Here is a 56,122-nt window from a genome sequence, read left to right on the forward strand (position 1 = left end):
CCGGCGGCGGGCACTACGTCGGTATGGCCAGACAGCAACACACCCGGCTGGTCACGCGGACCGGTGCTGGCAAACAGGTTGGCTTTCTTGCCCGTCTCGTCCTTGACGATCAATGACTCGATGCCTTTGCTCGCCAGCAGGTCGCGAACGTATTCGATCAGGGCCATGTTCGGCTCCGACGACACCGTATCGAAGGCAATCAGTCGCTTGAGGATTTCCAGTGCGCGGGGCGTCATGAGGCTTTACTCGCTTGCTCGTTCACCATGGCAAAACGGCGAATGTCGAAGGGGCTGATAGAGGTGGAGGTACTGCCAGTGCTGATCAATTCAGCCATCACGTCACCCACGCCCGGACCGAGCTGGAAGCCGTGACCGCAGAAGCCGAAAGCATAGAACAACCCGTCCACCGCGCCGCTGCGGCCCATGACCGGCAACGAATCCGGCGTATAGCCTTCGATGCCGCTCCACACCCGAATGATGTTCAGGTTGCCCACGCCCGGCAGCAACCGGCGCATCTGCTGCACCTGATTGATGATGCTGCGCGGCTCGACATAGGCCTTTCGGTTGATCATGTCCGGTTTGCTGCGAAAGCCACCGCCGATGATGATGTTGCCCCGCGGGATCTGCCGGAAATAGATCACTTCGTGGGCAATCTTCGTGTACACGCCAATCACTGTCGGCAGGGCGTAAGGCACAGGTTCGGTCACAGCCATTTGCGGGCCGTGGGTGTCCAGCGGGACTGGCTCACCGAACTGTTCGGACAGCTTCTGGCCCCAGGCGCCAGCAGTAATCAGCAGGTTGTCGGCGGTAAAGACCCGGCCATCGGTGGTGGTGACTTCAAACTCGCTCCCGACCTTTTGCACATGGGCGACCTCAGTCCGCTCCTCGATGCGCGCGCCAGCCCGAATCGCTGCACGGGCAAAGGCCGGCGCAGCCAGACGCGGGTTGGCGTGACCGTCGTGGGGGGCGTAGGAACCGCCTTTCACGTCAGGCCCCAGGAACGGGAAGCGCTCATGCAACTCCTTGCCGCTGTAGATCTGCAGATCCAGCTCGCGGGCTTCGGACGCGGCGGCATAGGCTTCCAGCTCCGGGATCTCGTCTTCGCGGTAGCAGACACGCATGTGCCCCGAGGGAATGAACTCCAGGTCGTCATCGATCAGTTCCGGCAAGCGCTTCCACAATGCCCAGGAGCGGTTGGACAACTCCAGCTGGCCGAGGAAACGACCCTGACGGCGGACATTGCCAAAGTTAACGCCACTGGCGTACTGACCGATCATGTCGCGCTCCAGCAAGGTCACCGACTGGCCGCGCTGGCGCAGGAAAAAGGCCGAAGCCGAGCCCATGATTCCACCGCCAATAATCAGCACATCGACTTTCGGCTGCTTCATGACACCACCTCATCTGTGAGCATGGACAAGGGTTTGACCGGAGCCTGCCCACGCTGACGCCCCACCTGTTCGACCGGCACACCCGCAGCGGCAGCGATCACTTCAGCGCCCGCCTGGGAACAATAACGCCCTTGGCAGCGCCCCATGCCGACCCGGCTGAACGCCTTGGCGCGGTTGACCTCGCAGGCGCCTTTCTGGCGAACGACACCCCGCAACTCACCAGCACTGATCATCTCGCAGCGGCAGACAATCGCATCATCGGGCAATGCCTGAGCCTGGGTCGCTGGCCACGGAAAGGCCTCGGCCAGACCGACACGAAAGCGATCCATGACTTCAAGGTCCTTGCGCACCTCGGCCTGAAGCGCTTGGTCCACGGGAAGGTCCAGGTCCTGCAACAGAGCCAGCGCCGCAAGGCGTCCAGCCTGCTCGGCAGCGTCGGCACCGCGAATCTTCGCGCCATCGCCTGCGGCGTAGACGCCTTTGACCGAGGTCCGGCCTTCTTCATCGACGGCCAGCAGCCATTGCCCGGAAGCCTCATCGAAGCGCAACTGGCAACCCGCCAGATCGGCCAGTTGGGTTTCAGGCCGCAAGTGGTAACCCAGCGCCAACGCATCGCACTCGACGCTCAAGGACGTGCCATTCGCCAACCGCACTTGCACACCGCTGACGCCCTCTTGAGCGTCGCCCAGTATCTGTTCCGGCTGAACACCCATGTGTACCGGCACCTTGGCGCGGTAAAGCTGAGCCAGCAGTTTCATACCGTTGAACAGCAAACCCGGACGCGCCATCAGTTTGGGCAGTGCGCCGATGCGCTTGCTGAAGGGAGAAGTGTCGAGCACCGCCGCCACCTCGGCACCGGCCTTCACGTACTGGCTGGCGACCAGATACAGCAACGGGCCGCTGCCCATGAACACAACCCGGCTGCCAATGGATACCGACTGCGCCTTGAGGGCAATCTGCGCGCCGCCCAGGCTGTAAGTCCCTGCCAGTTGCCAGCCCTTGATCGGCATCAGGCGGTCGGTGGCGCCGGTACACAAGATCAGTGCATCGAAATCCTGAACGGTATGCAGGCCCTGGCTGACACAGCACAACTGGCCGGGCGTCAGGTTCCAGACCAGCGTGTCGGGGCAATAGTCGATCTGTGAACGCAAGCGGTCGAAGCTTTCATGCAGCGCACGGGCCTTGGGCGCTTCGGTGCCATAAAGCGCCGAATAGTCGCGCTTGAAACCTTCGGGCTGACGCCGATAGATCTGCCCGCCATCACGACGGTTTTCATCGATCAGAACCGGCTTGAGGCCCGCCGCCAGCAGCGTCTCGGCGCAGCGGGTTCCGGCAGGCCCGGCACCGATGATGACGACCCTGGCAGCCTTGGGATCTGCAACGCCTAACCGTGAAGTGGCCATGTCGCCTCCGGTTGTGTAGTGACGATATCAAGCCCCTCGCGGACTTCATTGGAGCAGGCGCGCAGGCGCTCGCCGCTGCGGGTCCATACCCAGCAATCCTGGCAGGCGCCCATCAGGCAGAAACCGGCACGACGCCCCGAGTCGAATTCGGACTGGCGTAATGCCGCGCCCTTGGTCAGCAAGGCGACCATCAGGGTGTCGCCCTGCAAGGCTTCGACGGGCAAGCCATCGACTTTCAGGCTGACAGTGGGCCGATCACGCTCGCCCAACCTTACGAAACGCCCTTTCATGCATAGGCTCCCACGGTCACGTTATTCAGGTTCTCTTGTGCGCCCTGCAATTCAGCGCTGTCACGATGACAAAGGATTTCGCTGCCACCACCAATCTGGCGGCGAGCGGGTGCAGTCTTGTTGCACAGCCCCTCGACACGGACCGGGCAACGATTGAGGAAAGTGCAAAGCTCCGGATTATTGGCCGGGGCACTGATCGACGGCAGCTTGCCACAGGTGGAAGAACACTCTTCCAGCCAGCCTTGGCGCAGTTCCGGTACCGAACTCACCAGCAAGTCCGTGTAAGGATGGAAAGGTGCCTTGCTGAAGGACTCGCAACTGCCCTCCTCGACCTTGTGGCCGCTGTACATCACCACGATGTCATCGCACAGGGCGCGGACGGTGGATATGTCATGGCTGATGAACAGATAGGAAACCCCAAGCTCGCGTCGCAGATCACCCAGTAGTTCAAGAATGGCTGCGCCGACCACAGTATCCAGCGCCGAGGTCACTTCATCGCAGAGGATCAGGTCCGGCTTGGCCGCCAGAGCGCGGGCCAGGTTGATTCGTTGCTTCTGCCCGCCGGACAGTTCGTTGGGACGGCGCTCGGCCAGCTCACGGGGCAAGCGCACCAGATCCATCAATTCGTCGATGCGTTGACGCAAAGCCTGCCCCTTGAGGCCGAAGTACATCTTCAGCGGTCGGGCCAGAATCGTGCTCACGCTATGCATCGGATTAAGTGCGGTATCGGCGTTCTGGAACACCATCTGAATGCGTCGAAACTGGTCTTCCGTGCGCCCGGCCAGGGTGCCGGACAATTCAGCGCCATCGAACACCAGGCTGCCGCGAGCCGGGTCCAGCAAACCGGCAACCACACGCGCCAGGGTCGACTTGCCCGAACCGGACTCACCGATCACGCCGATGGCCTGGCCACGACGCACGGTCAGGTCGATGTCTTCGAGCACGCGGATCATCGGCATGCCTTGCAGGTTCTTCTTGCCGTAGCCGGCGGTCATGCCCTTGATGGTCAGCAGCACGCTGTCCTTGGCCACCTCACTGGCCGGGCTCAAGGTAGCGTCTGGCCGGGCGGCGGCCAACAGGCTGCGGGTATAGGCTTCTCCCGGGCCTTTGAGCAACGCCGTGGTGCTGCTTTTTTCGATGATCTGCCCGCCGTTGAGCACCACGATCTGATCCGCCATCTGCGCCACGACCGCCAGGTCATGGGAGACATAAACCGCCGTCGCGCCACGCTCGCGCACCACCCGCTTGAAAGCCCGCAGCACGTCGATCTGAGTGGTCACGTCCAGCGCCGTAGTGGGCTCGTCGAGAATCACCAGCAAAGGGTCGCTGATCAGCGCCATGGCCGCCATGACCCGCTGCAACTGGCCGCCCGACACCTGATGCGGATAGCGTTCACCGATCTGCTCCGGGTCAGGCAGTGCCAGATCCCGGAACAGCTCGATAGCCTTGGCTTCCAGCGCCGCCTGGGTGCCGAGGCCATGAATCAACGCGCCTTCGATCACTTGGTCGATCAGTTTCCTGGCCGGGTTGAAAGCGGCGGCAGCACTTTGCGCAATGTAGGAAACACGGTTGCCACGCAAACCCTGCAACTGCTTTTCCGGAAGACTGAGCATGTCGTGCTCGCCGACCTGCACCACGCCGCTGGCCAGACGACAACCACGTCGCGCATAACCCAGCAGCGCCAGAGCGATGGTGGTCTTGCCGGAACCGGACTCACCGATCAGCGCCAGCACTTCGCCTTTTTCCAACGCGAAACTCACGCCTTTGACGATCTCGATTTCGCCCTGCTCGCCACTGGCAACGACCCGCAGGTCTTGGACACTTATCAATTCACTCATCTCATCGACCTCCTGCGCGGCGACTGCGACTCGATGAAAGCCGGTCGATAAACAGGTTGACTCCGATAGTCAGCGTGCCGATGGCCAATGCCGGAATCACGATGGCGGGAGCGCCCTGATTGAGCCCGCCAATGTTCTCGCGCACCAGCGAGCCCAGGTCGGCGTCCGGTGGCTGAACGCCCAGCCCCAGAAAGCTCATGCCGCTGAGCAACAGCACGATGAAACCGAAGCGAAGGCCCAGATCGGTCATCACCGGGTTGAGCATGTTGGGCAGGATTTCCTGGCAGGCAATGTAGATGCGCCCTTCGCCACGGGTACGGGCTACCTGCACGTATTCCAGCGCCTCAATGTTCACCGCCAGACTGCGTGCAATCCGAAAAGCACCCGGCATGAAACTCAGCACCGCCGTGCAGATCAGCAGCGTGATGGACGAACCAAAGGCCGACACCATGATCAGCGCGAGCATCTTGCTGGGGATCGAGATCAAAGCATCCATCAGACGGCTGATCACTTCATCCAGCCATTTGGGCGCTACCACCGAAAGCAGGGCACAGAGCGTTCCGATACCACTGGCCAGGATCGCGGCGACCAGCGCCAGACCGATGGTGAAACGCGCGCCCACCAGCACCCGACTGAGCATGTCACGGCCCAGATAATCGGTGCCGAACAGATGCGTGGCGCTGATGGCGTCGAACACGTTGTCGGAAACCACTTCGCCTACTGAGTACGGCGCCAGCCATGGGCCAAACGCCGCGACCAGCAACCAGATGAAACACATCGCCGCGCCGATCAGGCCAAGCCACGAAGGCCCATGGGAAATTTTGCCAAGCGCCAGGTCCGGCGCGGCTGGCGTCGATTTCACAATGATATTGTTCATTGGGTTCTCAGCCTCGGATTGGAAAGGATTGCACACAGGTCGGCCAGCAACACCAACCCCAGATAAGCCGAGCAGAACAGCATGGTGCAGGCCTGCACCAACGCCATGTCCCGGTTGGTCACGGCATCGACCATCAGGCTGGCAATGCCGGGATAGTTGAAGATGGTCTCGACGATCACCACGCCGCCCAGCAGGTAAGACAGGCTCAACGCAACGGCGTTGGCAATCGGCCCGATGGCATTGGGCAAGGCATGTTGCAGCACGATGCGCGTCGGGCTAACGCCCTTGAGCCGGGCCATTTCCACATACGGGCTGTCGAGCTGGTCGATAACGGCAGCGCGGGTCATGCGTGCCATCTGGGCGACAATGACGCAGCACAGGGTCATCACAGGCAATGCATAGGTGCGGATGAATTGCAGCGGCGAGCTGACATCGCTGGCATAGGACAACGCAGACAGCCAGCCCAGGTTCACGGCAAAGATCAACACAGCAAGAGTCGCCACCAGAAACTCGGGCACGGCCACCAGAGCCAGGGTGATGAAACTCAGCGCGCTGTCCAGGCGACCGCCACGGCCCATTGCCGAGCCGATGCCCAGCGTCAGAGCAACCGGCACCGATACCAGCGCCGTGGTGGCCGCCAGCATCAGGGTGTTGGGGAAGCGTCCGGCAATCAGCTCGGTCACAGGCATGGCGTTGGACACCGATTCGCCCATATTCCCGCCCAGCAGGTTCATCAACCATTGCAGGTAACGCACCACACCCGGCTGATCCAGACCCAGCTTGATGCGCAGGGCCGCAACCTGTTCAGGGGTCGCGAACTGCCCGAGAGCGGCTTGCGCCGCATCGCCGGGCAACACTGCCGTGATGGCGAACACCACCACGGAAACAATCAACAAGGTCACGATCGCAGCGCCCAGGCGCTGGACGATCAGCCAGAATGTGTTGCTATTCATCTGCCTGCTCCCGCATCAGTCCACAACCGTTGTTACACGTCCAGCCACACCTGCTCGCTGAACATGTAACCCATGAAGCCACCCAGCGGATTGCTGGAATAACCCTGGATGCGCTTGTCCACACCGTCGATATTGCTGATGAACACGGGGATACCGATACCGCAGTGCTGGCTGACCAGCGCTTGCATGTCGCCATACATCTTCGCTCGCTTCTCGTCGTCGGTTTCACCACGGGCCAGCATCAGCAACTGGTCGAACTGATCGTTCTTCCAGGCGGACTCGTTCCACGGCGCGGACGACTGGAAGAACTGCGAGAAGATCACATCGGCATTGGGACGCGGGTTGATGTTGCCGAAGCTCAGCGGGTGCTTCATCCAGTGGTTGGACCAGTAGCCATCGCTGGGCAGGCGGTTGACGTTGAGGGTCAGCCCGGCCTGCTTGGCCGACTGTTGCAGCAGCACGGCAATGTCCACCGAACCCGTCGCGGCGGGCGATGCGGCAACCGGCATGGTGATTTTTTCCATTCCGGCTTTCTTGAGCAGGAATTTGGCTTTCTCGGGGTCGTACACGCGCTGCGGCAGGTCGGCATTGAAGTAGCGCGAACCGGGCGCAATCGGGTGGTCGTTACCCACGCGGGCATAACCACGGAACACCGCCGATTTGACCTGTTCGCGATCGAGCAGGTACTTCATGGCCTCGGTGAATTCGGGGCTCTTGCCCGGCATCTGGTCCTGGCGAATGATCAGATCGGTGTAGTTGCCCGACGGCGCATCCACGACACGGTGACCGGCACTGGCGGCAATGCGGGTGGTGGAGCGCGGGTTGACCTCGTTGATCATATGCACATCGCCGGACAGCAGCGCGTTGACCCGCGATGGCTCGTCGCCGATGGCAATGAACTCGATCTCGTCCAGGTATGGCAGGCCCGGTTTCCAGTAGTTCGGGTTGCGGGCGCTGACGGAACGCACGCCTGGCGTGAATTCCTTGACCGTGAACGGGCCGGTACCGATGCCCTTGCTGAAGTCGGTGGTGCCTTCAGGCACGATCAGCAGGTGCGAAACCGCCAGGATCGACGGCAACTCGGCGTTTGGCGAACTCAGGGTAATCTGTACTTCCAGCGGGCCGGTCGCCTTGATCTCGGCGAACTGCGCCATCAGCGGCATGACTTTCGAGCCGGTGGCAGGGTCCTTGTGGCGCGACAGGGAGAACACCACATCGGCGGCGCTCAGCGACTTGCCGTTGTGGAACGTGACGTCCTTGCGCAAGGTGATGGTCCACACCGTTGCGTTGCTGTTTTCGATCTTCTCGGCCAGCTCCGGATGCGGCACCAGATGGCTGTCGAAGCGGGTCAGACCGTTGTAGAACATGAAGTGGCGAACATAGTCAGTGGACAGCGCCCCCTTGGCCGGGTCGAGGGTATCGGCCGTGGAGCTGGACATGCCTGCCACACGAATGCGTCCGCCCGGCTTGCCTTTCACGGGTGCCGCGTCGTCATCGGCAAACACTTTCCCCGCCGCACCGAACAGGCTGGTGGAGCCTGCCGCCACGACACCCGCGACGCCCAGCATGCGCAATGCATCACGGCGCGACAGACCGCGATTGAGTCCCTCGAAAACCCGCAGGCTGTCTTGGCCTGAAATCAATGGGGAATCGGTTTTCTTGTCAGCCATATCAGTTCTACCTGTCGAAAAGGGGAATGTCCGAGTTGCTCACGGTTGGCCGGAGCGTCCTTTAAGCACACACGACGACGGTGAAACAAAAACTCAGTAGCGACTGTCCTGATAGCGGTAATACGCGCCCACCAGTGGCAGAAACCACGGCTTGCCAAAGTGTCCGGGAATCGCCGGCCAGCTCAGGTCACGCCAGGGGTTTGCCTGCGCCTTGCCTTCCATGACCTCTGCCATGACCTGGCCCATATGCACCGACATCTGCACGCCATGGCCGCTATAGCCCATCGAATAGAAAACCCCGCCATGCTCGCCGGCACGCGGCAGACGGTCGGACGTCATGTCCACCAGCCCGCCCCAGCAATAATCGACCTTCACGTGTGCCAGTTGCGGGAACATCTGCACCATGGCCGCCTGAAGCACCTTGCCGCTCTTGGCATCGGAACTGCTGTTGGACATGGCAAAGCGCGCACGACCTCCGAACAGCAAACGGTTATCCGGCGTGAGGCGGAAATAGTTGCCGATCAAACGGCTGGTGACATAGGCACGCTGGTTCGGAAACAGACGGTCGATCAATTCCTGAGGCAGCACTTCGGTGGCAATCACGAAACTGCCGACCGGAACGATGCGACGCCGATACCAACCCAATCCACCGTGTTGGCAAGCGCCGGTTGCCAGCAGCACTTGCCCGGCCTGAATCGAACCTCTGGAGGTATTGACCACAAAGCCGTTCTTGCTGGCTTTCCAGTCCTTGACCACTGCGTTCTGATAAACCCGCGCACCGTGCCGCACCGCGGCATCGGCCAGGCCCAGACCAAAACGCCCGACATGGATCTGTACACCATTGCGTTGCAGCAGGCCGCCATGAAACTCGGCCGAGTCGATCTCGGAGCGCACATCCTGTGCAGAGAGCAACTCGACATCGGCATCCACTTCACGACGGATCAGGTCGCAGGTTCGCGCCAGCCCTTCGTAATGACCGGGTTTGGCAGCCAGCTTGAGCTTGCCGTTACGCTTGATGTCACAGGCGATGTTCTCTTGCTCGATCACGTCGACAACGCTTTGCACCGCGCTTTCATACGCCTTGTAATACTCACGGGCCTGATCGGCGCCCAGGCTCTGGCTCAACGCCGCATAGTCCTGGGCAACGCCGGTATTGCACTGCCCGCCATTGCGCCCGGAGGCTTCGCCGATGACTCGACCCGCCTCCAGAACCACCACACTGGCACCTTTCAAGGCCAAGGCACGAGCTGCCGCGAGTCCGGTGAAACCGCCCCCGACAATCACCACATCTGCCTGCCCTTCTACCGCGCCATCCTGGGCACCGGTAAAGGCTGGGGCAGTATCGAGCCAGTAGGACTCACTGTGCATCTCGTTCTCCTTGTCGCTTGCTGGGTTTGAAGCACCCTGGAAATACCGTGTTTACAGGCCGACCAACCCGGCCAGACCGCCGATGTCCGGGATCTGGTGATACTCATAGAAACTGTTGGCTGGCTGTTCGTGGCCACGGGCTACGAATGCCTTGTTCTTGATCTTCATGTCGTGGGCTGAAAACAGGTCGTAACGGAAGCTGGAGGACACATGCAAGATGTCTTCCGGGCCACAGCCGAGGTTGTCGAGCATGTACTCGAACGCCGCCAGACGCGGCTTGTAGACCTGAGCCTGTTCGGCAGTGAAAACCTTGTGGAAAGGAGCGCCGAGCTTGTCGACGTTGGACATGATCTGGCTGTCGCTGGCGTTGGAGAAAATCACCAGCGGGATCTTGTCGGCAATCTTCGCAAGACCGGCCGGCACATCAGCGTGCGGACCCCAGGTTGGAACGGCGTCGTAGTAAATCTGGCCTTCGCCACGGTACTCGACGTTCCAGCGTTTGCAGGTACGTGCCAGGGCGACCTTCAGGATTTCGTCATACGGCATCCACTCACCCATGACCTGATCCAGACGATAGGCCGAAAAGTCCTTCACGAACTGGTCCATCTGCTCGACAGGAACACGGTCGGCAAACAGCTCACGGGTCATGGTGCCCATATGGAAATTGGTCAACGTGCCGTAGCAGTCGAACGTAATGAATTTTGGTCGAAGAAAGCTCATTTTGTGCGGTCCTGAAGTTCGTTGAGGTCATGGCAAGACGCGCAATCAACCGGGTCGAAAAGATCGTTGATGCACGCTGAAGCACATCTTCATTACAACACCGAGAAATCAGCATATGGCGTTAAAAGTGCTGGCTGCTTGATAGAAAGCACCGTTTTGAGGTGCGCGCTCAGCAGACTTTGCGGGGCGCTCCAGCCTTGGGCAAACCCCGGTTTCAGGCGCTTTTATGACCCTTTTCGGGGCGCTATCGCTCAAACACGGGGGTTTGCGCCGCAGAAACTGCGTTTTGGCGGCCTAGGGTTCTTCGCGAATGAATTCGCTCCCACAAGGGCAAGCAAAAAACAAAAACGGGCGCTTCCCCTACAGGAAGCGCCCGCCCGATAAAACCTTGAAACGATCAGCCAGCGATATCGATCAACACACTCTTGAATCGCAGGTTGGCTTCAAACGCTTCCTTGCCCAAGTCCTTGCCGATCCCGGAGCGCTTGTAGCCTCCGGTCGGCAGAATGTAATCATTGCTGCGCCCATAACGATTCACCCAGACAGTCCCGGCCTCCAGACGACGAATCAGGCGCAGGGCACGGTTCAGGTCCGCCGTATGCAGCCCGGCCGCCAGGCCATAAGTGTCGTGTTCAGCCAGGCTCAAGGCCTGCTCTTCGTCATCGAAAGCCTGAATGGTCAGCACCGGGCCGAAAACCTCTTCACAGACCGCAGGGTTCCGATTGTCCAGCCCGGTCAGCAAAGTGGGCTGGTAATAGGCGCCGCCCATGCCCTCGAACAAGGCGCCACCGGTCAACACCTCGGCACCGGCGTCACGCGAGCGCTGCACGATGTTGTCGATACGCGAGGCCTGCAAGCGGGAAATGATCGGCGACAGGGTGCTTTCCGGTGACCAGGTCGGACCGGGGCGCAGCGCCTTGAAGTACGCCTGAAGATGCTCGACGAAAGGCGCCATGATCGAGCGTTCGATAATCAGTCGGGAGCCCGACACACAGACCTGCCCGGCGTTACCGGTAATGGCCAGCGCCACGGTGCGGGCAGTCTTGGCGATATCCGGAATATCCGCGAACACCAGTTGCGGGCTTTTGCCGCCCAGTTCCAGTGTCACCGGCTTGGGGCCGACCAGCGCGCAGGTCGACATGATGCTCGACCCGGTCGCGGTCGAGCCGGTAAAGGTCACTTTCGAGACTTGCGGATGCCGACACAACGCATCGCCGGTGGTGCGGCCATCGCCCTGCACCACGTTGAAGATCCCGGCGGGAATCCCGGCCTGCACGGCAAGCTCGGCATAACGCAGGGCAGAAAAAGGTGTCAGCTCGGAAGGTTTGAGCACCACGGCATTACCTGCCGCCAATGCCGGCGCAACTTTCCATGACGCCATGCTCAGCGGGAAATTCCACGGCGCGATGGCGGCGATTACGCCGTAGGGTTCAGCAATCTGCATGCCCAGCCGGTCCGTCTGGGTCGCCGCGACTTCCCCACCGTGCTTGTCCGCCAGTTCAGCGAAGAAACGAATACCTTCGGCCACATAAGGAATGTCCCAGGCCAGCATATCTTTATGCGGGCGCGTAGAGCCCACCGCTTCCAATGGCCCCAGAACCGCGCCGTCGGCTTCGATCAGGTCGGCCCAGCGACGCATGACACGGGCACGTTCGCGTGGCGGACGACTGGCCCAGTCGCTGCGCTTGAACGCCTGCCAGGCATTGCTGACCGCTTCATCCACCAGCGCGGCATCGGCAATCGGCAACTCGGCATAAACCTGGCCATCGGAGGGACGAGACACCTCCATACCCGATTGCGCATCGCGGTATTGCCCGGCAATGAAATGAGCGCTGCGCACAGCAATGACACGAGGATCGAAGCTATCCATGAAGGACTCCAGCCAATGAAAAGCGAGGTGTCCATGCTAGAAAAAAACCGCAAGCATTTGCTGCCGACCTTTCACCCCGTTTAAGAAGTAACTGCGGTCTGGAGCGCTTGCGATTATTGAATCTGCCGAATGCTTGTACCCCTCTTGCCACTCCTCTTCACAGGTGGGATACAGCAACCCTGCCGCAGACTTTTATCGCTTGTGCATCCCTTTTCACGGAGATACCTCATGCTCGCTCAACAACGCATCGACTATGAATATCGCCCCATGACCGCAGACGATGTCGGCCATGCACATAACCTGTCCATTGACCTGAAATGGCCGCATCGCCTGGAAGACTGGGCCATGCTGCAACGTGTCGCCCAAGGCTTTGTCGCGATTCATAACGGCAGGCTGATCGGCAGCGCCTTTGCCTGCCACCAAGGCGACTATTCCACCATCGGGCTGGTGATTGTCAGCGACGACTATCAAGGCAAAGGCGTCGGCCGCAAGCTGATGGAAATGGCGGTGGGCAGCGTCGCACCACGTACCGTCGTTCTCAATGCCACGCTGGCTGGCGCACCCTTGTACGCCAAGATGGGCTTCGTCGCTTTTGGCGAGGTCGAGCAACGTCAGGGGCAGGCGCAAGTGCCGTCCTCAACGGCACTGAAAGCAGGCGAACACTGTCGCCCGTTGAGCGACGCCGACAAGCCTCATGTGCTGGAGCTGGCCAATGCCGGCAGCGGGCTGGATCGTACGGTCACGCTGGGCGACGTGCTAAACAATGTCGAACATGCCGTGGGCATCGAGCGCGAAGGCCAGCTCAAGGCCTTCGCCATCATGCGACCTTTTGGCCGTGGCCTGTGCATCGGCCCGCTGATTGCCGAAGACGTCGAGCAAGCCAGACACCTGATCGAACAACTGTTGGCCAAGGTGCCTTACGCCTTTGTGCGTATCGATATTCCGGTGGACAGCGGTCTGCCGCAATGGCTCGAAGAAGCAGGCCTCAAGCGCGTGGACAGCGTGACCTGCATGAGCATGGGCGCCGTGCCGCAGCCGTCCCGAGGCGTTCGTCAATTTGCCCTTATCACCCAAGCCATCGGCTAGATTCCCGGAGATTCAGCGCACATGTCACACCCAACCGCCTTGTTGCTGGCCCATGCCGATAACAGCCCTGTAGACACCGAATTCACCAGCGGCCCATTGAGTTCAAGTGACCCGCTTGCCAGGCAGCGTCGCATTGCCTTCATTGATGATCAGGGCATTGCTGCCGGTCTGGTGAACCTCAGCGAATCGTTGAGCGTGGAGGATTACCCCTACACCGAAATGCTGGTGGTCCATCGTGGCGCAATCACCCTGCGCTCGGGTGACGACAGCATCACCGCAGGCCCGGGCGAAAGCGCCGTGATCGGGCGCGGCACCAGTCTGCAAATCGAAGCACAACCGAACAGCCAGTGGGCATTCTGCGCCGCGACCCAGGCTACAGGCCCGGATAAACCGGGCGTCACGCTGATCGAGCAGTACGCTTCGCTCACCCCGTCGTCGCCACCGGAAGCCGGCATCCTGATCGGCACGGCACCACAATGTCGCAGCAACAACATCTTCGAGGACACCGCCAGCACTTTGCGCATCGGCGTCTGGGACTCAACCCCTTACGAACGCTTCGCCCGCCCGCACAAGATCCACGAACTGATGCACCTGATCGAAGGCAGCGTGGAGCTGCAACTGGAAGGTGGCCCGACCCTGAACGTAAAGCCGGGCGATACCGTATTTGTCGCCCAGGGCGCACCGTGCAAATGGACAAGTACGGTGTATGTACGCAAGTTTTATGCAGTGACCTGAAATTGAAAAACAGGCGTCCTTCACGTTATCGAAGGGCGCTGCAACAGGCATGCAACAAAAAATTCTTATTATTTTATTTCTTCAGAAAAAGCACTTTACTGGCTACCACTTTTGTATCGACCATGATACAAACCTGACATGGATAGAGTGATGCTGAATATTGATATCAGCATCTGCACAGGAAAAAAGTGCATGTTTCGTTGCCCGCCAAGCTTCTCCCCGTACTTTTCTCGCCTCTGAATCCATACATGTAACAGCATAAAACTCTGGCATGACGGCGGGCCATCGCCTTGTTTATTCATATGAAGAACACAACAAGAAGTTGACACTTTCACTCAAGGAGCTTCACCGTCATGAAACTTTCAAAACTGCTACTGCCCTCCCTTGCATTCGCCACAATGGCTGTCGCTGCAACGGCACAGGCGGGTCCACCGGTTACTGTGACATTCAAGAATCTGGGAACTGCACCTGCCGAACACAAAGTCGTTACCAGCAATGAAAGATCGACACTGTTGTACGTAAAAGAGCCGATCGATGCCATTGTCGCTCCCGGCGGTTCTGATACTTATGTTGTTCAAACCATCTTGCCCGATTCAGGCTATGCCAGCGTTCGCTACGCCATCGGAACAAAGGTCTGTGTATTCTCAACGACCTTCACCAACACCATCGCAACGGGTGGCGTGAAAGTCCCGAGATGGACCCGCACAGCGACTCCTAGCGGCGGTGCCGTCTGCACAGCCACCTCAAGTGTCACCAACCTGTCCACCTACGCCTGGTCTGCTGAATTCACCATGAAATAAGGCTGTACACGTGTGCATCAGTGCCTGATGCACACGTTCCTGCGATAAAAACTAAAGCTTGCTCCTCCCATGCCGACACAATGGCGATAGATCCATGGACAGGGCCCCGCTGCGAGGAAGCACATATGATCGATACCAACTCCATCTCGGCTTTTCTTGCCAGCAACACGATCAAGACCGTCGCAAAAACGGCTTCCGTGGCCCCTGTCACTGTCGACCCGAAAGAGCTGTCTTCAACAACGGAAAACGCGGATACAGCGACCCTTTCAACACTGGCCAAACAGTTGAATGACAGTGCCGCTCGCGCAGAATCTCGCGACTCGACACTGGGCAGCAAAGAGTTGGGAAAGCTGGCCACCAGCATCATTTATAAACTTGCAGGCCCCGAATACTACGAGAATCGAAAGATTCACGATGCCGAAGTTCCGGACACGGATGATCCCGAACTGCTGGAAAGAGCCAGACAAGCGACACAATTCAAAAATGGCACGGGCGCAAATCCTTTTGCCAGTTTGTCCCAGGATCAGTTGAGATTAGTCATCTACGATGAAAGTGGTGATTACACCATCAACGAACGAAGTGCCGCTTTTTCCGAAAACAACGACCGTGAGCAAGTATGGAAAAGGGCCATTGCAAAAAAATACGTAGATGAATACAACGAAACCGGCAAGAGCACCAACACACTGGTCGAAATGCTCGCGCATTACAACGATCTTCCGCCGATAGAAAAAGCACAATACCCCAATGGCTACGTGGCCAATCTGACATCGGGCGATAGTTCAGCTCTGGAAATCTTCAACAGCGTGAAGAACAGCGCAGCCAACCCGACAGACAGTAAAGAAGCATAACTAAGCCATCCCCTGCACGAGCAACCGCCTTCATGCGGTTAACATTTGTATCGTCACTGGCAAACAGCATCCATCCCGTTTACGCTCTGACCTCAGCGCACAGGACGCGCAGCTCAGTGAATGGATGCCATGCAAGACAAACGCAGCTCATACGAGCACTTCAGTGCCGATGAGGAAGACGCGGCGCATTATGTGCGACGCCACCCATCGACCAGTTCGACCTTCTACCGCAACCTGTTGGCCTTGCTGGTTTTCATAGGCCTGAGCGGCTATGGCGTGCTGCATTACAGCGGGGCCTTGCAGGTATTTGCCGGCAAGTCTGTATCGGCCCAATCCCATATACGCCAGCTCACACAACCCGCTGCCCTGCCCGCCCCGACCGCTCAAACCACCCAACGCCCCCAGCCGCTGGCCGATTGCATAGGCCCGGATAATGTCATCGACGAAGCCGTTGCCACCTGCCGCTTCGGCCAGTTCCCCCAAGTGACCCAAAACCATGAGGCCCAAGGCATGGTGTCCGACAGGTACATGGCGCAATACAAGGCCGACCAGCAAAAGCCACAAGCCGGACGCGCCAGCATGGAAAGCGTTGAATGGGCGACCGTTACCCAATGGGATAAAAAACGCACGTACCGAGCGGTGTGGAGTATCACCGACAACCGTATCGAAGGCAGCAGCGTATGCACCAACTGGTCCAAGGGCTCGATTGAATACCGCGAATGCCGAAAAGGCGCGAAGGTGTATTTCAGGGAGCAATGCAAAAGCTGGGGCCGGCAATGGGACAGAACCCAGGCCGACTCAAGCAAAGCCGCGCAGCAACGCTATTGCAGCGCGGGTGAAGGGTTCAATCCGTTGGGATGAACCCTGTTATTGCGGCGTGTCAGGCTTTCAGCTTGCGTGAAAGGAAATCGCGAATGTACCCGGCAACCTCCGGTGCGTGAGTTTCCAGAGTGAAGTGGCCTGCGTCCAGAAGATGCACTTCGGCAGTCGGGATATCCTTACGATACGCCTCGGCTCCTGGCGGTATAAAGGCCGGGTCATGCTTGCCCCAGACAGCCAGCAATGGCGGCTGGTGTTTGCGCAGATACTGCTGGAACGCGGGATAAGCTGCCACGTTGCTGCGATAGTCGAGTATCAGATCAAGCTGGATCTCTTCTGCGCCTGGCCGTGCCATATAAAGGATGTCCAGGTTATACCCGTCTGGTGACAGCTTTTTCAGATCGGAGCCCGTGCCATATTGCCAGTCACGAATCGTTTCCGGCGATAACGAAGCCCGGCAGGCCTCGCGATTGGCCGCCGTAGGCTCGCGCCAATAGGTTTGCCAAGGCCCCCATTGATCGCTGAAACCTTCCATGTAGGCATTGCCGTTCTGGCTGATGATGGCCGTGACTTTTTCCGGGTTGGCGGCAGCAAGGCGCAGGCCTGTGGGCGCGCCGTAGTCGAAAATGTAGAGGCTGTATTTCTTCAGTTCCAAGGCCTCGGTAAAGCCTTCGATCACCTTGTAGAGGTTTTCAAAGGTGTAATCGAACTGACCGCGCGGCGGCGCTTGAGTGTTACCGAAACCTGGCAGGTCTGGCGCGATCAGCCGGTACTCATTCGCCAGCAACGGCATCAGGTTACGGAACATATGGCTGGAGGTCGGGAAGCCGTGCAACAGCAACAACACCGGCGCATCCTTGGGGCCGGCTTCGCGATAGAACACTTCGACCTCGCCAACCTTTTGCGTGTTGAACGTAATGCGGAAAGCATCATCAACTGGCAAAGCGCTTTCTCTGGCTGCAGAGCTTTTACCGGAGAGCCCGGCAGCACCTACCGCCGAAACGGCAAGCGCCGACGCAGCGCCCACTGCAGATGCCATGAGGATTTTGCGCCGGCTGACATCCAGCGTGTCGCTGCCTGCCTGGGAGTTGGAGTGGTTCATGGTTAAACCTCAAACAGAATGAAATTGAGGTTCATACTAAGCATTGCGCCATTCGCCTAGAATCACCACATACCTCAATTCACTGTTGCAGTTACTGCAATGCTGACAGGAAGCCTATGGACCGAATTCAGGAAATGACCCTTTTCTCAGCGGTGGCGGAGCAATCCAGCTTCGCCAGCGTGGCTCGCCATTTCGGTCTTTCTACCGCCACGGTGACACGTGCAATCGCCCAACTGGAAAGCCGGCTTGGGGTTCTGCTGGTCGTGCGCACAACCCGCAGCCTGCGCCTCACGGAAGCAGGACAACGTTTTGCCACGGACTGCCGTCGGCTGCTTGCAGACCTTGATGAAGCGCAAAGCGCAGCGGCAGGCGTCCACACGACTCCCAGCGGTCTGCTGACGGTCACGGCACCGCAGATGTTTGGCGCGTTGCACGTCACGCCGGTGCTGACTCGCTTCCTTGACCAACACCCCACCGTAGACATCCGCGCCATCCTGGTAGATCGAGTCGTACACATGCTGGATGAAGGCGTCGACGTAGCCATACGAATCGGTGCCCTGCCCGATTCGTCACTGACCGCTATCCCCGTAGGCAGCGTGCGGCGCATGGTCTGTGCATCCACAGCCTATCTGTCGGCACATGGCACACCGCAACACCCAGACGATCTGCGGCGACATTCGACCATTTCAACATCCGCTTCCGAACGCCCACCCAAATGGGCTTTCCGGGTCGATGGGCGCGACCACTCAGTAGACGTCGGTTCAAGGCTGCACCTGACGTCCTTCAACGCAGCCATCAGCGCAATGATGCAGAACTGGGGGCTGACTCAGGTGCCGTCGTACCAGATACGCGAGCGTCTGCAGGATGGGAGCATCAAATGCGTGCTGGAAGCGTTTGAAATCGCCCCGGAACCCGTACACGTGGTCTATCTGGAAGGCCGTCGCGGCTCATCCAAAGTACGCGCCTTCGTAGACTTCTGCGTCGAGGCTCTGAGGCAGGATCTGGGGTTTGAGCGCTGAAGGGGTTCGCGACTGAAGTCGCTCCTACGAATTTTCGGCGGTTCGGTAGGAGCGAATTCATTCGCGAACGCATCAGGCCCCAACCTCAATCTTTTCCAGAGATCGCTCTACCAGCGCATTGGCCATTTCCACCAGATAGATCACCGAAAACGCCAGATCACGCTTCTGGCCGCTGAGCTGGTCACCGGTTTCATAGGCGGCGGCTGAGGCACTGCGCAAGAGGTCGGAAATACGCAGGAGGGTTTCTTCGAGTTTGATGGGTGGATCGGGGGTTATTTTTAGCATGGTCTTTCTCCCTACGCTGAACGGGAGCCAGCTTTTGCCGTTCTCACACGACAAAGGGTGGCAGCTGTGTACAGGGTGAGAAACCGGTGTAGGGTAACCCGGCCAGACCGAAGTCTGCCCGTACACAGCCGCCATAGAGCACGCCGAAAGACGACGAACAATTGACTGCTCATTACCCAAACAAAACAGGTTCTCACACCCGGTCGCTGATTTTGCAGCGACGGAGCGCAGACTAGTTCCCGTATCTGGCAGGCACAAGCGGGTTGGATTGTCAGGGAAGTTTCACGCAGAAGATACGGATTGGTCTTTCGGAATCGTCACATTTTTTGAGATTTTCGCGACTGAAGTCGCTCCTACAGCGTTCGGTGTAGGAGCGACTTCAGTCGCGAAAAGCCGCACCGCACAATAAAAAACCGCCCCGAAGGGCGGTTTTTTGTGCAGCTAACCCGAATTACAGCTTCGGACCAGCAGCCTTGATAGCGTCGCTCACGTCGAACTTCTTGAAGTTCTCGATGAACAGACCAGCCAGGCCTTTGGCTGCTTCGTCGTAAGCAGCTTTGTCAGCCCAGGTGTTGCGTGGGTTCAGCAGGCCGGTTTCAACGCCCGGTACCGACTTCGGTACGTCGAGGTTGATGGTGTCCAGGTGTTCGGTTTCTGCACCGATCAGCGCGCCGCTCTGGATGGCTGCAATCACGCCACGAGTGGTCGGGATGTTGAAGCGTTTGCCAACGCCGTAGCCACCGCCGGTCCAGCCGGTGTTGACCAGGTAGACCTTGGAGCCGAAGCCGCGGATGCGCTTGATCAGCAGCTCTGCGTATTCGCCAGCCGGACGCGGGAAGAACGGTGCGCCGAAGCAGGTGGAGAAGGTGGACTTGATGCCAGCGCCCGAACCCATTTCGGTGGAACCAACCAGTGCGGTGTAACCCGACAGGAAGTGGTAAGCCGCTTGCTCTTCGCTGAGGATCGACACAGGCGGCAGTACGCCAGTCAGGTCGCAGGTCAGGAAGATCACAGCGTTTGGCTCGCCGCCCAGGTTCAGCGGTGCGCGTTTTTCGATCAGTTCACGCGGGTAGGCTGCGCGGCTGTTCTGGGTCAGGCTGTCGTCGGCGTAGTCGGCTTTCTTGGTGACCGGGTCCAGAACGACGTTTTCCAGTACGGCGCCGTGCTGGATGGCTTTCCAGATGACAGGCTCGTTCTTCTCGGACAGGTCGATGCACTTGGCATAGCAACCGCCTTCGATGTTGAACACAACGCCCACACCCCAGCCGTGTTCGTCGTCGCCGATCAGGTAGCGGCTTTCGTCAGCGGACAGGGTGGTCTTGCCAGTGCCGGACAGGCCGAAGAACAGGGTCACGTCGCCCTCTTCGCCCATGTTGGCCGCGCAGTGCATCGGCAGGACGTCGACTGCTGGCAGCAGGAAGTTCTGTACCGAGAACAGGGCTTTCTTCATTTCGCCGGCGTAACGCATGCCAGCGATCAGCACTTTCTTGGCTGCGAAGTTGATGATGACGGTGCCATCGGAGTTGGTGCCGTCGCGCTCTGGTTCGCAGACGAACCATGGAGCGTTCTGGATCTGCCACTCGTCCTTCTCGGCCGGGTTGTACTGCTCAGGGTTAATGAACAGGCAACGGCCAAACAGGTTGTGCCACGCAGTCTCGGTGGTCATCTTGACTGGCAGGTAGTGCGCAGGGTCGGAACCTACATGAACGTGGGAAACGAAACGCTCGCGCTCGCTCAGGTAGGCCGCAACGCGGTCCCACAGAGCATCGAACTTGTCAGCCGGGAACTTGCGGTTGATCGTGCCCCAGGCGATTGCGTCCTGAGTGCTCGGCTCTTCAACGATGAAACGATCGGCTGGCGAACGACCAGTGCGATGGCCTGTTTGCACAACCAGTGCGCCGGTGTCGGAAAGCTCGCCTTCACCACGGGCAAGGGCTTCCTTGACCAGTTCGTCGATGCTCAGATCGGTGTACACAGCGTTGTTTGCTTGCGTCATCAGGGTCCCCGTCGGCCAGTGGCCGAGTGCTTCAAACGGTTTTGTAGTAAAAAAACAACCACTACTACAGCGGAAAAGTGGGCGGGATTATGCCAGAAAAGCCCAAAAATGGTAGGACCCTCCTGTCAGAACAGCATTACAACCGCCCACACGATGTTCTGAGACAGTTTCGCCAGCGATTAGTGGCGCGTGTCAGATGGTGAATCGACACCACCGCCAGCAAACAGCTGGGCGACGTCAGCGGCATCGAACAAATAGCGCTCATTGCAGAACTGGCAGTCGATCTCGATCGCGCCCGCATGCTCCTGAACCAGTTGCTGCGCGTCCTCCAGACCCAGGCTGACCAGCGCATTGGCGGAACGCTCGCGCGAGCAGCTGCAACGGAAGCAGATAGGCTGGATATCGAACAGGCGAACAGGGTCTTCGTGATACAGGCGATGCAGGATGGTCTGGTTGTCCAGCCCCAGCAGTTCTTCGGCCGAGAGGGTGTTGGCCAGGGTGACGACATGCTCCCAACTGGCATCGCGCTCTTCGGGGTCGGTGATCTGCGCCACGGGAAGCTGTTGCAACAATAGACCACGGGCGCGATGCCCGTCAGCCTTGAGCCAGAAACGTGTGCCAAGCTGCTCGGACATCACGAAATAGCTGGAGAGGCTTTCCGACAGGTCTACGCCATCCAGAGCCACGATGCCCTGATAACGTTTGCCCTTTTTCGGGTCCACGGTCAGCGTCAACGAGCCATCGGGCATCAGGTCTTGCAGACCGGCACCCGCAGCGATCAGGGACTCGTCATAACGGGCAATGCCGCGCAATTCGCGCTCGCTGGAACACTCGACCATCAGCAGTGGTACAGCGCCGCTGGAGCGCGCCTGCAGAATCAGCAGACCCTCGAATTTCAGCGTACCGACCAGCAAGGCCGCAGCAGCCATCAGCTCGCCGAGCAGTTGCGCGACCGGCTCCGGGTAAGGGTGCTTGGCAAGCACTTCGGCGTAACTGCGCTCCAGCGCGACCAGTTCTCCACGAACGTCGCTTTCGTCGAAGATGAAGCGCTGGGTGAAGTCGATGTCCGGTAAATCATGCATAAGAAGAAGGTATCTGAAGGAATGACAATTGATGGCAGTGTCGAGCATCCACGGATGCACCCTGCCATACCGTTGCAGGGCATTTTATGGGCTATGCGGCACTCTTCCAAGCCGAATGGCGATTCGTGCTGATTACTGGCGCACAGTTTCAGTCGCCGTGATTGCTGCCGTGAAACTCGAAAAGCTGTCGCCGCTGCTTCTTGGTCGGTCGCCCATCGGTGGTGACGCTCAGGTTCCCTGCCTTGCGCTGAGCCGTTGCATGCTCGCGCTTTGCAATGCTGTCCGGCGTTTCGCGGTACAGGGTTTGCGCCTCGGGCGCACCGCGCCGCACGATGGATAACGCCTCGACCACGACCGTGCGCTCATCGAAGCCCGTGCGGACCAGAATCTCGTCACCGACATGGGGTTCCTTGCCCGGCTTGCAGCGCTCGCCACGGCAATGAACCTTGCCGCTTTCTATTGCAGCCTTGGCCAGTGCCCGGGTCTTGAAAAAGCGTGCAGCCCACAGCCATTTGTCCAGGCGAACCTTGTCGTCGTCTTCTTCAGTCTTTTTCGCCATGTGAATTCCTCATTCATGAAACAGTCTGAACCTGCGGGCGCGGTACGGAAAGTGACTGGATACAGTCGCCGACCTTCGTACATTCCCTGCGCCCTATCGAACATGAAGCAATCAATCCTTGCCTGTCAAAGCCGGTCAGTGCGAATTTTCTCCCGATATAAACATGGAAGTGCGACATGACAGAATTCCCGACCTCATTGACCGCGCCCCGAAAGGGCTGTGAAGGTTGCACGGGCAGCCCCGCACTGGACTTCGCGTTCGAGTTCGCCTATCAGCCGATCGTTGATCTGCGCGACCAGTCGGTGTTTGCCCATGAAGCGCTGGTACGAGGCCCCAATGGCGAGAGCGCCTACTCGATCCTGAGCCAGGTCACGGACAGCAACCGCTATCGCTTCGATCAGGGCTGTCGCACCAAGGCCATCGCAGGTGCAGCCCGATTGGGAATGACCGAACGTTTATCGATCAACTTTCTGCCCAATGCCGTGTATCGTCCCGAGCTTTGCATCCGCAGTACGCTGGAAGCAGCACGGCAGCACAACTTCCCGCTGGACCGGCTGATTTTCGAGACACTCGAAAACGAGCATGTAGATAACTATGGCCATTTGAGCAATATTCTGCGCGAATATCGCGAATTCGGTTTCATGACGGCCATCGACGATTTCGGCGCGGGCTATGCCGGGCTGACGCTTCTGGCGAACTTCCAACCCGATCTGATAAAACTCGACATGGATTTGATTCGCGATATCCATCGTGATCGAGTACGTCAGGCTATCGTTCGTGGTGTTGTCACAATGTGTGCGGAGTTGGGGGTTACAGTGATTGCCGAAGGCATCGAACACGCCGAAGAACGAGATTTCCTCGCTGACTGCGGAATTTTCCTGATGCAGGGTTACTGGTTCGCCAGGCCTGCATTCAAAGCACTGGCCCAGGTTGACCCTGGTGTCTGGCAGACGTCTTGAGTCATATGGAATCGCTTTGAAGACATTCGATCATCTGACAGTTATCGGCCTGCGCGAGTGGGTGGCGCTACCCGATCTGGGGGTAGCAGGCCTGCGGGCAAAAATCGATACCGGTGCAAGCACTTCAAGCCTGCATGCCACCGAGATCGAGCCTTTTGAACGCGATGGCCAGAAATGGGTTCGTTTCAACGCTCATCTGGGCACCGTGGTGCAGTTGCGTCATCGCCGATGCGAAGCCCAACTGGTCGCCATGAAGACAATCAAAAGCTCCAATGGCCAGGCGCAGGTTCGCTATGTGATCCGCACCACGCTGGCCCTTGGTGATCGCGTCTGGCCGGTGGAATTCACCCTGGCCTGCCGCAAGTCGATGCGCTATCGGCTGCTATTGGGTTCAAACGCCTTGATCGATGGCCAGTTGGTGGTCAATCCAGGCATTACTTACGTTCAAGACAAGCCGGTGTTCCCGGTCTCTACTTCCTCAGGTGCTGCATGAAGATCGCTGTGCTTTCGCGTAACCCGCGTCTGTATTCCACCCGTCGTCTGGTCGAAGCTGGTATCGAGCGTGGCCATGAGATGGTGGTGATCGACACCCTGCGCGCCTATATGAACATCGCCAGCCACAAGCCGCAGATCCACTATCGCGGCAAGCCGCTGGAAGGCTTCGATGCGGTCATCCCGCGCATCGGCGCTTCGGTAACGTTCTATGGCTGCGCGGTGTTGCGCCAGTTTGAAATGATGGGCGTGTTCCCGCTCAATGAATCGGTGGCCATTGCCCGCTCACGGGACAAGCTGCGCTCGCTGCAATTGCTGTCGCGCCGGGGTATCGGCTTGCCGGTCACAGGTTTTGCCCACTCGCCCGACGATATCCCCGACCTGATCCAGATGGTCAACGGTGCCCCGCTGGTCATCAAGGTGCTCGAAGGCACCCAGGGCATTGGCGTTGTGCTCTGTGAAACAGCCACGGCCGCCGAGTCGGTGATCGAGGCGTTCATGGGGCTCAAGCAGGACATCATGGTTCAGGAGTACATAAAGGAAGCGGGTGGCGCGGATATTCGCTGCTTCGTGGTTGGCGACAAGGTTATCGCGTCGATGAAGCGTCAGGCCAAGCCGGGTGAATTCCGCTCCAACCTGCACCGTGGCGGCAGCGCCAGCCTGATCAAGATCACCCCACAGGAACGCATGACTGCCCTTCGCGCCGCCAAGGTCATGGGTTTGAGTGTTGCGGGTGTGGATATCCTGCGCTCCAACCATGGCCCGCTGGTCATGGAAGTGAACTCATCACCCGGCCTGGAAGGCATTGAAATGACGACCAGCAAGGACGTGGCGGGGATGATTATCGAGTATCTGGAGAAGAACAGCGGGCCGCATATGACGCGGACCAAAGGCAAAGGCTGAACCCTGGTGGGAGCGAATACATTCGCGAATGAATTCGCTCCCACACAAAACAGCGCCTCACAAGGCGCTTTTTTTATTTACTGCACGGTTGGCGTTTCGCCAGCTTCCTGCATGCGTTGCAGCTCTTGAGCGTACAGCGCATCGAAGTTCACCGGGGACAGCATCAGCGCTGGGAACGAACCACGAACAACCAGGTTGTCGATCGCTTCGCGAGCGTAAGGGAACAGCAGGTTCGGGCAGAACGCGCCCAGGGTGTGGCTCAGCGAAGCATCGTCCAGACCTTTGATCAGGAAGATACCGGCTTGCTGGACTTCAACGATGAATGCAACTTCGTCGCCGTTGTTGACGGTCACGGACAAGGTCAGCACCACTTCGTAGAAATCGCCTTCCAGCGGCTTCTGACGGGTATTGAGGTCCAGGCTTACGCTAGGAGTCCACTCCTGACGGAAGATCGCAGGGCTTTTTGGCGCTTCGAACGACAGGTCGCGAACATAAATACGTTGCAAGGAAAACTGAGGAGAGTTCTCTTCGTTGGTAACGCCGTTGGTCGATTGTTCGGTCATGTCGAATCCTTATGAAAAATAGGGTGTGAAGTTGAACTCAGTTTTCCAGCCATTGATCGAGCTTGCCTGCGCGCTCAAGGGCAAAGAGGTCGTCACAGCCGCCTACATGCCTGGAACCGATCCAGATCTGCGGCACAGAAGTACGACCGGCCTTTGCGACCATTTCGGCGCGAACCTGAGGTTTGCCATCGACTCTTATCTCGTCAAAGGCAACTCTCTTGCTTTGCAGCAACTGCTTGGCGCGTGTGCAATAAGGGCAATAGTCGCTTGAGTAGACGATGACTTCAGGCATTTCATTTCACCAAAGGCAAGTTATCGGCGCGCCAGCTGGAAATACCGCCAGACAATTTGGCCGCCTTGAAACCCGACTTCAGAAGCTCGCGGGCTGTGCTACCTGCATGCTGCCCGAATGCATCGACTATGATCAACGTCTTGTCCTTGTGTTTTTGCAGTTCGGAAGTGCGGGTGAGCACTTTGTCCTGCGGAAAATTCAAGGAGCCAACGATATGGCCTGTCGCAAAATCCTTGGTGGAGCGCACGTCGATGACCACGCCCTGGTCGCTGTTGACCAGAGCTGTCAGCTCGCGCGTGCTCAGGCTGCGACCGCCCTTGCTCAATTCATAGGCAATCAGCAGGGCCAGCAGAATGAAGAAAGCACCAGTGATCAGGTAGTGGTTAGTGGCGAATTCAAGCAGATGAGCAACCATCAGTAGGTTCCAGGGCGTTAAAATGTCGGCCAGTATACACAGCACCCATGGTGGGCCAAAGTCCGTGCGGCAGTGACGCCGTTTGAACTTGCCCTTAAAATGCGGATCTTTTTTGTACTTTCTTTAACCAGCCTCGAGTGGGTTCTATGACTGCCACGCCAAAACCTCTGGTCCTTATCATCCTGGATGGCTTCGGACACAGCGAAAACCCTGAAGGCAACGCCATTCTGGCAGCCAAGATGCCAGTCATGGATCGCCTCTATGAATCCATGCCTCACGGCCTGATTTCAGGTTCGGGCATGGATGTGGGTCTGCCGGACGGGCAAATGGGCAACTCCGAAGTCGGCCATATGAACCTGGGTGCCGGGCGTGTGGTTTATCAGGACTTCACTCGGGTGACCAAAGCCATCCGCGACGGCGAGTTCTTCGAGAACCCGACCATCTGCAAGGCCGTGGACAAGGCTGTCGAAGCCGGCAAGGCCGTACATATCCTGGGCCTGCTGTCTGACGGCGGCGTTCACAGCCACCAGGATCATCTGGTCGCCATGGCCGAACTGGCTGTAAAGCGTGGCGCCGACAAGATCTACCTGCATGCCTTCCTCGATGGCCGCGATACACCGCCGCGCAGCGCGAAAAGCTCCCTTGAGCTGCTGGACGAAGCCTTCGCCCGCCTGGGCAAGGGCCGTACTGCAACCATCATTGGCCGCTACTTCGCCATGGACCGCGACAATCGCTGGGACCGCGTGTCCACCGCCTACAACCTGATTGTCGACAGCACGGCCGAATTCCAGGCAGAAACCGGCGTTGCCGGGCTGGAAGCCGCCTATGCACGCGAGGAGAACGACGAATTCGTCAAGGCCACGCGCATCGGTGAGCCGGTCAAAGTCGAAGACGGCGATGCCGTGGTCTTCATGAACTTCCGCGCCGACCGTGCCCGCGAGCTGACCCGCGTCTTCGTCGAAGACGATTTCAAGGACTTCGAGCGCGCCCGTCAGCCGAAGGTCAACTACGTCATGCTGACCCAATACGCCGCCAGCATTCCTGCACCATCGGCATTCGCTGCCGGCAGCCTGAAAAACGTGCTGGGCCAGTACCTGGCCGATAACGGCAAGACACAACTGCGCATCGCCGAGACCGAAAAGTACGCACACGTCACCTTCTTCTTCTCCGGTGGCCGCGAAGAGCCGTTCCCGGGCGAAGAGCGCATTCTGATTCCGTCGCCGAAAGTCGCCACTTACGACCTGCAACCGGAAATGAGCGCACCGGAAGTCACCGACAAGATTGTCGACGCTATCGAGAACCAGCGTTATGACGTCATCGTCGTCAACTATGCCAACGGCGACATGGTTGGCCATAGCGGCGTCATGGCAGCGGCGATCAAGGCCGTGGAATGCCTGGACCTGTGTGTCGGTCGCATCACCGATGCTCTGGAAAAGGTCGGCGGCGAAGCACTGATTACCGCAGACCATGGCAACGTCGAGCAGATGACCGATGACTCCACAGGTCAGGCTCACACTGCACACACTTCAGAGCCGGTGCCTTTCATCTACTTTGGCAAACGCCAGTTGAAAGTCCGTGAAGGCGGCGTCCTGGCCGATGTCGCGCCGACCCTGCTGCACCTGATGGATCTGGAAAAACCGCAAGAGATGACCGGCCACTCGATCCTGGTCGCGGAGTAAAAGGCTCTGAACCGGCATTTCGACATCAGACAATGCCGGTTTTTTATGTATCAGGCCCCAAAGCAGTGGCTGCGGGGCGTTTTTTTTGTGCCGTATGGCGGGCATACTAGGCCTGTCATTTTTTCTCACAATTCCTCGGTATCGCCCACCCTCATGCTCCGCGCCTTGATTGCCCTTGTTCTGATTTGCCTGCTCAATCCGGCGTTCGCCGATGATGAGCGTGCGCAAACCCAAAAACAGATCGACGCTGCGCGTCAGGATGTTGCCGAGCTGCAGAAAGTCCTGAACAAGCTTCAGGAAGAGAAAGCGGGCGTCCAGAAGGACCTTCGCACCACCGAAACCGAAATGGGTAAGCTGGAAAAGCAGGTCGAGGTCCTGCAAAAGGAACTAAAAAAGACCGAAACCGAGCTCCAGCGGCTCGACAGTGAGAAAAAAAAACTCAACACCGCTCGCGCTGAGCAACAACGCCTGATCGCCATCCAGGCCCGCGCCGCCTATCAGAGTGGCCGGCAGGAATACCTGAAACTGCTGCTCAACCAGCAGAACCCCGAGAAATTCGCCCGCACCCTCACCTATTACGACTACATCAGCCAGGCTCGGCTGACCCAGTTGAAAAACTTCAATGAAACCCTGCGCCAGCTGGCCGGTGTCGAAAAAGACATCGACCTTCAGCAAGCACAGTTGCTGGTTCAGAAAAGCAACCTGGACAGCCAGAGCGAAGAACTGGCCAAAGTACGCCAGGAACGTCAGCAAGCGCTGGCCAAGCTCAACCAGGACTACAAGGCGCGGGATCAGAAACTCCAGGCGCGCCAGCAAGATCAGGCCGATCTGGCTAAAGTGCTGAAGACCATCGAGGAAACCCTCGCCCGTCAGGCCCGTGAGGCCGAGGAAGCAAGGCAGAAAGCACTGGTTGCCGCCCGCGAAGCCGAAGAGCAACGCCAGCGTGCGGCCAGCAGCAGCCGAAATAGTGATGAACCCACGCCCAGGCGCCCAGTCAAAGCTCCCGGCGCACTTGTTTCCAGCTCTGGCGCGTCTTATGGCGGCGCCTTTGCCGAAGCCAAGGGAAAACTTCCATGGCCTGTCGATGGTCGATTGCTTGCCCGCTTCGGCGAAGCACGTGGAGATGACGAGCGGACCAAGTGGGACGGCGTGATGATCAGCGCAGGTGCCGGAAGCCAGGTCCATGCCGTGCATGGCGGTCGCGTGGTTTTCGCTGACTGGTTGCGCGGCGCCGGTCTTCTGGTCATTCTCGACCATGGCAACGGATATCTGAGCCTGTATGGTCACAACCAGAGCCTGCTCAAGTCGGCAGGCGACATCGTGAAGGCCGGTGAGGCAATATCCACCGTAGGCAATAGCGGCGGTCAAGACACATCAGCGTTGTATTTTGCTATTCGTCAGCAGGGTCGCCCAAGCGATCCAGCCCAATGGTGCCGCACTCAAGGATAAGTCGGCCCCAATATCTGTAGGAGTTCGTTAGACATGCTGCATTTGTCCCGCCTCACCTCGCTGACCCTGGCTATCGCCATCGTTATTGGCTCGCCTCTGGCCCAAGCGGCCGAAAAAGCCACGCCAGCACCAGCGCCAGCAGCTGTCGCGCCCGCCAACGCCAAGGCGCCGCTGCCGCTCGATGAGCTGCGCACCTTCGCCGAAGTCATGGATCGGGTCAAAGCCGCCTATGTCGAACCTGTGGACGACAAGACCCTACTGGAAAACGCCATCAAAGGCATGCTCAGCAATCTTGATCCGCACTCGGCCTATCTCGGGCCAGAGGACTTCCAGGAGTTGCAGGAAAGCACCAGCGGCGAGTTCGGCGGCCTGGGCATAGAGGTTGGCGTCGAGGACGGTTTCGTCAAAGTGGTTTCGCCCATTGACGACACTCCGGCCTCCAAGGCGGGCATCGAGGCAGGCGACCTGATCGTCAAGATCAACGGCGCACCGACCCAAGGTCAGACCATGCAGGAAGCGGTCGACAAGATGCGGGGCAAGATCGGTGAAAAGATCACCCTGACGCTGGTACGCGATGGCGGCACGCCATTCGACGTGACGCTGGCGCGGGCCACCATTCAGGTCAAGAGCGTCAAGGCGCAGATGCTGGAGAACGGCTACGGCTATATCCGCATCACCCAGTTCCAGGTCAAGACCGGCGATGAAGTCGGCAAGGCGCTGGCCAAGCTGCGCAAGGACAACGGCAAGAAGATGAGCGGTCTGATCCTCGACCTGCGCAATAACCCTGGCGGCGTGCTGCAATCGGCGGTTGCCGTGGCGGATCACTTCCTGACCAAGGGCCTGATCGTCTACACCAAGGGCCGTATCGCCAACTCCGAACTGCGCTTCTCCGCCGACCCGGCAGACGCCAGCGAAGGCGCGCCTCTGGTGGTGTTGATCAACGGCGGCAGCGCCTCGGCCTCGGAGATTGTCGCCGGCGCCCTGCAGGACCAGAAACGCGCCATCCTGATGGGCACCGACAGTTTCGGCAAAGGCTCGGTGCAGACCGTCCTGCCGCTGAACAACGACCGCGCCCTGAAGATCACTACCGCGCTGTACTATACGCCTAACGGTCGCTCCATTCAGGCTCAGGGCATCAACCCGGACATCGTTGTGCGCCGCGCCAAGGTCACCAATGAAGCGGACGGCGAGAACTACAAGGAAGCCGACCTGCTCGGTCACCTGGGTAATGGCAACGGCGGTGCCGACAAGCCGACCGTCAAGGGCGGCGCAGCGGCCAAGGCCCGTCTGCAGGATGAAGACTACCAGCTCAATCAGGCCCTCAGCCTGCTCAAAGGCCTGAGTATCACCCGCGGCAACTAAGGCATGCGTTTTCTCTCATGCCTGTGGCTGGCTCTCTCGCTGATCGGTGTTGCCCATGCAGCACCCGACAGCGAGAAGGCCAGGCCGTCCTCCGCCTATCTGAGCCTGATCATCGACGATCTGGGCCAGAACCCGGCGCGTGACAGTCGCACCCTTGCCCTGCCCGGCCCCGTGACGTTGGCGATCATGCCCGACACGCCTCATGCCACCGACTTCGCCAGACAGGCACACGCTGCCGGCAAGACCGTCATGCTGCACATGCCAATGGACCCGGCAACCGGGCCGTATGCCTGGCATCCCGGCCTGCCGTTGCCGGAGCTTGAAAGCCGACTGAGCACAGCACTGCTCAAGGTGCCTTATGCGGCGGGCATCAACAATCACATGGGCAGCCGCATGACCAGCGAACCAGTGGCCATGGCCTGGCTCATGGAAGAATTGCAGCGGCGGCACATGTTCTTTGTCGACAGCCGCACCAGCGCCAAAACCGTTGCGGCAGCCGCGGCACAACGTATCGGCCTGGCCAGTGTGTCCCGCGATGTATTCCTGGACGATGAGCGCACAGCCGATGCCATTACCCGGCAATTGCAGATCGCGATCAAACTGGCCCACAAACAAGGATCGGTGGTCGTCATAGGCCATCCTTATCCTGTAACCCTGGATGTCCTGGAGCGGGAACTGCCCAGGCTCAAGGCGCAGGGCATCGAGTGGATCGAGCTGCGCCACATGATCAGCGAGAGGGGCAATAAAGCCATGGCCGGGCACGGAAAAGATGGCTTGTACCGCTGACTCCCGTCCTGACCGGCTTCGACTTTTCCACACTGGCTGTAGGCTCCGCCTGCTTTAAATGTCTCCCGCCGTTACTGCCTTGATAACAGCGTCAGCCCCCGATTAAAGGGACTGATCTCCATGTCGTTATCAAGGAAGAAACATGAATCTCAGCATTTTCACTGCCGCGTGCTGCATCGTCAGCCTGCTGTACTTGCCCGGCCATGCCACCGCCCACGATCATGGCGAAGGCCTGCTTGCTCTTGCCCCGTCCAGAGTCCTGCTTAACGCGGACGGCCAGAACAATCGCTGGAACGGCATCGGTCGCATCAAGAGCCGAAAAGGTTCGCACTGCACTGCGACGTTAATCGATACACGCAGCAGCGGCAGCCCGGTCGAAGCGCCTGCCTATCTGCTTACCAATGGCCACTGCATCTCCCGACGCAACGGGCTCATCATCACCGATGCTGAAATCGAGGGCACGGTCGAGTTCAACTTTTTCACTGACAGCACTGTGTACAGCTATCCACTGAAGCGTGTGCGCTGGAGCAGCATGCAAGGCGTGGATCTGGCGATTGTCGAGTTGCAGCCGACGCTCGGGGAACTGATCGCTGACGGCATCCAGCCACTCAGGCTCACCAACCAGATGCCGGAAGATGGCCGCGATATCCTGTCGATTGGCGCCCCTCTCTATATAGGCACAGGCCATCTGCGCATGGCGGCATGTGTTCATCAATCTTCGGGGGAAATCCTGCAACAGCCCTGGGTCTGGCGCCACACGGTCAGCAATCAGTGCAAGGACATCGCCAAGGGCTCATCCGGGAGCCCTTTGCTGACCCGTGACACCCTTGAAATGTTCGCGGTATTGAATCTCACCAACCAGCCATCACCAGAGAGCTTTGCGATTGAACGTGGCATGGAGTTTCCACCCGGCTTCCCGCCACAGGCGCCCGACAGTAACTTTGGCAGCCCGGTCACCCGCCTGAACGAATGCTTTATCGACGGCGTGCTCAACACCGATCCCCAGCAGTGCAGGCTATTTCCTGCACACTCGATCATCTTTGAAAAACCACCCAGGCAATACGTAAAAGTGCGGCTGGACGCACAGGGTAATGAGGTTTATCCGGGATGGAATCTGAAATTCACTGTGGATAAACCCTTCTATCGCTACAAGAAGGTCGATTCGCCACTGCAATGTGAAAACCCGGTGGGCTACAGCCACACCATCGCCTCGCAGGACGCCAGCATTGATGACCCTGTCGACCGACAGATCGGCATCAACTGGCTATGTATTGTCGGGGTATCGTCAGCCGATGAGCGACCCAGCCACGGCATGATGCGCAACACACTGACACTGGCTGTGGAGTTGCAAGCAGCAGGCCCGACAAGCGAGCCGCGAGTGTATATCGAAAAGAACCGGTTCGGTTCTTATGAGATCAACTGGCTGCGTGATTCCGGTGGCCTGATTGACCGCTACACCGTGAAGATCGGCCCTCCCGCGAAAACAGACTGCGCCGACCCGCAAGGTTTCAAAAGGCTCTTGGGCAGCAATCTGGTGCTGCGCAGGAAATCACTGCCAATAAAAATCTGCACCTACGCCCATGATGTCAACGGCCAGCGCTCCAGCGTGCGCGAGGACATTGTGTCCGTGACCGAGTGAGGCGTTATTGATAGCGCGCCTGAACCTTGTCGACCCAGCCTTCGGCGCGCATTTCATCCAGCTTCTTTTGCAGGCGTGCGACAACGTCGTCGGACGTATCCTTGTTCAACGCCAGAAACAACTCGGCTTTATGGAAGCGCAAGACCGTCTTCAAACCAGTGATGCCTTCCTGCTTGGCCAGATAGCGGCCTACAGGATCGGCGGTGGCCCACAGATCGATCTGGCCATTGACCAGTTTTCTGGCGTTGTCCTGATCACGCAGCATCAAAACAGGGTTGAAGCCCTGGAGAGTCAGGCTTTGGGCGACCGCATCACCTTTATAGGCGCCGACCTGATAAGCCTTGGCCTGCTCCAGATCGGTCAGGGCAATCGTGCTGTCCTCACGAGCCAGCAGGACCCAGTCAACCGGGCCGATGGGGCCAACCCATTTGAATAGTTTTTCCCGCTCGGGCGTACGGACGGTGGAGAACACGCCATAACCGCGCTTCTCCAGCGCAAGCTTGTAGATACGCTCCCAAGGAAAACGCAGGGTCAGGTTGTAGCCGATACCGGCGCGCTTGAACATCTCGCGCACGATCTCGACAGCGATGCCATCGAGGTTGTTTTCCTGGGCGAAGTTCTTGCCATCGACCGCCATGTTGTAAGGCGGATAGTTTTCGGTCAGCAGAACAATCGAAGAGGCCGGCGCGTCACTGCCCCGAGCGCTGAAACTCAGAAGAGTACTGACACCGATCAGTGCAAGAAAAAGACGTTTGAACATATTTCGGCACTCGATCATGACAAACCCGTGCAGAGTGCCGTGATCCCATGACAGTGTCTAGCTCGGCACTTTGCAATGTCGCTTTCAGATACCTGAAACCAGAAGCTTCATGGCAGGCGGGCAAGGACTTGCCCGCCTGTGCATCAGCGAACGACGATACCGCGCTGGGCCATGTAGGCCTTGGCTTCAGGCACTGTGTATTCGCCAAAGTGGAAGATGCTCGCCGCCAGAACAGCACTCGCATGCCCTTCAATGACACCGGCAGCCAGATGCTCAAGGTTGCCGACACCACCGGATGCAATCACAGGAATCCCCAGCGCATCGCTGATCGCACGGGTAACGCCCAGATCGAAACCGTTTTTCATGCCGTCCTGATCCATGCTGGTCAGGAGGATTTCACCGGCGCCCAGGTCTTCCATCTTTTTCGCCCACTGAACGGCGTCCAGACCGGTCGGCTTGCGGCCACCGTGGGTAAAGATTTCCCAGCGCGGAGTTTCGCCCGGCAGGGAAACCTTCTTGGCATCGATAGCGACCACGATGCACTGCGAGCCGAAGCGTGCAGCGGCTTCGCCGACGAACTCCGGGTTGAACACTGCCGCCGTGTTGATCGATACCTTGTCGGCACCGGCGTTCAACAGGTTGCGGATGTCCTGAACGGTACGCACACCACCGCCGACGGTCAGCGGAATGAACACCTGGCTGGCCATGCGCTCGACGGTATGGAGCGTGGTATCACGGCCATCGACGCTGGCGGTGATATCCAGAAAGGTGATTTCGTCAGCACCTTGCTCGTTGTAGCGACGAGCAATTTCCACCGGATCGCCCGCATCGCGGATGTTCTCGAACTTGACGCCCTTGACCACTCGACCGTTGTCGACGTCCAGGCAAGGGATGATGCGTTTGGCCAGAGCCATGGGGTTATCTCCGATAACAGCAGTTGCAAGCGGCAAGTTTCAAGCCGCAAGACAAAGCAGATCTGCTTCAGCTTGCGGCTTGCAGCTTATGGCTTGAGGCTCTCCAGATCACAGAGCGCCTGCGCCTCAGCCACGTCCAGCGTCCCTTCGTAGATCGCACGGCCGGTGATGGCGCCGATGATGCCAGGGGCCTTGGCGTCCAGCAGGGCCTTGATGTCGCCCAGGTTGTGGATGCCACCGGAAGCGATCACCGGAATGCGGGTCGCGGCGGCCAGCGCGGCGGTGAACGGGATGTTGCAGCCCTGCATCATGCCGTCTTTGGCGATATCGGTATAAACGATAGCCGAGACGCCATCAGCCTCGAAACGCTTGGCCAAGTCGATGACCTGTACGGTGCTGACTTCAGCCCAGCCGTCGGTGGCGACGAAACCATCCTTGGCGTCCAGGCCAACGATCACTTTGCCTGGGAATGCACGGCAGGCTTCAGCCACGAACTCGGGTTCCTTGACTGCCTTGGTGCCGATGATGACGTAGCTCACGCCCGCCTTGACGTAATGCTCGATGGTTTCCAGCGAGCGAATACCGCCACCGATCTGGATCGGCAGTTGCGGGTAACGCTTGGCAATGGCAGTGACAACCTCGCCATTGACTGGCTGACCTTCAAACGCACCGTTCAGGTCGACCAGATGCAGACGGCGGCAACCACCGTCGACCCACTTGGCAGCCATGCTTACCGGATCATCGGAAAACACCGTGGAATCTTCCATACGGCCCTGGCGCAGACGTACACAGGCACCGTCTTTAAGGTCGATCGCGGGAATAATCAGCATACTTTTTCCTTCGTCAAAAGAGCGGCAAGCTTCAAGCGTGCGTGTCTATCAAATTCAATTCTTGCAGCTTGAAGCCTGAAGCTTTCAGCTGCTCTTTTCGAGCGACCACAGATCGCTTTCGATGCTCTCGAACCGCTCCTTGAGGAGCTGCTGAGCATCGAAAACCGCTCGATTGTAATAGTGCGGGGCAATCTCGCTGGTAAAGAACTCAAGCACTTCGGCCACTTCAAACGACCCCAGCTCCATTTCGAAGCGCTGCGAAAACAACCGCTTCAGCTTGTCGATGGCCTGCTGCTCCTGCTCAGGAGTGAGGGTGAGAATCGGCGGCTTGGTCCTGGCTTTACTCATGGCGATTACCAGCGACCGTCCCAGGCAACGAAGTTCTGCAGCAATTGCAGGCCATGGGTATGGCTCTTCTCGGGATGGAACTGCACGGCAAAGCGCGAACCGTCCGCAAGGGCTGCGGCGAAATCGACGCCGTAATGCCCACTGCCCACGACCTGACGCGGGTTGGCCGCCTGGATATAGAAGCTGTGGACAAAGTAGAAGCGCGCCCGATCTGGAATGTCGTGCCACAGCGGGTGATCTACCGCCTGGGTCACTTCGTTCCAGCCCATGTGCGGCACTTTCAGGTGTTCGCCCTGCTCTTGCAGGTCCTTGCCGAAGAACTTCACCTGGCCGGGGAACATGCCGATGCAGTCCACGCCGTTGTTTTCTTCGCTGCGATCCAGCAAGGCCTGCATGCCGACACAAATGCCGAGGAAAGGACGATCCTTGCTCACTTCACGCACCAGCGAATCGAACTCCAGGCGGCGGATTTCAGCCATGCAGTCGCGGATCGCGCCCACACCCGGAAACACGATGCGGTCGGCTTCGCGAATGACTTTGGCATCGCTGGTGATCTGCACACGGCCTGCGCCAACATGCTCAAGCGCCTTGGCGACCGAGTGCAGGTTGCCCATGCCGTAATCGATGACAGCAACCGTCTGCATCAGAGCACACCCTTGGTCGAAGGCATCTGCCCGGCCATACGCTCATCCAGCTCTACCGCCATGCGCAGCGCGCGACCGAATGCCTTGAAGACGGTTTCGATCTGGTGGTGAGTGTTGGTGCCGCGCAGGTTGTCGATGTGCAGGGTCACGTTGGCGTGGTTGACGAAGCCCTGGAAGAATTCCTGGAACAGGTCCACGTCAAAGCCGCCGACCACGGCGCGGGTGTAAGGCACATGCATTTGCAGGCCAGGACGACCCGAGAAGTCGATGACCACACGCGACAAGGCTTCATCGAGCGGCACATAGGAATGGCCGTAGCGACGAATACCCTTTTTATCACCGATGGCCTGGCTGAATGCCTGGCCCAGGGTGATACCGACGTCTTCCACTGTATGGTGGTCGTCGATTTCCAGGTCGCCTTTGCACTCGATATCAAGGTCGATCAACCCGTGCCGGGCGATCTGGTCGAGCATGTGCTCAAGGAAAGGAACACCGATATCGAATCGGGCCTTTCCGGTGCCATCCAGGTTGATCGAGGCTTTGATCTGGGTTTCCAGGGTATTGCGCTCGACGGATGCCTTACGTTCGGCCATCACCAGCTCCGCAAAATCATTGGGCGAAAAAGGTGACCATTATAGGCCCAGATGCGGCCGGCATGAAGCAAACAGACGAGGGGAAGGCAAGATGATGGCTGTTTATGGGGCTTGAGGGGGCAAAATCGACGATTTCACGCCCCTCAAGCCTGCTGACACCAGCCTCGGGATGGCTTTATGCAGCGGCTGCGGTAAACAGACTGCCGAGCGCATCGCAGAACTTGCCGATATTCGCCTCGTTCAACCCGGCCATGCACACACGGCCACTGCGCACCAGATAAACGCCATGCTTCTCACGGAGTTCATCGACCTGCTCAGGCGTCAGGCCGGTGTAGCTGAACATTCCGCTCTGGCGAAGAATGAAACTGAAATCACGGCCCGGGACTTTCTGCTCCAGTGCCGTCACCAGCTTCTGACGCATGTCGATGATGCGCAGACGCATGCCTTCCACTTCACTCAACCACTCGTCGCGCAGTTGCGGGGTGTTGAGCACCTTGGAGACGACATACGCGCCATGAGCAGGCGGGCTGGAATAGTTGCGACGAACGGTCGCCTTGAGCTGCCCCAGCACATTGGTGGCTGAAGCCACGTCTTCGCAGACGATGGACAACCCGCCGACTCGCTCGCCATAGAGCGAGAAGATTTTCGAGAACGAGTTGCTGATCACCGTGGTGATACCCGCGCTGGCCATCGCTCTGATCGCGTAGGCATCTTCATCCATGCCTTTGCCGAAGCCTTGATAGGCCGTATCGAGGAACGGAATGAGCTGGCTGCTCTTGATCTGCTCGATCACAAGGTCCCACTGCTCGACCGACAGGTCGGCGCCTGTCGGGTTGTGGCAGCAAGGGTGCAGCAACACGATGCTGCGTGCCGGCAAGGTTTTCAGCTTGCCGAGCATGGCCTCGAAGTCCACGCCACCGGTGCGCGAATCGAAGTACGGATAGGTGTGGACCTTGAAGCCCGCGCCACCGAACAAGGCGTGGTGATTTTCCCACGTCGGGTCGCTGACCCAGACCTGGGAATCCGGGAACGCATACTTCAGGAAGTCCGCACCGACTTTCAGTGCGCCCGAGCCGCCAACGGTCTGGATGGTCGCCACACGACCCTCAAGCACAGCCGGATGATCGGTGCCGAACAGCAGGGTTTGCACCGCCTGACGGTAAGGGGCCAGACCTTCCATCGGCAGGTAGAGAGAAGCTGCCTTCTCGCTCTCGGCCACTTGCTGCAGGGCGCTGACAGCGGCGGCCAGAGGCGGAATGAGCCCTTGAGCGTCATAGTACAGACCGATACTGAGATTGACCTTGTCTTCACGCGGGTCCTTCTGAAAGGTTTCCATCAGCGAAAGAATCGGATCTCCGGCGTATGACTCTACGTGGGCTAGCATGCGGAACAACTCCTCTAATTAATGAATCAGGCCGAATAGCGGTCGGATCTGTGATTTTGCGCAATGATGAAATTCAGCAGCACGGCACCAGCAATGGAAGCTACCAGAGTCGGCAGGCTGATGAACGTCAGGGAAGCGATAAGCACGCAAATATCCACGCCCATCTGCAACCAGCCAGCCTTGAAACCATATTTTTCCTGAAGGTACAGCGCAAGAATATTCACGCCTCCCAGGCTGGCCCGGTGCCTGAACAGAATCAGGAAGCCCACGCCCAGAATCAGGTTACCCAGCACGGAGGCATAAAAAGGCTGCAACTGATCGATATGGATGAACAGGCCATGCTGATCGGAGAAGAAGGATACCAGCCCTACTGCACAGAAGGTCTTGAGCGTGAACAACCAGCCCATCCGACGGAAGGACAGGTAATAGAACGGCAGGTTGAGGGTGAAGAACGCAACGCCGAAAGGCACAGCAAAGGTGTAGTGGAAAAACAGTGCAATACCCGCCGTGCCACCCGTCATGACGCCAGCCTGGCGCAGCATCAGTACGCTGAAGGAGATCAGGATAGTGGCAATAACGAGGGCAAATACGTCTTCCTGGGCCGAATGACGGGTAGCAAGACTGTTGGGAGTGGCGGTGTGGGTGGTCATTATGGCGCTCAGGCATGGTCGATGAGGGTGAATGACAGCGCTCTTTATCCAGCAACGCCATGGCAACTCACGATATGAGCGCAAATCCTACACAAAGAGACCGATGTTAGCCAATAAATACATTTACACGCACACAAGTAACAATAAAAACAAAACATATGCATCATTTGCGCACACAAATATTAATTATGTGCCATTACAGTGCATCGACTTACACTGTCACAACACTGTTTTCCTTGAGGCGCTCCAGAACAACAGCCGTCTTGATATGCGCAACACTGTCGCTTGCAGTAATACACTCCATCAGGCGATTGAGACTATCGAGGTCTGCAACAGCAACCTTGAGCGTATAATCCGCATCCCCCGTCGTCTTATAGGCGTCGATGATCGAATTGAGGTCTGCAACCAACGCCTGGAATATCTCCCGGTATTCAGTGCTGTGGCTGACCAGACGGACTTCGATCATTGCCAGCACCGCGCGGCTCATGGCCTGCGGGGCGACACGGGCATGGTAGCCAAGGATCAGATGACCCTGCTCCAGACTGATTCTGCGACGAGAGCATTGCGATGCCGAAAGCCCGACCAGGTCACTAAGCTCCTGGTTGGTCAAGCGACCATTGGCCTGAAGCAGGGTCAGGATCTTCAAGTCGAAGTCGTCGATTTCATTCATTTTCATTGAGGGCAATCGCTCGTACCAAAGAGTTCCAGGCCGGGAAGCCTATCAGTTTCAAAGCATCAACAGCGACAACCCAAAGTGCATCACCAGACCACAATAGAGATGGCACCTGTCTTGCAATCGAGCCCAATCGTAAAGCCAAGATGGCCAACCAGCCGATCCGTAATCAATACTTGCAGGGATTTTCAATGACCCAATCAACGCCGCCCGATCAATTGCATCGGGGATTGAAGAATCGGCATATCCAACTGATCGCGCTGGGTGGCGCGATTGGTACGGGGTTGTTTCTAGGAATTGCTCATACCATCAACATGGCTGGCCCTTCGGTGCTTCTGGGTTATGCAATTGCAGGCATGATCGCCTTTTTCATCATGCGCCAGCTCGGCGAGATGGTGGTCGAGGAGCCGGTCGCAGGAACCTTCAGTCACTTCGCCAATAAATACTGGGGCAGCTTTGCAGGCTTCATGTCCGGCTGGAACTACTGGGTCCTGTACGTGCTGGTCGGGATGGCCGAACTGACAGCGGTCGGCGTGTACGTTCAGTATTGGTGGCCGGAAGTCCCCACCTGGGTTTCGGCAGCCGTTTTCTTCGTGATCATCAACCTGATCAACCTCAGCAGCGTAAAGCTTTATGGGGAAATGGAGTTCTGGTTCTCCATCATCAAAGTGGTCGCGATCATCAGCATGATCGTCTTCGGCGCCTATCTGCTGGCCAGCGGCAACGGCGGGCCTGACGCTGCTGTCGCCAACCTGTGGCAGTACGGCGGATTCTTCCCCAATGGCATCGGCGGGCTGGTGATGGCCATGGCCTTCATCATGTTTTCATTTGGCGGCCTGGAGCTGATCGGTATCACCGCTGCCGAAGCGCAAGACCCTCAGCGCAGCATTCCACGCGCCACCAATCAGGTGATCTACCGCATTCTGCTCTTCTATGTAGGCGCACTGGCCGTTCTGCTGTGCCTGTACCCATGGCAGAAAGTGGGTGCCGGTGGCAGCCCCTTCGTCATGATCTTCCATGCAATGGACAGCAACATCGTCGCGACCGTACTGAACGTCGTGGTCCTGACGGCTGCGCTGTCGGTCTATAACAGTTGCGTCTACAGCAATAGCCGGATGATGTTCGGCCTGGCCAAACAGGGCAATGCGCCCAAGGCGATGCTCAAGGTCAATGCCCGCGGCGTACCGGTCAATGCTCTGGCGATCTCGGCAATCTCTACCGGCATGTGCGTACTGATCAACTATCTGGTACCGGAGCAGGCCTTTAAATTGCTGATGGCGCTGGTGGTGTCAGCCCTGGTGCTCAACTGGGTCATCATCACCATTACCCACCTCAAGTTCCGCAGCGCCAAGCGTCAGGCCAACGAAACCACGCTTTTCAAAAGCTGGGGCTATCCAGCCACCAACTACATCTGCCTGGTCTTCCTGTTCGGCATTCTAGCAATCATGCTGTTCACACCGGGCATCAGCATCTCGGTGTACATACTGCCGTTCTGGCTGATCGCGCTGGGTGTGGCTTACGCCATCAAGACCCGCAACACACCTGCAACCTTCGCGGATAAATCGGCCACCCGATAAAAACAGGCCATAAAAAAAGCGCTTGCACGTCCTGTGCAAGCGCTTTCTTTTTGCCCGACTGTTTTAGTGGAACAGTACGGCAGTCTTTTGCAGGGTGACCCACACGCCCCACGCCAGAGGAATACCAACAGCCAGCCAGGCCAGGATAACAAATGGCTTGCTGCCTTCAGACGCCTTCCACTCCAGAGAAGTGGTTGCAGCAGCGCCCTTGTCATGACCGATTGCCTGTTCAGCAGCCAGTTCGGCGTCAGTCATGAAGTACTTGTCGGCAACCGGGCGAATCAGCAGGTTGCAGATGAAGCCCAGAACCAGCATGCCAGCCAGGATGTACAGCGTGATGTCGTAGGCAGCAGCGCGGGCAACGCCGTGGCTGAGCTGATATTCACGCAGGTAGTTGACCAGTACCGGACCCAGTACACCGGCAGCAGCCCATGCAGTCAGCAGACGACCGTGGATTGCACCCACCATTTGCGTACCGAACAGGTCAGCCAGGTAAGCCGGAACAGTCGCGAAGCCACCGCCGTACATCGACAGCACGATACAGAAGGCACCCACGAACAGTGCGATGCTGCCAATGTGGCTCAGGGTCGGAACCGATGCATACAGCACGAAGCCCAGGGCAAAGAACACGAAGTAAGTTGCCTTGCGACCAATGTAGTCAGAGCACGATGCCCAGAAGAAACGACCACCGATGTTGAACAGGCTCAACAGACCGGTAAAGCCTGCCGCGATGGCAGCGATTGCTTTCAGTTGATCGGCATTGAGCTGGCTGAAAGTCAGATCATTACCCAGCAACTTGCCGGCGAACACTTCCTGCAACAGTGGCGAAGCCATGCCCAGGATACCGATACCCGCCGAAACGTTCAGGCACAGCACCAGCCATACCAGACGGAATTGCGGAGTCTTCCAGGCCACGCTGACGTGTACGTGACGATTGGTGATCATCGCGTTGCTGGCTTTCTTGGCAGGAGCGGTCCAGCCTTCAGGTTTCCAGCCAGTCGGAGGAACGCGATAGCCCAGTGCGCCGCCAAGCATGAAGATGAAGTAGATCACCGCCATCACGACGAAGCTCTGCCATACACCAACGCTTTCAGCGGTAGCAAAGTAGCCCATCAGAGCGGTTGCCAGAGGAGCACCCACCATCGCGCCGCCACCGAAGCCCATGATCGCCATGCCGGTCGCCATGCCGCGCTTGTCCGGGAACCACTTGATCAGCGTCGAAACAGGGGAGATATAGCCAAGCCCCAGACCGATACCACCGATCACACCGGAACCGAGCCACATCAGCCAGATCTGGTGAGTGTAGATTCCGAGTGCGGAAATCAGCAGACCACCACACCAGCACAGAGCCGAAACCACACCGGCCTTGCGTGGGCCTGCGTGTTCAAGCCAGCCACCCCAGATGGCAGCCGAGCAACCCAGGAAGATGAAGAACAGTGTGTAGATCCAGCCCAGCATGGAGATCTGCCAGTCACAGGTCGACGAGAAGATCTGTGCAAAGAAGCCCATGTCAGGTGTACAGGCAACGGGTGCCGAGATGCCGATGGCTTTGGAAAGCGGCAACCAGAATACCGAGAAGCCGTAAGCCATACCGATACAAAGGTGGATTGCCAAAGCAGCAGGCGGGACCAGCCAGCGGTTGAAGCCGGGCTTGGCGATGATGCGTTCCTTGGACAAGAACGCAGGTTGAGCGGTAGCGCCGCCCAAAGCTGTACTTGTGCTCATTGTGATTACCCCCAGATGTGTAATGCTCGCAGGACTTATGCGCTGGTCCGCCCACAGTCTCCATGCCAGACGGCCATGACTGTTTTATCGGCGGAAGTTCCAGAGACGTGGCAAAAAGCCGCACCTGACCAGCGATGGCGAGAGACTAACACTTACCAAGGGCTGTAAGTATCGTGTTACATCAATTAATTACTTACCCAATCCATGCCATCTATGAAGTAATAGACACAATCAATTACGAACAGAGGAAATAGAATGCCGGTCTTAGTTGGGATTATTAATTCCCCCACTTATCAGGATCAGGAAGACCTGCAAAAGATATATCGCGACGCCCCGCAATGGCTGTTTTCGCCCTTCACCGATGCGGCGCAATTGATTGAAACAACGCTGAGTGACGGAACACTTCTGGCGGGACGCTTCAACGACCGGTTACTGGGCGCGGCACGCCTGGAACAGACCGGCGACATCTGGCGGCTGTCGCATCTTTGCGTGCGCGCACTCACCCGTCGACGTGGCGTTGCCGAGCGCCTTGTGGCTCATGCACAGAAATCGGCCAGGGATGCAGGTTGCGAACTACGCTTGCAGACAACCGCCGAGCTTCCTGAAGTCCTGGCCCTTGCGGCCAAGCTCAACGTGCCGCTGGAAATCGCAAATCCTACCCGCGCAGCAGCCCAAGGCATCCAAAGCCCCCGACACTCGTGAGAGCGGTATACTCGTGGGCTATTTTTTGAACGATCGATAACAAGGACTCGCCCATGAAAGCGTTCGGCAAAATCCTGGGGCTGTTTATTCTCGGGTTGCTGCTGATCATCGTGGCTCTCGGCTTCGCCTTGACCCATCTGTTTGATCCCAACGACTACAAAGACGAGATTCGGCAATTGGCGCGCGACAAGGCGAATGTCGAGCTGACGCTGAACGGTGATATCGGCTGGAGCCTGTTCCCCTGGCTGGGCCTTGAGTTGCATGACGCCAGCGTCGCAACCCTGAGCGCCCCCACCGCACCGTTTGCCGACCTGCAAATGCTCGGATTGTCCGTTCGCGTACTCCCGCTGTTGCGCCGCGAAGTACAGATGAGCGACGTTCGGGTAGAAGGCCTGAACCTGCGCCTCAACCGTGATGAAAACGGCCATGGCAATTGGGAAGACATCGGCAAGCCGGCCACCGCTAGCGCGCCAACACCCGAGCAACCTTCAGGCACGACGCCTGCCTCGCCAGCAGACAAACCGTCGCGCCCCATCAAGCTGGATATCGACAGCCTGACGGTCAACAACGCCCGCGTCGAATACAGCGACGCCCGCAAAGGCCGGACCCTTACCGCCGAAAGCATTCAGTTGAGCACCGGTGCGGTACGGGAAGCCTCGGACATCCCGATCAAGCTGACGGCTTTTCTGAGCACCAATCAGCCGGTTGTGCGTATCAGGACCGAACTGGTCGGCGACCTGCGCCTGGACCGCGCCCTCAAGCGCTACCAGTTCGAAGACATGCGCCTGTCAGGCGAAGCGGCTGGCGAACCCTTGCAGGGCAAGACCGTGACCTTCGCCGCTCAGGGCCAGTTGCTGGTAGACCTCGCCGCCAACATTGCCGAGTGGAACAGCCTCAAGATTTCCGCCAACCAGTTGCGCGCCCTCGGCGAGTTGCGCGCCCGCGATCTGGACAAGACGGCACAAATCAGCGGAGGCCTGTCCATCGCCCAACTCGATGTACGCTCCTTCTTCGACAACATCGGCCAGCCTCTGCCAGCCATGGCCGACGGAGCACTGAGCAAGGTCGAAATGGTCACCCGCCTGAGCGGTACGCCGAACAGCCTGGTGCTCGAAGACCTCAACCTCAAGCTCGACAACAGCACCTTCACGGGCCGTGTCGCCATAGATGACTTCGCCAGACAGGCACTGCGCCTTCAACTCAAGGCTGACACCTTCGATGCCGATCGCTATCGCCCGGCCGAGAGTGAAGAAAGCAAAAGCGCCAAAGCCGCTCGCCAGTCCGAAGTGCAAAGCGGTGAAGCGGCAGCTCTCGCCGGCAACACGCCGCTGCCGGACCAACCTGCCAAGGTCGCCTGGAGCACTGCCAAACTGCTGCCCCTTGAGCGCCTGCGCACCCTCGACGTCCAGGCAGACCTGAGCTTCGGCAAACTGACCATCGACAAACTGCCGATCGACAATGCCGTACTCACCACTCAGGCACAGAACGGCGTCATCAGCGTCGAAAGCCTGCGTGGCGACCTCTACAACGGCAACTTTGAAATCAAGGGCAACCTCGACGCCCGCCCGGACATTCCTCTGGCCAGCGTACAAGCCAAAGTCAGCCGGGTGCCGGTCGAGCGCATTCTGCAAAGCCAGGGGCAAACGCCACCGGTCACAGGCCTGCTGACCCTCAATAGCAACCTGACCGGCAAGGGCAACAGCGAAAAGGCTCTGGTCGACAGCCTCAACGGCACAGCCAGCTTTGCGCTCAACAATGGCGTGCTGGTCAATGCCAACCTTGAACAGCAACTGTGCCAGGGCATCTCGACCCTCAACCGCAAGACGCTCAGCGGCGAACCTCGCGGCAAGGACACGCCATTCCAGCAACTCAATGGCAACCTGACCGTGCGCAATGGCGTGGCCAGCAACCCTGACCTCAAGGCGCGCATTCCGGGCCTGGCTGTCAACGGCAATGGCGATATCGACCTGCGCGTGCTGGGCATGAATTATCGCCTGGGCATCATCATCGAAGGCGACAAGAGCGACATGCCGGACCCGGCCTGTGAGATCAACCCGCGCTACGTGGGCATCGAATGGCCAATCCAGTGCCGGGGCCCGCTGGAGCTGGGCGCCAAGGCCTGTCGTCTCGACAAGGAAGGCATCGGCCAGATCGCGGCCAAGCTGGCCGGCGACCGGATCAGCGAAAAGCTTGAAGAAAAACTGGATGACAAACTCGGCGACAAAGTCAGCCCGGAACTCAAGGACGCCCTCAAGAACCTGTTCAAACGATGAGAGCCGATTCTGCAATGCAACCCGAGCAATTCTCCCAGGCAGTACTGAACTGGTACGACCGTCATGGCAGGCATGATCTGCCATGGCAACAAGGCATTACCCCATACCGGGTGTGGGTGTCGGAAATCATGCTGCAACAGACCCAGGTCAGCACTGTGCTGAACTACTTCGACCGCTTCATGGAGGCGCTGCCCACCGTACAGGCCCTGGCCGAAGCACCGGAAGACGAAGTGCTGCACCTGTGGACCGGGCTGGGTTATTACACCCGCGCCCGCAACCTGCAGAAGACCGCAAAAATAGTCGTTGCCGATCACGGCGGTGAGTTTCCTCGCGATGTGGAAAAACTCACCCTGCTGCCCGGCATCGGCCTGTCGACTGCGGGCGCCATTGCCAGTCTGAGCATGGGCATTCGTGCGCCGATCCTCGACGGCAACGTCAAGCGCGTTCTCGCCCGCTACACCGCACAGGAAGGTTACCCGGGCGAGCCCAAGGTCGCCAGACAGCTATGGGCCACTGCCGAGCGCTTTACACCCCATAGCCGCGTGAACAACTACACACAGGCGATGATGGACCTGGGCGCCACGCTCTGCACCCGCAGCAAACCCAGTTGCCTGCTCTGCCCGCTGGAGCGTGGCTGCGAAGCGCACCTGCTGGGCCTGGAAACCCGCTACCCGATTCCCAAGCCACGCAAGACCGTCCCGCAGAAACGCACCCTGATGCCCATGCTCGCCAACCGCGACGGCGCGATTCTGCTTTATCGCCGCCCTTCCAGCGGCCTGTGGGGCGGCCTGTGGAGCCTGCCGGAGCTGGATGACTTCAACGACCTCAAAGACCTGGCACTGCAACACTCGCTGGAGCTTGGCGCGCATCACGAAATGCCGGGGCTGGTCCACACCTTCAGCCATTTCCAGCTGAGCATCGAACCCTGGCTGGTTCAGGTTCAGGAGTCCGCCCATCACGTGGCCGAAGCCGACTGGCTCTGGTATAACCTCGCCACCCCGCCGCGCCTGGGCCTTGCCGCCCCAGTGAAAAAGCTGCTCAAACGCGCGGCCGACGTATTGAATGCAGGAGAGTCGTCATGACCCGCACCGTAATATGCCGTAAATACAAAGAAGAACTGCCAGGCCTGGAACGCGCCCCGTACCCGGGAGCAAAAGGCGAAGACATTTTCAACAACGTCTCGCAGAAAGCTTGGGCCGACTGGCAGAAACACCAGACCCTGCTCATCAACGAACGTCGCCTGAACATGATGAACGCCGAGGACCGGAAATTTCTTCAGACCGAGATGGACAAGTTCCTCTCCGGCGAGGAATACGCCAAGGCCGAAGGCTACGTTCCCCCCGAGAAATAAAGCGTTTCCAGCAATGAAGGTCGTAAGCGTCGGTAATAATTCAAATTTTTTTCAACATGACGCTTGACGACCTCCTGAAAAACACGTCTAATGCGCCCCGTTGCCCAGATAGCTCAGTCGGTAGAGCAGGGGATTGAAAATCCCCGTGTCGGCGGTTCGATTCCGTCTCTGGGCACCACTAATTAGATTCAGGTGGTGTCAAAGCCATCTGAAAAACAGAAACCCGCCTAGTGCGGGTTTTTTGTTGTCCGGGATTTTTCATTCCCACACTCATACTGCGCTGACCGCAGTAATGAAACGTGTAGGACACCGCCCTCTCATAGCACCCCCAAATCCTCTCCCTGGCTCAGAGCTGTCTCTATTCTCCAAAACGGTAATCAAGCCGATTTCTTCGCACACCTACAGACCTATAGTCACGCCCTCGAGAAGAAAGCTTTCAAGTCATTTGACTGGGCTTTCAATTGAGTCAAAGGGGTTGTGCTATGTAGTAGTCGCCATCAAACCTGAACCAGAGCCAAGCCAGCTTTTCACTATCACGGTCTGGGAGATATGAAAATGTACGAATACACAGGTAGCGGCCTGAATGGCATCTTCCTGAAAAATGGATACCGAATCGTGGAAACGCCCTATGGAAAAGGCGTATCGATAGAGAATATCGAAGGGCTGCACAGGGCAATTGCTGCTGATATTGTTCAGCAAGACTCGCCAATGACAGGCCATCAGTTCCGCTTCCTGCGCAAGGAACAGGATCTGGTGCAAGCGGAATTGGCAGAGATTTTACGAGTAGATATCCAGACCATAGCCAATTGGGAGAAACGCGGTCCCGAAGGGGTTCCCGGCCCGGCAGACATTGCCATGCGCGGTTTGTACTCAGCCTACTGCCATATTCAATATGGCCCTTATCAAGCCCTGCGCTCAAACATACCAACCGAAACCGCCACCTTCACTCACTTCTGCTCTCAGCACAGCCCCCTCAATAATTTCCTGCCCACCACGAATAAGCCTTTGCTATATTCGAGCAGCATCAAAGAGCCACCTTGCGATCTCGCCAAGGGACTCCGCTGCTCGCCCGAGCGGTCTGGAACGTCGGGGAGCCACAGGATTTATCAGCAGAAGGATCTGTCATGAAGTTCACTACCCTCCTCCTCGCGGCCATTCTTGCCGCCACCTCCTTTTCCGCAATCGCGCACGGCGGCCGAACCGACAAGCAAGGCTGTCATAACGACAAGAAGGCCGGCACCCGGCATTGTCATTGACTGTGGGCCTCGCGCCCCACCGGAGACAAACATGGCCTTGAACAAACCCAACCAGGACCTGCGTCGTGACCTGCAAGGCATCGCCTCCGATCTGAAATGGTCGGCGGTTGAATTGATGCGCATTGCGGAGCGTCTGAGCACTTCAGGAAATGAGCCGGATGCTCAGGCAGTGCTTCGCATATGCAACGTGATGCAGGCCGGGGAAGAGAAGCTGCAAGGCGTGACGAATGAGGTATCGCTGGGCAGGCTGGTGCGGGCTCGCTCTTGACGCGGATGTGCCCGAAAAATAATTTTCCATATCCATGGAACCGAATCGGGTCATTTGCCACTCACCTGTAAATCCTGTCGTTTACGGACCTGGCCATGAGTAGCCTTTTCTACAAGACGTTGCTCATCGATCTTTCAAAACACCTTGAAATGCGCCCTTTGGCGTTCGATGCCCAAGGGATTTGCAACCTGATAATCGATGAAACCTTTGCGCTGAAACTGGTCTGCAACGACATCCATGAACGGTTGTTGGTGATCGGTTTGCTTGAACTGCCAAAAGAACCACCACTGCAACGCTTGCTGAGTGGCGCTCTCAACCCGATGGTAACTGCGGGCCCTGGTCTGGGCTGGGATGAACGCAGCGGCCTTTATTTCGGCTATCAAAGCATCCCGCGAGAGAAAGTCAGCGTACCCGCTCTGATACGTGAGATCGCGGCACTGGTTGAGTGGATCAAGCTCTGGCGCGATATGCGCCCATGAATATCTCGTCAGCCCACTATCTCTCGCGCCAACAATCATCTGCTCGACACGGAGCACACCTGTGAACAACATCCAAACGCGCTTTTCGAGTGTCGAAGCGCTGAAAAGCTCGGACGTCGATATCCACGCACTCAAGTCTCAGGGCCGAATAGAAGTCAACGGCAAGCATTACGACATTCGAGCAGCGGCGGACGGAAAGATCGCCGTATCAAGGCATGACAAGCAGGCTGTTTTCGACAAGTTCTTCAACGGCACGGCTCACCTGCTGGGCGGCCAGAGCCCTCGCTCGCAGATCACCCAGGTGCTTAACGAGAAAGCCTCATCCGCATCTGCGCCCACGACACCTCGCTTGGAGAGAATGCTGGGTAAGCGTTTCGACGTTCAGCAGGCACGGGTTGAACAAGGCCAAAGCAGTTCGGCGACGAATGCCGTAAGACCAGATAACGGTACGCCTCAAGGCAAGGAAACTTTTGCCAGCCTTTATGAGTGGGCAAAGAAGGCGAAAAAAATTAAAGAGCCCACAAAAGAGAACATCTATGACGTGTTCAAGGATACTCGCCCCAAAGTCACACCCATGGCTCGAACAGAGCAGGACACCTATCTGCGGAGGCTGAGCAGGATCGACGCTCATGCGGGCATCAATGTTTGGCCCCAGAGCATGGACGCAGCCAGTCCTGAACATCGGCGTCTCGATCTTTACATGAAGCACCACCCCAACATACGCAAAGAGTTCTACAGAATATCCCCTGACCCCGTGCGTGAAAAATCGGAAAATATGGGCCGCCTGACCATTGGCGTCCAACCTCAATATGCCGAACAACTCATAAAGACCATGGCTGCAATGGTCCAAAAGGAAGACTCGATTCACAGCGGAAAAGTTGATGGCCCGCAAAGCTACGGAAGCAGAACCGACTCAGCCATCCTCTATGTGAAAGGCGATTATCAGAAGGCTCAGGAACTGGGGCAGAAGCTGAAAAGCATGAGCGGGCTCCCGGCAGAAGCCTTCATCAGCCACACACCGCCAGGCATGCATACGATAGATAAAGGGCTTTCTTACGCAGAAACGGTCAAGGGACAATCCTCAAGCCATGGCGACTCACGAGCGGCAATCATTCTGGATGCCTTGAAACGTAAAGGTGGCTCGCTGGAAACAAAGCTGAAAGCAGCGTTAGCCGACAATGGCTACGACCCTGAAAACCCGGCATTCAGACGCACTCAATAAGCGCAGGCCTGTCAGTGTTGAGAATATCCGTAAAGATTAATCACAGCCGCTGAAACATCCAAAAAAAGACCGCTTTTTTTGACGTCAAAAAGCACTCTGCCCATTGATCGGAATCGGCCTGCGCCGGATTAATGCCCCTCACCTTCAGGTCGATATCGTCGTGAGAGTCAGTAGGTCAAACAGCACTGGGGCAGGTTATGTTCGGGACAAAAATCAAAGCTGAACTGGCAGCCATGAAGGCCGAAGTTGATGGACTCAAGGGATTGATGGGCGCGCTGGAACGTTCGATGGCCGTGGCAGAGTTCGATCTGGACGGGAAACTCATTCGGGCCAACGATAATTTCCTGACAGCAATGGGATACCGGGCCGAAGAGCTGGCCGGCAAGAACCACCGCGAGTTCTGCTCACCGGCACTCTCGCGCAGCAGCCAGTACAATGAACTCTGGGCTTCGTTACGCGCTGGCCGCTTCGTCTCGGGCACCTTCCAGCGCGTGGACAAGAACGGGCATAGCGTCTGGCTCGAAGCCAGTTACAACCCGGTACTCGATACGCAAGGCAAACCCTTCAAAGTGGTGAAATACGCACTGGACGTCACCCGCAAGGTCATTCAGGAAAGCGAGTCTCGCGGCAAGCTTGTCGCTGTCGACAGAGCCATGGCCGTGTGCGAATTCGACCTCAACGGCAATGTGCTGGCTGCCAACGATAACTTTCTGCATGTCATGGGTTATGGCCTGAATGAAATCAAAGGCAAGCACCACCGTGGCTTTTGCGAACAGAGCCTGGCCAACAGCTCTGAATATGGCGATTTCTGGCGCAAGCTGAACCAGGGTGAGTTCTTCAGCGGACAGTTCAAGCGTATCGGCAAGCATGGCAAGGTGGTCTGGCTGGAGGCGACTTACAACCCGGTCTACGACGCGGAAGGCAAGCTCTGCAAGATCGTGAAGTTCGCCAGCGACATCACCGAACACGTGGAAAAACAGCAGGCCGACTCGCTCGGTGCTTCGCGGGCTTACCACATTTCGACTGAAACCGAAAAAGTGGCCGAGCAAGGCACGCTGGTCATTCAGGAAACCGCCCGAGAGATGCGCCAGATTGCAGACAGCATCGGCGCCTCCGCAAAACTGGTGGGGCAACTGGGATCACGCTCCGAGCAGATCACCGCCATCGTCAACACCATTCGCGGCATCGCGGACCAGACCAACCTGCTGGCCCTCAACGCGGCAATCGAAGCTGCTCGCGCAGGCGATCAGGGCCGGGGGTTTGCGGTGGTTGCGGATGAAGTCCGCCAACTGGCTGGTCGTACAAGCGGCTCAACGACAGAAATCGCGGACATGATCGGCAAGATCCTGAACGAAACCCGCGAGGCTGTCGCCAGCATGAGTACGACTCAGGAAGGCGCAATTCGGGGCGTGACCCTGGCCGATCAGGCTGGCCAGGTCATTATCCAGATTCGTGATGGCGCCAGCGAAGCCGTAGAAGCCGTCAGCATGTTTGCCACACGATTCGACGAAGCAAATAAAGCCTGAGCCGTGATCAGCATCCCAGGCTGTACCTTGAAAACCCGCCTCGTGCGGGTTTTCATTGCCCGGCAAACCGACGCCCCCTTGGTTATTGAGAGCGTCTGGGGTTCAATGATCGCCATTGCCCTTATCGCCTGCCAAAGGACCCGTTCATGGCTTCGCCAGACAAACAGCAAAAACGTGCCAAGCGCGCCAAGATCAAAGCCAAGCAGAACCGCTCGGGCAAACCGGCACAAAATGTCGTTCACCCTGTATTCGCTTCCCCCCTTGTGAATCAACCGTTCGATGATGTGCAGCTCGACCTGAACACCTTCGATTTTCAGGACATCGTCGAAAACGGCTTCGACCCGGCCAATTACGAAGACCTGTTTGAAGCCATGAAGGCCGCCGAAGCCATCAGCCAGTTGGCGCTGTGCGTGGTTTTCCTTCAATACCCGGTGCTGGCACTGGTCATCAGCGAAGAAGACGAAGAGCAAGCCACCGACTTCATGATGGGCCTGCTCATCACCTACCGCGCCCTGTTCCACGATGAAGACGAAGACACGGCTGTTGAGTGGATCGGTAGCCCGACATTCCAGGCCGATTACAACAAGGCATCCGAGTTGCTGGTCAAACGGGACTCAAAAGGGCAGCGTTGAAGTGCACAAAAACGTCATGTCCACTTCAATAACGACAAGACCGCTCTAAACAGCAGGTTTCATCTAAAGCAGGCTTCAGCTTCTACCCGAGAATCCGATATAGCTGCGTATGCGCCTGCTCAAGGCGCCCCCTCAGCACAGCACATCGGATGAACTCGGAGCGGGTATGTATTTAAGAAACATGAAAATAGCCAAACGCACCCTGACCTGCTTCACGTTCATGGTTGCCATGGTTATAGGGCTCGGCATTTTCAACATCCAGCAAATGGGCAATATTCGCTCGGAAGGCCTGGAAATCGAAAATGACTCAATGCCTGGCATTGCATTGGGCGATGACATCACCCTCGCATTCGCCAACACCCGCATCGCCATCCTCAGAATGATCTCAAGAAGCCCTGCCGAGATAGAACAGGCTTATACCGAGTTGCTGAAGGAAGAGGACAAGTTCTACAACGCGGTCAAAGCCTACAAACCGCTTATCAACACGGATACCGAGCAAACGCTGATCGCCAGCATCGAGTCCACCTACAAGGCCTATGCCGATGGTGCAGAGCGGGCGTACAAACTGATCAAGGACAACCAGCAAGATGCGGCTCGTCAGGTCATCAGGGTGGAAATGCCAAAAAGTGCAGAAGGCATGGCGGCTGCGCTCTCCAGACTGGAAAAAGTAAACGACGAGGCCGAAGCCGAATCCAGCGCAAGTGCGACAGCGGCGTATGAAAAAGCCAAGACCATTTCTGTTTCAGTCATGGTGCTGGCGGTACTGGCAACACTGGTCATGGCATGGCGTTTGACGCAAAGCCTTTCCACCCCTATCAACCAGGCCCTCAAAGCCTCCGAAATCTTTGCGTCGGGAGATCTGCGCCCGATCGATGTGGACAGTCGCGGTGTCGATGAAGTCGCCCTGCTGCTGCAATCGATGGAACGCATGCGGGAGAACCTGCGGGCCACCTTGAATCAGGTCGACGATGCAGCCCAACAGCTGTCGTCAGCCACCAGCCAGATGAATGCGCTGATGGCCAGCAGCAACGCCGACCTGATAACCCAGAACAGTGAAATCGAAATGGCAGCCACTGCCGTGACCGAGATGAGCCAGGCCGTTGAAGAGGTTGCGCGTAGCGCGGTGTCGACTTCGGAAGAGTCGAAATCGTCTTCTCGCTCAGCACAGCAAGGGCAGGAAGAACTCAAGCAGACCGTCAACTCCATCACCGAGCTGACGAAGAATGTCGGCAGCGCTTCAGAGCAGGCCCAGCAACTGGCGAGTCGGACGCTGGAAATCAGCAAGGTCCTGGAAGTGATTCGCTCGGTATCCGAACAGACCAACCTGCTGGCCCTCAACGCCGCCATCGAAGCAGCTCGCGCCGGCGATGCAGGCCGTGGCTTCGCGGTGGTCGCCGACGAGGTTCGCGCACTGGCACACAGGACCAGTGAGTCGACTCAGGAAATTGAATCCATGATCGGCCATATCCAGCAAGGCACCAAAAGTACGGTGTCTGCACTGGAGATCAGCACCGAACAGGCCCAACGCACCAAAAACCAGGCGGAGTCCGCAAACTCGGCATTGGCGATTATTGCCAACTCGGTGATGGTGATCGACGATCGCAACACCGTGATTGCCAGCGCGTCCGAAGAGCAGGCCCAAGTCGCACGCGAAGTGGACCGCAACCTGGTACGCATCCGCGACCTGTCAGCACAATCAGCCGTAAGAGCGGATCAGACCAGCAGCGCAAGCAACGCCCTCGCGACACTGGCTACAGAGCTGAATACGACCCTGCGCCAGTTCAAGTTGTAACTTCTCGCGAATGAATTCGCTCCTACGCGGCCGTGTAGGCGAATTCATTCGCGATCAGCTGCTCAGCTCAACGCCGCAGCTCCAACCCGTGAAGCCTTGCGGCGGCGGGAAACCAGCAGGCCTGCGGCGATCACGCTCAGGCTGAGCACGCCGGTGGCGATGATTTCATGGCGATGGTCTTCCTGAATCAGCATCACGGTCAGCACCGCAACGATGAAGAAGATCGCAGCCCAGGTCAGCCACGGGAACAGCCACATCTTGAAGTCGATGGCTTCACCTTTGGCGATACGTTTCTGACGCATGCGCAACTGGGAAACGGCGATCACCAGATACACCAGCAAGGCGATTGCGCCGGAACTGGCGAGCAGGAATTCAAACACGGCAGCCGGAGCAACATAGTTGGCGAACACGGTCAGGAAGGCAGCGGCAGTCGAAAGTATCACCGCCCAGTGAGGCGTGCCGCTCTTGCTGATGCGGGTAGACATTGCCGGAGCATCGCCACGCTTGCCCAGAGAGAACAGCATGCGCGAAGCGGTATACAGCGCAGAGTTCAGGCAACTGGTCACCGCCACCAGTACAACCAGATCCACGATCAGCTTGGCGTTGGGAATACCCATCACATCCAGCACCGTCTGATAGGAACCGACTTCAGCCAGACGGCTGTCGTTCCAGGGCACCAGCGACACAACGATAAAGATCGAAACCAGATAGAACAGGAAGATCCGCCAGATCACCGAATTGGTGGCCTTGGTGATCTGCTTGCCCGGGTTCTTGGACTCGGCGGCTGCAATAGTCACGATCTCGGTCCCCATGAAGGAGAACATCGTGGTCAACATCGCTGCCAATACCGCGCCCAGGCCGTTAGGCATGAAACCCTGAGTGTCGAACAAGTGGCTGACGCCGCTGACATTACTGGTCGGTAGCAGACCGAAAATCGCGACAACCCCCAGCACCACGAACGCAATGATCGCCACGACCTTGATCAATGCAAACCAGAACTCGAACTCGCCGTAGTTCTTGACGCTGAACAGATTGGTGGCCGTCAGCAGCAACGTAATCACCAGCGTGAACACCCAGATCCCCACATCGGGGAACCAGGCATGCAGGATGGTCGCGGCAGCGTTGGCCTCCAACGGAATCACCAGAACCCAGAACCACCAGTACAACCAACCGATGGTGAAACCGGCCCAGTGCCCGATGGCGCGGTCGGCATACGTGGAAAACGAACCGGTGTCAGGCGAGGCTACAGCCATTTCGGCCAGCATGCGCATCACAAG

Annotated in this window: 56 protein-coding genes, 1 tRNA gene and 3 pseudogenes (2 of these 60 cut by a window edge); 30 read left to right on the forward strand and 30 right to left on the reverse strand. The window is 58.1% G+C overall.

Going from position 1 to position 56,122, the window contains the following annotated elements; all coding sequences use genetic code 11:
• The 11 genes from argE to ACODS3_RS06160 all read right to left on the reverse strand — a co-directional run.
• Positions 1-236 carry the 5' end (the start) of an acetylornithine deacetylase gene (gene argE, locus ACODS3_RS06110; protein WP_489033740.1) on the reverse strand. 922 nt of this gene lie to the left of the window's left edge, so only the first 236 of its 1,158 coding nucleotides appear in the window; its start codon is at positions 234-236; the stop codon falls past the left edge of the window.
• The gene (locus tag ACODS3_RS06115; protein ID WP_489033742.1) at positions 233-1,387 is read right to left on the reverse strand and encodes an NAD(P)/FAD-dependent oxidoreductase; all 1,155 of its coding nucleotides are present in this window, start codon (positions 1,385-1,387) and stop codon (positions 233-235) included. The genes argE and ACODS3_RS06115 overlap by 4 nt, the downstream gene beginning before the upstream one ends.
• A complete protein-coding gene (locus ACODS3_RS06120) occupies positions 1,384-2,790 on the reverse strand; it encodes an FAD/NAD(P)-dependent oxidoreductase (RefSeq protein WP_489033744.1) in 1,407 nt (468 codons plus the stop codon). The genes ACODS3_RS06115 and ACODS3_RS06120 overlap by 4 nt, the downstream gene beginning before the upstream one ends.
• Positions 2,772-3,080 carry a (2Fe-2S)-binding protein gene (locus tag ACODS3_RS06125; protein ID WP_201018954.1) on the reverse strand — a complete coding sequence of 103 codons (309 nt, stop codon included), beginning with the start codon at positions 3,078-3,080 and terminating at the stop codon, positions 2,772-2,774. The genes ACODS3_RS06120 and ACODS3_RS06125 overlap by 19 nt, the downstream gene beginning before the upstream one ends.
• On the reverse strand, positions 3,077-4,918 hold the full coding sequence (locus ACODS3_RS06130; protein WP_201018955.1) for an ABC transporter ATP-binding protein: 1,842 nt from the start codon (positions 4,916-4,918) through the stop codon (positions 3,077-3,079). The genes ACODS3_RS06125 and ACODS3_RS06130 overlap by 4 nt, the downstream gene beginning before the upstream one ends.
• A gap of 1 nt (position 4,919) precedes the next feature.
• On the reverse strand, positions 4,920-5,795 hold the full coding sequence (locus ACODS3_RS06135; RefSeq protein WP_489033747.1) for an ABC transporter permease: 876 nt from the start codon (positions 5,793-5,795) through the stop codon (positions 4,920-4,922).
• On the reverse strand, positions 5,792-6,748 hold the full coding sequence (locus ACODS3_RS06140) for an ABC transporter permease (protein ID WP_201018957.1): 957 nt from the start codon (positions 6,746-6,748) through the stop codon (positions 5,792-5,794). Before ACODS3_RS06140 ends, ACODS3_RS06135 begins: the two co-directional genes overlap by 4 nt.
• Positions 6,749-6,780: 32 nt before the next feature.
• Positions 6,781-8,418, reverse strand: coding sequence for an ABC transporter substrate-binding protein (locus ACODS3_RS06145; RefSeq protein WP_201018958.1), 1,638 nt, complete (start codon positions 8,416-8,418; stop codon positions 6,781-6,783).
• A gap of 93 nt (positions 8,419-8,511) precedes the next feature.
• The gene (locus ACODS3_RS06150; RefSeq protein ID WP_304575769.1) at positions 8,512-9,786 is read right to left on the reverse strand and encodes an NAD(P)/FAD-dependent oxidoreductase; all 1,275 of its coding nucleotides are present in this window, start codon (positions 9,784-9,786) and stop codon (positions 8,512-8,514) included.
• Positions 9,787-9,837: 51 nt separating this feature from the next.
• Positions 9,838-10,506 carry a haloacid dehalogenase type II gene (locus ACODS3_RS06155; protein ID WP_489033750.1) on the reverse strand — a complete coding sequence of 223 codons (669 nt, stop codon included), beginning with the start codon at positions 10,504-10,506 and terminating at the stop codon, positions 9,838-9,840.
• A gap of 397 nt (positions 10,507-10,903) precedes the next feature.
• Positions 10,904-12,376: an aldehyde dehydrogenase family protein gene (locus tag ACODS3_RS06160; RefSeq protein WP_489033752.1), complete on the reverse strand. Its 1,473-nt coding sequence runs from the start codon at positions 12,374-12,376 to the stop codon at positions 10,904-10,906.
• Positions 12,377-12,604: 228 nt separating this feature from the next.
• Between ACODS3_RS06160 and ACODS3_RS06165 the strand changes: the two genes are divergently transcribed.
• From ACODS3_RS06165 to ACODS3_RS06185, 5 genes are all read left to right on the forward strand, one after another.
• Positions 12,605-13,462: a GNAT family N-acetyltransferase gene (locus ACODS3_RS06165; RefSeq protein ID WP_489033754.1), complete on the forward strand. Its 858-nt coding sequence runs from the start codon at positions 12,605-12,607 to the stop codon at positions 13,460-13,462.
• Positions 13,463-13,483: 21 nt separating this feature from the next.
• Positions 13,484-14,197 (forward strand): cupin domain-containing protein, encoded by a 714-nt coding sequence (locus ACODS3_RS06170; RefSeq protein WP_489033756.1) that lies wholly within the window; start codon positions 13,484-13,486, stop codon positions 14,195-14,197.
• A gap of 353 nt (positions 14,198-14,550) precedes the next feature.
• Complete coding sequence (locus ACODS3_RS06175) at positions 14,551-14,997, forward strand: hypothetical protein (RefSeq protein ID WP_489033758.1); 447 nt, start codon at positions 14,551-14,553, stop codon at positions 14,995-14,997.
• A 125-nt stretch (positions 14,998-15,122) separates the two neighbouring features.
• Positions 15,123-15,845, forward strand: a complete 723-nt coding sequence (locus tag ACODS3_RS06180; RefSeq protein ID WP_304575766.1) for a hypothetical protein — start codon at positions 15,123-15,125, stop codon at positions 15,843-15,845.
• A 120-nt stretch (positions 15,846-15,965) separates the two neighbouring features.
• Positions 15,966-16,706: a hypothetical protein gene (locus ACODS3_RS06185; protein ID WP_489033760.1), complete on the forward strand. Its 741-nt coding sequence runs from the start codon at positions 15,966-15,968 to the stop codon at positions 16,704-16,706.
• A gap of 19 nt (positions 16,707-16,725) precedes the next feature.
• Here the strand turns inward: ACODS3_RS06185 and ACODS3_RS06190 are convergent, their stop codons facing one another.
• On the reverse strand, positions 16,726-17,607 hold the full coding sequence (locus tag ACODS3_RS06190; RefSeq protein WP_304575775.1) for an alpha/beta fold hydrolase: 882 nt from the start codon (positions 17,605-17,607) through the stop codon (positions 16,726-16,728).
• A gap of 275 nt (positions 17,608-17,882) precedes the next feature.
• Between ACODS3_RS06190 and ACODS3_RS06195 the strand changes: the two genes are divergently transcribed.
• On the forward strand, positions 17,883-18,785 hold the full coding sequence (locus ACODS3_RS06195; protein WP_304575765.1) for a LysR substrate-binding domain-containing protein: 903 nt from the start codon (positions 17,883-17,885) through the stop codon (positions 18,783-18,785).
• Between the two features lie 72 nt (positions 18,786-18,857).
• Here the strand turns inward: ACODS3_RS06195 and ACODS3_RS06200 are convergent, their stop codons facing one another.
• The 4 genes from ACODS3_RS06200 to ACODS3_RS06215 form a co-directional block, all read right to left on the reverse strand.
• A complete protein-coding gene (locus tag ACODS3_RS06200) occupies positions 18,858-19,070 on the reverse strand; it encodes a DUF6124 family protein (protein ID WP_201018967.1) in 213 nt (70 codons plus the stop codon).
• 451 nt (positions 19,071-19,521) lie between these two features.
• Entirely contained in the window at positions 19,522-21,066 is a 1,545-nt protein-coding gene (locus ACODS3_RS06205) for a phosphoenolpyruvate carboxykinase (RefSeq protein ID WP_025262423.1), read from the reverse strand.
• Positions 21,067-21,245: 179 nt separating this feature from the next.
• The gene (gene hslO, locus ACODS3_RS06210; RefSeq protein ID WP_201004080.1) at positions 21,246-22,148 is read right to left on the reverse strand and encodes an Hsp33 family molecular chaperone HslO; all 903 of its coding nucleotides are present in this window, start codon (positions 22,146-22,148) and stop codon (positions 21,246-21,248) included.
• A gap of 148 nt (positions 22,149-22,296) precedes the next feature.
• A complete protein-coding gene (locus ACODS3_RS06215) occupies positions 22,297-22,707 on the reverse strand; it encodes an RNA-binding S4 domain-containing protein (RefSeq protein ID WP_304575763.1) in 411 nt (136 codons plus the stop codon).
• A gap of 176 nt (positions 22,708-22,883) precedes the next feature.
• Here ACODS3_RS06215 and rimA point away from each other — a divergent pair, with 176 nt between their 5' ends.
• Genes rimA through rimK form a run of 3 tightly spaced genes read left to right on the forward strand, consistent with a single transcriptional unit; the run spans position 22,884 to position 25,061 of the window.
• Positions 22,884-23,666, forward strand: a complete 783-nt coding sequence (rimA, locus tag ACODS3_RS06220) for a S6 modification regulatory phosphodiesterase RimA (protein WP_304575762.1) — start codon at positions 22,884-22,886, stop codon at positions 23,664-23,666.
• 16 nt (positions 23,667-23,682) lie between these two features.
• On the forward strand, positions 23,683-24,159 hold the full coding sequence (gene rimB / locus ACODS3_RS06225) for a retropepsin-like aspartic endopeptidase RimB (RefSeq protein WP_117167480.1): 477 nt from the start codon (positions 23,683-23,685) through the stop codon (positions 24,157-24,159).
• Positions 24,156-25,061 carry a 30S ribosomal protein S6--L-glutamate ligase gene (gene rimK / locus ACODS3_RS06230; RefSeq protein WP_201004084.1) on the forward strand — a complete coding sequence of 302 codons (906 nt, stop codon included), beginning with the start codon at positions 24,156-24,158 and terminating at the stop codon, positions 25,059-25,061. Before rimB ends, rimK begins: the two co-directional genes overlap by 4 nt.
• A gap of 77 nt (positions 25,062-25,138) precedes the next feature.
• Here rimK and secB read toward each other — a convergent pair whose 3' ends face one another.
• The 3 genes from secB to ACODS3_RS06245 are packed head-to-tail and all read right to left on the reverse strand — an operon-like array spanning position 25,139 to position 26,331.
• Positions 25,139-25,624 carry a protein-export chaperone SecB gene (secB, locus tag ACODS3_RS06235; RefSeq protein ID WP_025262429.1) on the reverse strand — a complete coding sequence of 162 codons (486 nt, stop codon included), beginning with the start codon at positions 25,622-25,624 and terminating at the stop codon, positions 25,139-25,141.
• Positions 25,625-25,661: 37 nt separating this feature from the next.
• Positions 25,662-25,916 (reverse strand): glutaredoxin 3, encoded by a 255-nt coding sequence (grxC, locus tag ACODS3_RS06240; protein WP_304575761.1) that lies wholly within the window; start codon positions 25,914-25,916, stop codon positions 25,662-25,664.
• Between the two features lies 1 nt (position 25,917).
• Positions 25,918-26,331 carry a rhodanese-like domain-containing protein gene (locus ACODS3_RS06245; protein WP_025262431.1) on the reverse strand — a complete coding sequence of 138 codons (414 nt, stop codon included), beginning with the start codon at positions 26,329-26,331 and terminating at the stop codon, positions 25,918-25,920.
• A gap of 146 nt (positions 26,332-26,477) precedes the next feature.
• Here ACODS3_RS06245 and gpmI point away from each other — a divergent pair, with 146 nt between their 5' ends.
• From gpmI to ACODS3_RS06270, 5 genes are all read left to right on the forward strand, one after another.
• Complete coding sequence (gene gpmI, locus ACODS3_RS06250; protein WP_489033767.1) at positions 26,478-28,010, forward strand: 2,3-bisphosphoglycerate-independent phosphoglycerate mutase; 1,533 nt, start codon at positions 26,478-26,480, stop codon at positions 28,008-28,010.
• 153 nt (positions 28,011-28,163) lie between these two features.
• Positions 28,164-29,459 (forward strand): murein hydrolase activator EnvC family protein, encoded by a 1,296-nt coding sequence (locus ACODS3_RS06255; RefSeq protein ID WP_304575759.1) that lies wholly within the window; start codon positions 28,164-28,166, stop codon positions 29,457-29,459.
• Between the two features lie 33 nt (positions 29,460-29,492).
• Positions 29,493-30,821: a S41 family peptidase gene (locus ACODS3_RS06260; RefSeq protein WP_201004089.1), complete on the forward strand. Its 1,329-nt coding sequence runs from the start codon at positions 29,493-29,495 to the stop codon at positions 30,819-30,821.
• Between the two features lie 3 nt (positions 30,822-30,824).
• A complete protein-coding gene (locus ACODS3_RS06265) occupies positions 30,825-31,607 on the forward strand; it encodes a divergent polysaccharide deacetylase family protein (protein ID WP_489033770.1) in 783 nt (260 codons plus the stop codon).
• A gap of 142 nt (positions 31,608-31,749) precedes the next feature.
• Positions 31,750-33,246 carry a trypsin-like serine peptidase gene (locus tag ACODS3_RS06270; RefSeq protein ID WP_489033772.1) on the forward strand — a complete coding sequence of 499 codons (1,497 nt, stop codon included), beginning with the start codon at positions 31,750-31,752 and terminating at the stop codon, positions 33,244-33,246.
• A gap of 4 nt (positions 33,247-33,250) precedes the next feature.
• On the opposite strand, the gene ACODS3_RS06275 is transcribed toward ACODS3_RS06270, so the two are convergent.
• The 9 genes from ACODS3_RS06275 to ACODS3_RS06315 form a co-directional block, all read right to left on the reverse strand.
• Positions 33,251-34,006 (reverse strand): substrate-binding periplasmic protein, encoded by a 756-nt coding sequence (locus ACODS3_RS06275; RefSeq protein WP_201018973.1) that lies wholly within the window; start codon positions 34,004-34,006, stop codon positions 33,251-33,253.
• A gap of 143 nt (positions 34,007-34,149) precedes the next feature.
• The gene (gene hisF / locus ACODS3_RS06280) at positions 34,150-34,920 is read right to left on the reverse strand and encodes an imidazole glycerol phosphate synthase subunit HisF (RefSeq protein WP_201004097.1); all 771 of its coding nucleotides are present in this window, start codon (positions 34,918-34,920) and stop codon (positions 34,150-34,152) included.
• A gap of 86 nt (positions 34,921-35,006) precedes the next feature.
• Entirely contained in the window at positions 35,007-35,750 is a 744-nt protein-coding gene (hisA, locus tag ACODS3_RS06285) for a 1-(5-phosphoribosyl)-5-[(5-phosphoribosylamino)methylideneamino]imidazole-4-carboxamide isomerase (RefSeq protein WP_201018974.1), read from the reverse strand.
• An 84-nt stretch (positions 35,751-35,834) separates the two neighbouring features.
• Complete coding sequence (locus ACODS3_RS06290; protein WP_489033775.1) at positions 35,835-36,098, reverse strand: DUF2164 domain-containing protein; 264 nt, start codon at positions 36,096-36,098, stop codon at positions 35,835-35,837.
• A 5-nt stretch (positions 36,099-36,103) separates the two neighbouring features.
• Positions 36,104-36,742, reverse strand: a complete 639-nt coding sequence (hisH, locus tag ACODS3_RS06295; protein WP_201018976.1) for an imidazole glycerol phosphate synthase subunit HisH — start codon at positions 36,740-36,742, stop codon at positions 36,104-36,106.
• Positions 36,742-37,335: an imidazoleglycerol-phosphate dehydratase HisB gene (gene hisB, locus ACODS3_RS06300; protein ID WP_025262442.1), complete on the reverse strand. Its 594-nt coding sequence runs from the start codon at positions 37,333-37,335 to the stop codon at positions 36,742-36,744. The genes hisH and hisB overlap by 1 nt, the downstream gene beginning before the upstream one ends.
• Positions 37,336-37,510: 175 nt before the next feature.
• Entirely contained in the window at positions 37,511-38,719 is a 1,209-nt protein-coding gene (locus tag ACODS3_RS06305; RefSeq protein WP_489033778.1) for an amino acid aminotransferase, read from the reverse strand.
• A 26-nt stretch (positions 38,720-38,745) separates the two neighbouring features.
• Entirely contained in the window at positions 38,746-39,369 is a 624-nt protein-coding gene (locus ACODS3_RS06310; RefSeq protein WP_201018978.1) for a YitT family protein, read from the reverse strand.
• Positions 39,370-39,580: 211 nt separating this feature from the next.
• Entirely contained in the window at positions 39,581-40,045 is a 465-nt protein-coding gene (locus tag ACODS3_RS06315; protein WP_489033781.1) for an Lrp/AsnC family transcriptional regulator, read from the reverse strand.
• Between the two features lie 188 nt (positions 40,046-40,233).
• Between ACODS3_RS06315 and ACODS3_RS06320 the strand changes: the two genes are divergently transcribed.
• Positions 40,234-41,619 carry an amino acid permease gene (locus tag ACODS3_RS06320; RefSeq protein ID WP_489033783.1) on the forward strand — a complete coding sequence of 462 codons (1,386 nt, stop codon included), beginning with the start codon at positions 40,234-40,236 and terminating at the stop codon, positions 41,617-41,619.
• 63 nt (positions 41,620-41,682) lie between these two features.
• On the opposite strand, the gene ACODS3_RS06325 is transcribed toward ACODS3_RS06320, so the two are convergent.
• A complete protein-coding gene (locus tag ACODS3_RS06325; RefSeq protein ID WP_201004110.1) occupies positions 41,683-43,344 on the reverse strand; it encodes an OFA family MFS transporter in 1,662 nt (553 codons plus the stop codon).
• A 255-nt stretch (positions 43,345-43,599) separates the two neighbouring features.
• Between ACODS3_RS06325 and ACODS3_RS06330 the strand changes: the two genes are divergently transcribed.
• The 15 genes and pseudogenes from ACODS3_RS06330 to ACODS3_RS06400 all read left to right on the forward strand — a co-directional run bounded on the left by ACODS3_RS06330 (position 43,600) and on the right by ACODS3_RS06400 (position 54,845).
• A complete protein-coding gene (locus ACODS3_RS06330; RefSeq protein ID WP_201018980.1) occupies positions 43,600-44,046 on the forward strand; it encodes an acetyl-CoA sensor PanZ family protein in 447 nt (148 codons plus the stop codon).
• Positions 44,047-44,099: 53 nt separating this feature from the next.
• The gene (locus ACODS3_RS06335; protein WP_489033786.1) at positions 44,100-46,319 is read left to right on the forward strand and encodes an AsmA family protein; all 2,220 of its coding nucleotides are present in this window, start codon (positions 44,100-44,102) and stop codon (positions 46,317-46,319) included.
• Positions 46,320-46,333: 14 nt separating this feature from the next.
• On the forward strand, positions 46,334-47,401 hold the full coding sequence (mutY, locus tag ACODS3_RS06340; RefSeq protein ID WP_201018982.1) for an A/G-specific adenine glycosylase: 1,068 nt from the start codon (positions 46,334-46,336) through the stop codon (positions 47,399-47,401).
• Positions 47,398-47,670 (forward strand): oxidative damage protection protein, encoded by a 273-nt coding sequence (locus ACODS3_RS06345; protein ID WP_201004118.1) that lies wholly within the window; start codon positions 47,398-47,400, stop codon positions 47,668-47,670. Before mutY ends, ACODS3_RS06345 begins: the two co-directional genes overlap by 4 nt.
• Positions 47,671-47,772: 102 nt before the next feature.
• Positions 47,773-47,848, forward strand: a tRNA-Phe gene (locus tag ACODS3_RS06350).
• Positions 47,849-48,225: 377 nt separating this feature from the next.
• Positions 48,226-48,798, forward strand: coding sequence for a helix-turn-helix domain-containing protein (locus tag ACODS3_RS06355; RefSeq protein ID WP_236250216.1), 573 nt, complete (start codon positions 48,226-48,228; stop codon positions 48,796-48,798).
• The gene (locus ACODS3_RS06360) at positions 48,795-48,926 is read left to right on the forward strand and encodes a YHYH domain-containing protein (protein WP_117148191.1); all 132 of its coding nucleotides are present in this window, start codon (positions 48,795-48,797) and stop codon (positions 48,924-48,926) included. The genes ACODS3_RS06355 and ACODS3_RS06360 overlap by 4 nt, the downstream gene beginning before the upstream one ends.
• A 31-nt stretch (positions 48,927-48,957) precedes the next feature.
• Positions 48,958-49,194 (forward strand): hypothetical protein, encoded by a 237-nt coding sequence (locus ACODS3_RS06365; RefSeq protein WP_201004123.1) that lies wholly within the window; start codon positions 48,958-48,960, stop codon positions 49,192-49,194.
• Positions 49,195-49,289: 95 nt separating this feature from the next.
• Entirely contained in the window at positions 49,290-49,673 is a 384-nt protein-coding gene (locus tag ACODS3_RS06370; RefSeq protein WP_489033790.1) for a CesT family type III secretion system chaperone, read from the forward strand.
• Between the two features lie 61 nt (positions 49,674-49,734).
• Positions 49,735-50,895: a T3SS effector HopA1 family protein gene (locus ACODS3_RS06375; RefSeq protein ID WP_489033792.1), complete on the forward strand. Its 1,161-nt coding sequence runs from the start codon at positions 49,735-49,737 to the stop codon at positions 50,893-50,895.
• Positions 50,896-51,182: 287 nt separating this feature from the next.
• Positions 51,183-51,869, forward strand: a pseudogene (locus tag ACODS3_RS06380) (PAS domain-containing protein); the annotation flags it as partial.
• Positions 51,870-51,971: 102 nt separating this feature from the next.
• Positions 51,972-52,421, forward strand: a pseudogene (locus ACODS3_RS06385) (methyl-accepting chemotaxis protein); the annotation flags it as partial.
• 146 nt (positions 52,422-52,567) lie between these two features.
• Positions 52,568-53,053 (forward strand): hypothetical protein, encoded by a 486-nt coding sequence (locus ACODS3_RS06390; RefSeq protein ID WP_489033794.1) that lies wholly within the window; start codon positions 52,568-52,570, stop codon positions 53,051-53,053.
• A gap of 181 nt (positions 53,054-53,234) precedes the next feature.
• A pseudogene (locus ACODS3_RS06395) lies at positions 53,235-53,990 on the forward strand (MCP four helix bundle domain-containing protein); the annotation flags it as partial.
• 126 nt (positions 53,991-54,116) lie between these two features.
• On the forward strand, positions 54,117-54,845 hold the full coding sequence (locus tag ACODS3_RS06400) for a methyl-accepting chemotaxis protein (protein WP_374005028.1): 729 nt from the start codon (positions 54,117-54,119) through the stop codon (positions 54,843-54,845).
• A gap of 62 nt (positions 54,846-54,907) precedes the next feature.
• Here the strand turns inward: ACODS3_RS06400 and gabP are convergent, their stop codons facing one another.
• On the reverse strand, positions 54,908-56,122 hold the 3' portion of the coding sequence (gene gabP, locus ACODS3_RS06405; RefSeq protein WP_304575746.1) for a GABA permease. The gene runs 177 nt beyond the window's last position; the window shows 1,215 of its 1,392 coding nt (coding positions 178-1,392); the start codon falls outside the window, past its right edge; it ends in the stop codon at positions 54,908-54,910.

The sequence above is a fragment of the Pseudomonas sp. FG43 genome (assembly GCF_057809175.1).

Excerpts from the sequence above, each read along its gene's own strand:
- ACODS3_RS06115 (WP_489033742.1), bottom strand. The coding sequence starts at position 1,387 with ATGAAGCAGCCGAAAGTCGATGTGCTGATTATTGGCGGTGGAATCATG.
- ACODS3_RS06120 (WP_489033744.1), bottom strand. The coding sequence starts at position 2,790 with ATGGCCACTTCACGGTTAGGCGTTGCAGATCCCAAGGCTGCCAGGGTC.
- ACODS3_RS06125 (WP_201018954.1), bottom strand. The coding sequence starts at position 3,080 with ATGAAAGGGCGTTTCGTAAGGTTGGGCGAGCGTGATCGGCCCACTGTC.
- ACODS3_RS06130 (WP_201018955.1), bottom strand. The coding sequence starts at position 4,918 with ATGAGTGAATTGATAAGTGTCCAAGACCTGCGGGTCGTTGCCAGTGGC.
- ACODS3_RS06135 (WP_489033747.1), bottom strand. The coding sequence starts at position 5,795 with ATGAACAATATCATTGTGAAATCGACGCCAGCCGCGCCGGACCTGGCG.
- ACODS3_RS06140 (WP_201018957.1), bottom strand. The coding sequence starts at position 6,748 with ATGAATAGCAACACATTCTGGCTGATCGTCCAGCGCCTGGGCGCTGCG.
- ACODS3_RS06145 (WP_201018958.1), bottom strand. The coding sequence starts at position 8,418 with ATGGCTGACAAGAAAACCGATTCCCCATTGATTTCAGGCCAAGACAGC.
- ACODS3_RS06150 (WP_304575769.1), bottom strand. The coding sequence starts at position 9,786 with ATGCACAGTGAGTCCTACTGGCTCGATACTGCCCCAGCCTTTACCGGT.
- ACODS3_RS06155 (WP_489033750.1), bottom strand. The coding sequence starts at position 10,506 with ATGAGCTTTCTTCGACCAAAATTCATTACGTTCGACTGCTACGGCACG.
- ACODS3_RS06160 (WP_489033752.1), bottom strand. The coding sequence starts at position 12,376 with ATGGATAGCTTCGATCCTCGTGTCATTGCTGTGCGCAGCGCTCATTTC.
- ACODS3_RS06165 (WP_489033754.1), top strand. The coding sequence starts at position 12,605 with ATGCTCGCTCAACAACGCATCGACTATGAATATCGCCCCATGACCGCA.
- ACODS3_RS06170 (WP_489033756.1), top strand. The coding sequence starts at position 13,484 with ATGTCACACCCAACCGCCTTGTTGCTGGCCCATGCCGATAACAGCCCT.
- ACODS3_RS06175 (WP_489033758.1), top strand. The coding sequence starts at position 14,551 with ATGAAACTTTCAAAACTGCTACTGCCCTCCCTTGCATTCGCCACAATG.
- ACODS3_RS06180 (WP_304575766.1), top strand. The coding sequence starts at position 15,123 with ATGATCGATACCAACTCCATCTCGGCTTTTCTTGCCAGCAACACGATC.
- ACODS3_RS06185 (WP_489033760.1), top strand. The coding sequence starts at position 15,966 with ATGGATGCCATGCAAGACAAACGCAGCTCATACGAGCACTTCAGTGCC.
- ACODS3_RS06195 (WP_304575765.1), top strand. The coding sequence starts at position 17,883 with ATGGACCGAATTCAGGAAATGACCCTTTTCTCAGCGGTGGCGGAGCAA.
- ACODS3_RS06200 (WP_201018967.1), bottom strand. The coding sequence starts at position 19,070 with ATGCTAAAAATAACCCCCGATCCACCCATCAAACTCGAAGAAACCCTC.
- ACODS3_RS06205 (WP_025262423.1), bottom strand. The coding sequence starts at position 21,066 with ATGACGCAAGCAAACAACGCTGTGTACACCGATCTGAGCATCGACGAA.
- hslO (WP_201004080.1), bottom strand. The coding sequence starts at position 22,148 with ATGCATGATTTACCGGACATCGACTTCACCCAGCGCTTCATCTTCGAC.
- ACODS3_RS06215 (WP_304575763.1), bottom strand. The coding sequence starts at position 22,707 with ATGGCGAAAAAGACTGAAGAAGACGACGACAAGGTTCGCCTGGACAAA.
- rimA (WP_304575762.1), top strand. The coding sequence starts at position 22,884 with ATGACAGAATTCCCGACCTCATTGACCGCGCCCCGAAAGGGCTGTGAA.
- rimK (WP_201004084.1), top strand. The coding sequence starts at position 24,156 with ATGAAGATCGCTGTGCTTTCGCGTAACCCGCGTCTGTATTCCACCCGT.
- secB (WP_025262429.1), bottom strand. The coding sequence starts at position 25,624 with ATGACCGAACAATCGACCAACGGCGTTACCAACGAAGAGAACTCTCCT.
- grxC (WP_304575761.1), bottom strand. The coding sequence starts at position 25,916 with ATGCCTGAAGTCATCGTCTACTCAAGCGACTATTGCCCTTATTGCACA.
- ACODS3_RS06245 (WP_025262431.1), bottom strand. The coding sequence starts at position 26,331 with ATGGTTGCTCATCTGCTTGAATTCGCCACTAACCACTACCTGATCACT.
- gpmI (WP_489033767.1), top strand. The coding sequence starts at position 26,478 with ATGACTGCCACGCCAAAACCTCTGGTCCTTATCATCCTGGATGGCTTC.
- ACODS3_RS06255 (WP_304575759.1), top strand. The coding sequence starts at position 28,164 with ATGCTCCGCGCCTTGATTGCCCTTGTTCTGATTTGCCTGCTCAATCCG.
- ACODS3_RS06260 (WP_201004089.1), top strand. The coding sequence starts at position 29,493 with ATGCTGCATTTGTCCCGCCTCACCTCGCTGACCCTGGCTATCGCCATC.
- ACODS3_RS06265 (WP_489033770.1), top strand. The coding sequence starts at position 30,825 with ATGCGTTTTCTCTCATGCCTGTGGCTGGCTCTCTCGCTGATCGGTGTT.
- ACODS3_RS06270 (WP_489033772.1), top strand. The coding sequence starts at position 31,750 with ATGAATCTCAGCATTTTCACTGCCGCGTGCTGCATCGTCAGCCTGCTG.
- ACODS3_RS06275 (WP_201018973.1), bottom strand. The coding sequence starts at position 34,006 with ATGTTCAAACGTCTTTTTCTTGCACTGATCGGTGTCAGTACTCTTCTG.
- hisF (WP_201004097.1), bottom strand. The coding sequence starts at position 34,920 with ATGGCTCTGGCCAAACGCATCATCCCTTGCCTGGACGTCGACAACGGT.
- hisA (WP_201018974.1), bottom strand. The coding sequence starts at position 35,750 with ATGCTGATTATTCCCGCGATCGACCTTAAAGACGGTGCCTGTGTACGT.
- ACODS3_RS06290 (WP_489033775.1), bottom strand. The coding sequence starts at position 36,098 with ATGAGTAAAGCCAGGACCAAGCCGCCGATTCTCACCCTCACTCCTGAG.
- hisH (WP_201018976.1), bottom strand. The coding sequence starts at position 36,742 with ATGCAGACGGTTGCTGTCATCGATTACGGCATGGGCAACCTGCACTCG.
- hisB (WP_025262442.1), bottom strand. The coding sequence starts at position 37,335 with ATGGCCGAACGTAAGGCATCCGTCGAGCGCAATACCCTGGAAACCCAG.
- ACODS3_RS06305 (WP_489033778.1), bottom strand. The coding sequence starts at position 38,719 with ATGCTAGCCCACGTAGAGTCATACGCCGGAGATCCGATTCTTTCGCTG.
- ACODS3_RS06310 (WP_201018978.1), bottom strand. The coding sequence starts at position 39,369 with ATGACCACCCACACCGCCACTCCCAACAGTCTTGCTACCCGTCATTCG.
- ACODS3_RS06315 (WP_489033781.1), bottom strand. The coding sequence starts at position 40,045 with ATGAAAATGAATGAAATCGACGACTTCGACTTGAAGATCCTGACCCTG.
- ACODS3_RS06320 (WP_489033783.1), top strand. The coding sequence starts at position 40,234 with ATGACCCAATCAACGCCGCCCGATCAATTGCATCGGGGATTGAAGAAT.
- ACODS3_RS06325 (WP_201004110.1), bottom strand. The coding sequence starts at position 43,344 with ATGAGCACAAGTACAGCTTTGGGCGGCGCTACCGCTCAACCTGCGTTC.
- ACODS3_RS06330 (WP_201018980.1), top strand. The coding sequence starts at position 43,600 with ATGCCGGTCTTAGTTGGGATTATTAATTCCCCCACTTATCAGGATCAG.
- ACODS3_RS06335 (WP_489033786.1), top strand. The coding sequence starts at position 44,100 with ATGAAAGCGTTCGGCAAAATCCTGGGGCTGTTTATTCTCGGGTTGCTG.
- mutY (WP_201018982.1), top strand. The coding sequence starts at position 46,334 with ATGCAACCCGAGCAATTCTCCCAGGCAGTACTGAACTGGTACGACCGT.
- ACODS3_RS06345 (WP_201004118.1), top strand. The coding sequence starts at position 47,398 with ATGACCCGCACCGTAATATGCCGTAAATACAAAGAAGAACTGCCAGGC.
- ACODS3_RS06355 (WP_236250216.1), top strand. The coding sequence starts at position 48,226 with ATGTACGAATACACAGGTAGCGGCCTGAATGGCATCTTCCTGAAAAAT.
- ACODS3_RS06360 (WP_117148191.1), top strand. The coding sequence starts at position 48,795 with ATGAAGTTCACTACCCTCCTCCTCGCGGCCATTCTTGCCGCCACCTCC.
- ACODS3_RS06365 (WP_201004123.1), top strand. The coding sequence starts at position 48,958 with ATGGCCTTGAACAAACCCAACCAGGACCTGCGTCGTGACCTGCAAGGC.
- ACODS3_RS06370 (WP_489033790.1), top strand. The coding sequence starts at position 49,290 with ATGAGTAGCCTTTTCTACAAGACGTTGCTCATCGATCTTTCAAAACAC.
- ACODS3_RS06390 (WP_489033794.1), top strand. The coding sequence starts at position 52,568 with ATGGCTTCGCCAGACAAACAGCAAAAACGTGCCAAGCGCGCCAAGATC.
- ACODS3_RS06400 (WP_374005028.1), top strand. The coding sequence starts at position 54,117 with ATGGCAGCCACTGCCGTGACCGAGATGAGCCAGGCCGTTGAAGAGGTT.